Raw genomic sequence first — 57,088 nt, 5'->3', positions numbered from 1 at the left:
ACAGCGAAACGATAGTGGCACAACGAGATTATGTACGCCGCAGCCAACCGGCTCCTTCGCGGCGCAAAAAGAGCAGCCCCCGAAGCTCAAGGAAAAAGCAAAGCAGCCTTCCGGCGATTTCACCGACTATGGTTGCGATCGCAGCGGCCGTGCTGGTGGCCTTTATCGGTGGTCTGTATTTCATTACCCATCACAAGAAAGAAGAAGCGGAGGCGCTGCAGAACCGTCAGGCGGCAGGCAACGGTCTCCCGCCGAAACCGGAAGAGCGCTGGCGCTATATTAAAGAGCTGGAAAGCCGCCAGCCGGGCGTTCGCGCGCCGACTGAGCCAACCGCCGGCGGCGAAGTGATGAAACCCGAGCAGCTTACCGACGAGCAGCGCCAGTTGCTGGCGCAAATGCAGGCGGATATGCGTCAGCAGCCTACGCAGCTGACTGAAGTGCCGTGGAACGAACAAACGCCGGCGCAACGTCAGCAGACGCTGCAACGTCAACGTCTGGCGCAGCAACAGCAGCAGGCACAACAGCAGCAGTGGGCGCAGACGCAGCAGCAGACCGCGCAGCAACAGCCGCGCGTCCAGCAGCCGAAGCCGGTGCAGCAGCAGCCGAAGCAAACAGCGTCCAACCAGCAGCCGTACCAGGATCTGCTGCAGACGCCGGCGCATAACACCACTGCGCAGCCGAAAACCCAGGCCGCCGCGCCGGTAGCCCGCGTAGAAGAAGCGCCGAAAGCCGCGGCCACCGAGAAGAAAGACGATCACAGCTGGATGGTTCAGTGTGGTTCCTTTAAAGGCGCCGAGCAGGCCGAAACCGTGCGCGCTCAGTTGGCCTTTGAGGGCTTTGCTTCGCATATCACCACCAACAACGGCTGGAACCGGGTAGTGATTGGGCCGCTGAAAGGCAAAGAGAACGCCAACGATATGATCAACCGTCTCAAGATGGCCGGACACGCAAACTGCATTCGTCTCGCCGCCAGGGGTTGAAACCCCAAAAATCCCCCCCATCTATAATTGCATTCTGCCCCGCGTAACCCGCGGGGCCCCTATTCCGCTTTTGCAACCAAGGGGTCTGCTCGTGACAACAATAGTTAGTGTTCGCCGTAATGGCCATGTCGTTATCGCCGGTGATGGCCAGGCCACGCTGGGCAACACCGTGATGAAAGGCAACGTGAAGAAAGTGCGTCGTCTGTACAACGACAAAGTGATCGCTGGTTTCGCTGGCGGCACCGCTGACGCCTTCACCCTGTTCGAACTGTTCGAGCGTAAGCTGGAGATGCATCAGGGCCATCTGGTGAAAGCCGCCGTTGAGCTGGCGAAAGACTGGCGTACCGACCGCATGCTGCGCAAACTGGAAGCGCTGCTCGCCGTCGCTGACGAAAACGCGTCGCTTATCATCACCGGTAACGGCGACGTGGTTCAGCCAGAAAACGATTTGATTGCGATTGGCTCCGGCGGGCCATATGCCCAGGCCGCCGCTCGCGCGCTGCTGGAAAACACCGAAATGGGCGCTCGCGACATCGCCGAGAAAGCGTTGGATATTGCAGGGGATATCTGCATCTATACCAACCACTTCCACACCATCGAAGAATTACCTTCTAAAGCGTAAGGATCTCCCATGTCTGAAATGACCCCACGCGAAATTGTCAGCGAACTGGACAAACATATTATCGGCCAGGACGCGGCCAAGCGTTCTGTTGCTATCGCCCTGCGAAACCGCTGGCGCCGTATGCAGCTTAATGAAGAGCTGCGTCATGAAGTCACGCCGAAAAACATTCTGATGATAGGCCCGACCGGCGTCGGTAAAACCGAAATCGCCCGTCGCCTGGCGAAACTGGCCAACGCGCCGTTCATCAAAGTTGAAGCGACCAAGTTCACCGAAGTGGGCTATGTTGGTAAAGAAGTGGACTCTATCATCCGCGATCTGACCGACGCTGCGATCAAAATGGTACGCATGCAGTCCATCGATAAAAACCGCTATCGCGCCGAAGAAATGGCCGAAGAGCGTATCCTCGACGTGCTGATCCCGCCGGCGAAAAATAACTGGGGCCAAGCTGAACAGCCGCAGGAACCTTCCGCTGCGCGCCAGGCATTCCGCAAGAAACTGCGCGAAGGCCAGCTTGACGACAAAGAGATCGAAATCGATCTCGCCGCGGCGCCGATGGGCGTTGAAATCATGTCCCCTCCGGGCATGGAAGAGATGACCAGCCAGCTGCAGTCCATGTTCCAGAACCTGGGCGGCCAGAAACAGAAACCGCGTAAGCTGAAAATCAAAGACGCGATGAAGCTGCTTATCGAAGAAGAAGCGGCGAAGCTGGTTAACCCGGAAGAGCTGAAGCAAGAAGCTATCGACGCCGTTGAACAGCACGGTATCGTGTTCATCGACGAAATCGACAAAATCTGTAAGCGCGGCGGCAACGCCTCCGGCCCGGATGTGTCTCGTGAAGGCGTTCAGCGCGACCTGCTGCCGCTGGTGGAAGGCTGCACCGTCTCCACTAAACACGGGATGGTGAAAACCGATCACATTCTGTTTATCGCCTCCGGCGCGTTCCAGGTCGCCAGCCCATCAGATTTGATCCCGGAACTGCAGGGCCGTCTGCCGATCCGCGTTGAGCTGAAAGCGCTGACTACCCATGATTTCGAACGTATTCTGACCGAGCCGAATGCCTCTATCACCGTGCAGTACAAAGCGCTGATGGCGACCGAAGGCGTGAATATCGAATTCACTGAAGATGGTATCAAGCGTATCGCTCAGGCGGCATGGCAGGTTAACGAAACCACCGAAAACATCGGCGCGCGTCGCCTGCACACGGTGCTGGAACGTCTGATCGAAGACATCTCTTATGATGCCAGCGAAATGAACGGCCAGACGGTGACCATCGACGGCGATTATGTCGGTAAACACCTGGATGTTCTGGTGGCAGATGAAGATCTGAGCCGTTTTATCCTATAATCCGGTTCAATGCATTTTCATCACACACGGTGGGGCTATGATAGCCCCATTTTTTTGGCTGAAAGAAATGACTGAACAACCGATAACACGCACTAAGGCCTGGCTTGAAAGCCTGCGTCCAAAAACATTACCTCTGGCTTTCTCCGCTATCATCGTCGGCACCGCGTTGGCGTGGCAGCAAGGCCACTTCGATCCGCTGGTCGCGCTGCTGGCGCTTATTACCGCCGGTTTGCTGCAAATTTTATCTAATCTCGCCAATGATTATGGCGACGCCGTCAAAGGCAGCGATAAACCTGACCGTATCGGGCCGCTGCGCGGAATGCAAAAAGGCGCCATCACCCAGTCGCAGATGAAACGCGCGCTGATCGTAACGGTAGCGCTGATTTGCCTGTCCGGCCTGGCGTTGCTGTTCTCCGCCTGGCAGACAATGGCGGACTTCATCGGCTTTATGGTACTCGGCGGGTTGTCGATTATCGCCGCTATCACCTATACCGTCGGCACGCGTCCTTACGGCTATATTGGCCTTGGCGATATCTCGGTGCTGGTTTTCTTCGGCTGGCTGAGCGTCGTCGGCAGTTGGTATCTGCAGGCGCACAGCATCGAGGCGGTTATTTTCCTGCCGGCTACCGCCTGTGGCCTGCTGGCCGCCGCAGTGCTGAATATCAATAACCTGCGCGATATCGATAGCGACCGCCTGAACGGTAAAAACACGCTGGCGGTTCGTCTGGGGCCGGTGAACGCTCGCCGTTATCACAGCGTCCTGCTGCTTGGCGCTCCGCTGTGCCTGGCGCTGTTTAACCTGCTGGCGCTACACAGTCTATGGGGCTGGCTGTTTATTCTCGCCATTCCGCTGCTGGTAAAACAGGCGCGTTTTGTCATGCGTGAACGCGAACCGGTGGCGATGCGCCCGATGCTGGAACGCACGGTCAAAGCGGCATTATTAACCAACCTGCTGTTTGTCATCGGGATTATCGGCAGCAAGCTGGCGGCATAACTGACAAATATCAATTAACAATTGATGATTTTGCAAACAATGCAGTTCACGGGATATACTAAAAATTCTCGCAGCAACTGAACGTTAAGCCTATGAAATACGATACTTCCGAGCTTTGCGACATCTACCAGGAAGATGTCAATGTCGTGGAACCGCTGTTTTCCAACTTTGGAGGGCGGTCGTCGTTTGGTGGACAGATCATTACGGTAAAATGTTTCGAGGATAACGGGTTGCTCTACGATCTGCTCGAGCAGAATGGCCGTGGTCATATTCTCCTTATCGACGGCGGCGGTTCCGTGCGACGCGCGTTAATTGACGCCGACCTGGCGCGTCTGGCGGTACAGAACGAATGGGAAGGGCTGGTGGTCTATGGCGCGGTGCGCCAGGTTGACGACCTGGAAGATTTAGATATCGGTATCCAGGCGTTAGCCGCCATTCCTGTGGCCGCTGCTGGGGAAGGTATCGGCGAAAGCGACGTGCGCGTCAATTTCGGCGGCGTCACCTTCTTCTCCGGCGATCATCTGTATGCCGACAATACCGGTATCATCCTTTCCGAGGATGCGCTGGATATCGAATAACGCGCTCGATAACGCCCTAATAAAAAAGGCCTTCTCACTGAGAAGGCCTTTTTGTTATGCCGCGAAACTTAGTACAGTTTCTTCGCGCAATCCATCCAGTCAGACTTGAACGGACGCTTCATATTTTCGATAGCATCGATGATGTCGTGGTGAACCAGCTTCTCGTTCTGGATACCAACACAGCGGCCGCCAAAGCCCTGCAGCAGCAGTTCGATGGCATATGCGCCCATACGGGAAGCCAGAATACGGTCGTAAGGAACCGGAGAGCCGCCGCGCTGAATGTGACCCAGCACGGTCGCACGAGTTTCACGGCCCGTTTCTTTCTCAATGAAGCTAGCCAGTTCGTCAACGTCGCACATGTGCTCGGTGATGGCCACGATCGCGTGTTTCTTACCTTTCGCGATGCCGGCTTTGATTTCAGCCACCAGATCGTCGCGGGTATATTCTACTTCCGGCACCATGATGAACTCACAGCCGCCGGCAATCGCCGCCGCCAGAGTCAGATCGCCACAGTAGCGGCCCATCACTTCCACCACAGAGATACGCTGGTGCGAAGAGGAGGTGTCACGCAGGCGGTCAATCGCTTCAACAACGGTGCTCAGCGCGGTAAAGAAACCGATGGTGTAGTCAGTACCTTTGATGTCGTTGTCGATGGTGCCCGGCAGGCCGATGCAAGGGAAACCCATCTCGGTCAGACGCATCGCCCCCATATAGGAACCGTCGCCGCCGATAACAACCAGCGCGTCCAGGCCGCGCTTTTTCATATTTTCAATGGCGACTGCGCGAATATGCTCTTCACGGAATTCCGGGAAACGAGCGGAGCCGAGGAAGGTACCGCCGCGGTTGATCATGTCGGACACGCTGTAACGGTCAAGCTGAACCATACGATCTTCATACAGGCCGAGGTAACCGTCATAGATTCCAAAAACTTCCAGACCTTCCGTTAATGCCGCGCGCACAACGCCGCGAATTGCTGCGTTCATGCCCGGCGCATCACCGCCACTTGTCAACACACCGATTTTCTTAATCATGACTACCTCTGAACTTAGGAAGCAAAAAATAATCCTGTTGCCTGAAGCGCTCCCATACCAGGAGTGCACGACGATAATTGCAATAGTATATCAAACGCTTCTGGCTGAATTGATTCAGGTCAGACCAAATGGCGGTAATTTATACAAAAAATGCCTACCCGCCCCACATTTTTACATCGAGTTTACAGACTATAACCGAAAGCTCAAAAAACGCCCTGCCGCGCCGGCGGCACTACAGAACAGGGATCCTGATGGATGATGACATCCGATCCCGGGAAACGGCGCAAAATAGCCTGCTCCACCTGGTCGGCGATCACATGCGCCTGTACCAGCGGGAGGTTATCTTCCATTTCCAAATGTATTTGAATAAAGCGAGTCGGCCCTGACTGCCGCGTTCGTAGATCGTGCGCGCCGCTGACGCCGGGCCAGCTGTTCACGATACTGATGATTTCCTGACGTTCCTCATCCGGAAGCGCACGGTCTAATAACGATTGCACCGCGTCGTAACCCATACGCAGCGCGCTATATAAAATATAGATGCCAATCCCTAATGCAAACAGCGCATCGGCGCGGTGCCAGCCGTACCAGGAGAGGCCGAGGGCGATAAGAATAGCGCCGTTCATCATAACATCAGACTGATAATGAAGCATATCCGCACGCACGGCCTGGCTCTGGGTTTTTCTGACCACCCAGCGCTGAAAGGTCACCAGCAACAGGGTGCTTATCAAGGCGATCAGCGTCACCACCATCCCGACGCCCGCCGCCTGCATCGGTTCAGGGCGAATCAGATGCTGGATCCCGGTCAGGAACAGAAACAACGCCGAACCAGAAATAAACATGCTCTGCGCCAGCGCCGCCAGCGATTCCGCTTTCCCATGGCCAAAAGTATGTTCTTCATCAGCAGGTTGTAGCGAGTAACGCACCACCAGCAGGTTGGTCAGCGAGGCGGCAATATCCACCAGCGAATCCACCAGCGCCGCCAGAATACTCACCGAACCGGTATACCACCACGCAAAAATTTTGATCAAAAGTAACACGGAGGCCATCGCCGTCGCGGCAATAGCCGCGCGACTCACCAGCCGCCCATAAGATTGATTCATAAACGCTCCTTTTCCGGCGATGCGCTTAGTATAACCTGAACTTTTACCCGGAAGATGAACGGGCATACGGCGGCTGAGGCGAAAAAAAGACAAAAAAAACCCCCACATCATGTGGGGGAAGACAGGGATGGTGTCTATGGCAAGGAAAACAGGGTTTGTTACTTGGGTTGCACGGTACTGCTACTACTGGAAAGCATCATGGCTGAGCCTTTCTGCATCCTTGCAACCTCACGCAACTGATCCATACGCTGCTGGTGCTTAGCATTTAAAACCGCTTGCTGCTCAGGGGTTAGCAGGTGGTACATCTGGTTGCGGACTTTCGCCATTTCTACCTGGCGGGCAACCTGTTCCTGCGCCATCTTTTCTGCCTGAGCGCGCACAGCGCTTTCATCAAATTTATCTGCGGTGACAAGGCTATGCATTGTCTCCAGTTCGCTAACATTAACAGGGAGCCGGTCATGGCGCGCCCGTTGCATAAGATCCCGTAACTGCTGTCGTTGCTGTTCGGTTAGACTTATGCCGTCAAACATATGGCTCTGGCCGCTGCGCTGGGCTCCCTCTTCACCGTGGAGCCAGTTAACGCCGGTAACGACTTCAGCGGCTTGGCTAGTAGCACTTAGCGCCAGCGTTGAGGCCATGACGGCAGCGATAACATTGCGCATCACATACTCCCAAAACGTTTGTGTCGCGATTCAACGAGAGACAGTTTACGATTCAGGCTGCAAACATGCGTCAGGGGGTGTAAAACAACGTAAAGTCATGGATTAGCGAGCCTTGATGACGTAATTTCTGCCTCGGAGGTATTTAAACAATGAATAAAATCCTGTTAGTTGATGATGACCGGGAGCTCACCTCCCTGTTAAAAGAGCTGCTCGATATGGAAGGTTTTAATGTGCTCGTTGCCCATGACGGTGAACAGGCGCTGGCGCTTCTTGACGACAGCATTGATCTCCTTTTGCTTGATGTGATGATGCCGAAGAAAAACGGTATCGACACGCTTAAAGAATTACGTCAGACACACCAGACCCCGGTTATCATGCTAACGGCGCGCGGAAGCGAGCTGGATCGCGTTCTCGGCCTCGAACTCGGGGCGGATGACTATTTGCCTAAGCCGTTTAACGATCGCGAGCTGGTGGCCCGTATACGCGCGATTCTGCGTCGTTCCCACTGGAGCGAGCAGCAGCAGACCACCGAATCCGGTTCTCCGACCCTGGAAGTGGATGCGTTAAGCCTCAATCCGGGTCGTCAGGAAGCCAATTTTGATGGGCAAACGCTGGAGCTGACCGGCACCGAGTTCACCCTGCTGTATCTGCTGGCGCAGCATCTGGGTCAGGTGGTGTCACGTGAACACTTAAGCCAGGAAGTGCTGGGCAAGCGGCTGACGCCGTTCGACCGCGCTATCGATATGCATATTTCCAACCTGCGGCGTAAGCTGCCGGAGCGCAAAGACGGCCATCCGTGGTTTAAAACATTGCGCGGACGCGGCTATCTGATGGTTTCTGCTTCATGATTGGAAGTTTAACCGCACGCATCTTCGCTATCTTCTGGCTCACGCTGGCGCTGGTGTTGATGCTGGTACTGATGTTGCCCAAGCTGGACTCGCGCCAGATGACCGAGCTGCTGGAAAGCGAGCAACGTCAGGGCATCATGATTGAGCAGCACGTCGAGGCCGAACTGGCGAACGACCCGCCGAACGACCTGATGTGGTGGCGACGCCTGTTTCGCGCCATCGATAAGTGGGCGCCGCCGGGGCAGCGGCTGCTGCTGGTCACCAGCGAAGGCCGCGTGATCGGCGCAGAACGCAACGAAATGCAGATCATTCGTAACTTTATCGGCCAGGCCGATAATGCCGATCATCCGCAGAAGAAGCGTTACGGACGCCTGGAGATGGTCGGCCCGTTTTCCGTCAGGGATGGTGAAGATAATTATCAACTTTATCTCATCCGCCCTGCCAGCACTTCACAATCCGACTTCATCAACCTGCTGTTTGACCGTCCGCTATTACTGCTTATCGTGACGATGCTGGTCAGCGCCCCGCTGCTGCTCTGGCTGGCGTGGAGTCTGGCGAAACCGGCGCGCAAGCTGAAAAACGCCGCCGACGAAGTTGCCCAGGGTAACCTGCGGCAGCATCCTGAACTGGAAGCCGGTCCGCAGGAGTTTCTGGCCGCCGGGGCCAGCTTCAACCAGATGGTGACCGCGCTTGAGCGAATGATGACCAGCCAGCAGCGGCTGCTGTCGGATATCTCGCACGAGCTACGCACGCCGTTAACCCGTCTGCAGTTAGGCACTGCGTTGCTGCGCCGCCGCAGCGGTGAAAGCAAAGAGCTGGAGCGTATCGAAACCGAAGCGCACCGGCTGGATAGCATGATTAACGACCTGCTGGTGATGTCGCGTAATCAGGCGAAAAACGCGCTGGTCAGCGAGACGGTGAAAGCGAATCAGCTGTGGGGCGAAGTGCTGGACAACGCGGCATTTGAAGCCGAACAGATGGGGAAATCCTTCACCGTTGAGTATCCGCCGGGCCCCTGGCCGCTGTACGGTAACCCTAATGCGCTGGAAAGCGCGCTGGAAAATATCGTGCGCAACGCGCTGCGCTACTCGCACACGAAAATTTCCGTCAGTTTCTCGGTGGATAAAGACGGAATCACGGTCAACGTCGATGATGACGGCCCGGGCGTCAGCCCGGAGGATCGCGAACAGATTTTCCGTCCGTTCTATCGTACCGACGAGGCTCGCGATCGCGAGTCCGGCGGCACCGGTCTGGGGCTGGCGATTGTCGAAACGGCGATTCAGCAACATCGCGGCTGGGTTAAAGCCGACGATAGCCCGCTGGGTGGGCTGCGTTTAACAATCTGGCTGCCGCTGTATAAGCGTACTTAACCCTGTCCCGTCTTGCGCTACGCTGAGCCGGGCTACTGGTTACAACGTTCAATATGGGGGAATTATTTCCCCCATAATCTGCGCGAATTATCCTCGATCTGCCCGCTTAAACGCCGTTTCTGCATGGTTCTGCTCCAGCTTACCGACAGGCCCGCCGCCGATAGCAGACGGTGATACTGGTCGTCATCAAACGGCATATGCCAGGCAATCGCACCAGCCTCATGCACGCTCACGTCGCTCAGACGCGATACCAGCTCCAGCGGCGCATCGCTGGAAACCCGGCCGCCGGCGATAATGCGGTAGAGCCAGCCAACCTTGCCGCTGTTTTGCATCAGTTGCGCCATATCGCTAATACCGAAATGGTAATTCAGTTTGAAGCAGGGAGAGCGCGGTTGAGTGACCTGAATTAGCGCCTCGCCCCAACGAAAGATATCGCCGATATAGACGTTTTTTTCCGTTAGCCCTTCGGTAGAAAGGTTTTCGCCGAATGCGGGGGCGCAGAACAGATCGGCCTGCTGCGGGAATTCGCGGATCCAGTCGAGGTAATGCTCGCGGGGATAGTGGCACAGCGCGCGATCCGGCCCGCCGTGAATTTTCTTTTCCGCCTGCTCGTCCCCTTCCAGCCCGAGATCGCCGAGCTGTAATTCGCCATCGACCTGGATTTTGCCAATTGCGCTGGGGCGGCTACCGTCGTAGTCCCTGATTTTGCCGACAAAGACATTCACCGGATAATGCATTGCTGCTCTCCTTGCTACGGATATAAAAAAAGCGAGTCATCAGACTCGCTTCTCTCTTAGCACAATGCAACCTTATTTTTTGGCGGCAAAACGCGCTGCTGCTTCGTCCCAGTTCACCACGTCCCAGAAGGCTTTGATGTAGTCCGGACGGCGGTTCTGGAATTTCAGGTAGTAAGCGTGTTCCCACACATCCAGGCCGATAATCGGGAAGCCTGAAGCGCCGGAAATGGCTTCGCCCATCAGCGGGGAGTCCTGGTTAGCGGTAGAAACGACGGCCAGTTTGTCGCCTTTCAGCACCAGCCACGCCCAGCCGGAACCAAAGCGGGTTGCTGCCGCTTTTTCGAATTCAGCTTTGAAGTTGTCCACAGAACCGAAATCACGCTCGATAGCGGCTTTCAGGTCGCCCTGCAGGGTGGTGCCGGTTTTCAGGCCTTTCCAGAACAGGCTGTGGTTAGCGTGGCCGCCCGCGTTGTTACGCAGTACGGTTTTTTTGTCAGCCGGCAGTTGATCAAGCTTAGTGATCAGCTCTTCCGCGGACAGGTTAGCGAATTCCGGCAGGCTTTCCAGCGCTGCGTTAGCGTTGTTAACGTAGGTCTGGTGATGCTTAGTATGATGGATCTCCATCGTCTGCTTGTCGAAATGCGGTTCCAGAGCATCGTAAGCGTACGGCAGGGATGGCAGTGTATAACTCATAATCATCTCCATTATTATCGGGCGGCAGAGGGTGTTAACGCCGCGTAAGCAGTCGGTTCATTATAGTTAATTAAATGATATTGAAAATGATTATCAATGCCGTAGTTTTACTAAGGTTATACCCAAAATAGATACACACCGGTTTGTGAGCCAAAACAACCCATTAAGCCCCTGATTGCCAGAGTTTCGTCTGAGGTGGCAACAGCTCAAAGGCGTAAAAACTGCGCAATTTTTACACTCATCGCATCGGAGAGAGTCTATCCAACCCAACACAGATGAGGGTAAAGGCAATGAATCATGCGATTACGATGGGAATTTTTTGGCATTTAATCGGCGCCGCCAGTGCCGCCTGTTTTTATGCCCCTTTCAAGAAGGTGAAACACTGGTCGTGGGAAACCATGTGGTCGATCGGCGGGATTGTTTCCTGGCTAATTCTGCCGTGGGCGATAAGCGCCATGCTGCTGCCCGATTTCTGGGCCTACTATCGCTCATTTAGCGCTTCCACGCTGCTGCCGGTGTTTTTGTTCGGCGCGATGTGGGGCATCGGTAACATCAACTATGGCCTGACCATGCGCTATCTGGGGATGTCGATGGGTATCGGTATCGCTATCGGCATTACGCTTATCGTCGGCACCTTAATGACGCCGATCCTCAACGGCCACTTTGATGTGTTGATTCACACCAAAGGCGGACAAATGACCCTGCTCGGCGTGTTGGTGGCGGTGATTGGCGTGGGTATCGTCACCCGCGCCGGCCAGCTTAAAGAGCGCAAAATGGGCATCAAAGCGGAAGAGTTCAACCTGAAAAAAGGGCTGATGCTGGCGGTAATGTGCGGTATTTTCTCCGCCGGCATGTCATTTGCGATGAACGCCGCTAAACCAATGCATGAAGCCGCCGCGGCGCTGGGCGTCGACCCGCTGTATACCGCGCTGCCAAGCTACGTGGTGATCATGGGCGGCGGCGCGCTGGTTAACCTCGGCTTCTGTTTTATTCGCCTTGCCAAAGTGAAGGATTTGTCGCTAAAAGCCGACTTCTCACTGGCAAAACCGCTTATCATCAGCAACATTCTGCTTTCCGCATTGGGCGGGCTAATGTGGTATCTGCAGTTCTTCTTCTATGCCTGGGGCCACGCCAGTATCCCGGCGCAGTATGACTACATGAGCTGGATGCTGCATATGAGCTTCTACGTACTGTGTGGCGGGCTGGTTGGGCTGGTGCTGAAAGAGTGGAACAACGCCGGACGCCGCCCGGTCAGCGTGCTCAGCCTCGGCTGCGTGGTGATTATCATCGCCGCGAATATCGTCGGCCTGGGAATGGCTAACTGATTTCCCCTTACGCGGCGGCGCGACTGCGCTGCCGCCACTGTCCCGGCGTCATGCCAATTTCCCGATTAAACACCACCGAAAAATAGTTACTGTCCTCAAACCCGCACTGCATGGCGATCTCGCCGATTAACCGCTCGGTATGCTGCAGTAAATACTGCGCATGGCAGATCCGCAGCTGGCGCAAATAGTGAGTTATCGTCATTCCCGTTTGCTGGCGAAACTGCTGGCGTAACGCACGTTCGCTGCAGCCTTCATGCAGACAGAAGCTATCCAGATTAAAGGGGCGATTCAGACTTCCGGCCAGCGCCGTTAGCAGTTTATCGAGCTGCGTTTCGCTTTGCGTTGCCGCCAGGTTATCAGTGGCGTAGCGATAGCGCTGGAGCGTCAACACCAGTTGGGCAAACAGCAGCTCCGCCATGCTATCCGCCTGCGCATCCTGCCGCGCGCTTTCGTGCTCCAGCTGGTTAATCACCTGCCTGACCTGCGCCATCCCGCTGCTGCCGATCCGCCAGTGCGGCTGCCACGGCGTGCCGAATAATCCCGGAATATGCGCCGCCCAGTCAAAATTGAGCCGCAGCCGATCCGGGCAATAAATAATATTCTGCAGCACCAGGTCGTTGACCGACGCATAAGAGTGTTTATCTTCCGCGCGAATATAAAAGAGATCGCCGCGGGTAATCCGCCACGGGCGATCGTTGAGGATATGCAGACCGTTGCCGCGCCACACCAGCACCAGCTCGCAAAATTCATGGGTATGCTCGGCGAAGACGTTTTGCGGGTAGCGGTCAGCCACCGCCACCGCCTGCGAGGGGGAGGCAAAAAACTCATCTTTGCGAAGCACCAGCTGACCTGCCACAACTCTCACTCCCGACGCGGAAACCAACCATTATTCGCATTTTGGTGAGGCAATACGTTGACTCTTCTCGCGTTACTGAAGAATAGCGTCGCGCCCCTGGCGAATATCGCGCGGCGACCAGTCGAATTCACGGCGAAATAGCGTCGAAAAATGGTTACTGTCGCCAAAACCGCAGCGATAAGCGATTTCTGTCACGCTATCATCGCTGTGGCGCAGCAGGTGCCGCGCTTTCATCAGGCGCACCCGGTTGAGGTAGCGCTGGGGCGTCAGCCCGGTTTGCAGCTTTAACTGGCGATGCAGGGTGCGTAAAGAGAGCGAAAACTGCGCCGCTACCTCCTCCCAGCATATCTCTTCGGCAAAATGGTCTTCCAGCCAGGCCATCAGCTGATTCAGCCGCGCCTCGTGGTTGCCGGCGCCTTCCGCCAGGCTGTTGCTGTGCAGTAGCACCAGTAGCTGCATAAAAAGGATTTCACGGCTGGCGATGGTATGCGGCTCGACGCCAGGGCCGATCTTTTCCATCTGGCCGACGATTTGCCGCACCTGCTGCAGCACCGTCTGATTGACCCGCCAGTGTGAAAGATAGTTACCGTCCTGCTCCTGCGGCAGCAGCTGGTTCACGCCAGTCAGAAAACGAAAAGCATCCGGCGCGCGGTAGAGCACGTTGGTCAGACACAGGTTATTGGTGTGTTCGTAAAGATGACGATCGTGATCGCGAATAAAGCAGACCGAACCGCCGCTGATGGTATAGGGCTGGCCGTTGAAAACGTGAATGCCCGTACCCTGCTCGACGATAACAATCTCATGAAAATCATGGTGATGCTCAGGGAAAGCCGCTTGAGGAAGCCGCGGTTCAATCGCCACCGCCGAGACGCCGGCCTTAAAGAAATCCGTACTGTGCAACACGGTCATAGCAGCCTCCACGAATGAGAAAAATTATCAACCGTCGTCGCAAATAGTAATTAAGGGCCGGCAATCCGGCCTTCAATTTTTGACCGCAAACCGCGTAAAGCCTGCCGTTTTTTCAAGAACCAGCCGGAAATATCCGGAACTGCGGCCAGCATCACACCCCGCCTCGCGCCGCCCATAAAACGAAACTGTGACGCTTCTCACGGTCACCTTTGCTGTGTTGCCAGCCGCCCGCTTTCGCTGTCAGTAGCGAGAAGGTGACGCAGAGACGCCTTTTTTAGACTGCCTGTAATGATTTTAAGAAGGGTCGTGCCATGAGTATTCGTCATTGTGTCGCCGTTGATTTAGGCGCTTCCAGCGGTCGGGTCATGCTCGCGAATTATGACACCGCGACGCGATCGCTGACGCTGCGCGAGGTTCATCGTTTCACTAACCGCCTGCAGAAAGTGGATGGCTACGATTGCTGGGATATCGATAGCCTGGAAGCGGAAATTCGTTGTGGGCTGGTGAAAGTATGCGAACAGGGGATCCTGATCGACAGCATCGGTATCGACACCTGGGGCGTTGATTTCGTCTTGCTGGATAAGCGCGGCCAGCGCGTCGGCCTGCCGGTTTCTTACCGCGATAGCCGCACTCACGGCCTGATGGCGCAGGCAATCGAACAACTTGGCCGCGCCAATATTTACTGCCGCAGCGGCATCCAGTTTCTGCCGTTTAACACCCTTTATCAATTGCGGGCGCTGGTCAGCCAGCAGCCGGCGCTGGCGGAACAGGTCGCCCATGCGCTGCTGATCCCAGACTACTTCAGCTACCGCCTGACCGGCGCGATGAACTGGGAATACACCAACGCCACCACCACGCAACTGGTCAATATCAATAGCGATAACTGGGATGACGAGCTGATCCGCTGGAGCGGCGCGCAGCCGGACTGGTTCGGTACGCCGACGCATCCGGGCAATGTTATCGGCCACTGGATCTGCCCGCAGGGTAACCGCATCCCGGTGGTCGCCGTCGCCAGCCACGATACGGCCAGCGCCGTGATCGCCTCGCCGCTGGCGGACAAAAATGCCGCCTATCTCTCATCGGGCACCTGGTCGCTGATGGGCTTTGAAAGTAAAACGCCTTACACCAGCCAGCAGGCGCTGAAGGCGAATATCACCAATGAAGGCGGCGCCGAGGGGCGTTATCGGGTACTGAAAAACATCATGGGCCTGTGGCTGCTGCAGCGGGTACTGCAGGAGCAGAACATTAGCGATCTGCAGGCGCTGATTGTCGACACGGCGCAGCTACCGGCCTGTCGTTATCTGATTGATTGCAATAACGATCGCTTTATCAACCCGGCCAATATGAGCGCCGAAATTCAGGCCGCCTGCGCGGAGTCCGCCCAGCCGATCCCGGTCACTCCCGCCGAACTGGCGCGCTGCATTTTTGACAGCCTGGCGCTGCTGTATGCCCGGGTATTGGACGAACTGGCGGCACTCCGCGGCCACCCTTTCAGCCAGCTGCATATCGTCGGCGGCGGCTGCCAGAACGCGCTGCTTAACCAGCTGTGCGCCGATGCCTGCGGCCTGCCGGTGGTGGCCGGCCCCATTGAAGCCTCCACGCTTGGCAATATCGGCATCCAGCTGATGACGCTGGATGAACTGCACAACGTCGATGAATTCCGTCAGGTGGTAGGCGACAACGCGTCGCTAACCACGTTCACCCCACATTCAGATAGCGAAATTGCCCGCTTCGTCGCGCAATTTCAGCCACAACCTACAAAGGAGCTTTGCGCATGACCACTCAACTTGAACAAGCCTGGGAAATTGCTAAGCAGCGCTATGCCGCCATCGGCGTTGATGCCGAAGAAGCTCTGCGTCAGCTGGACCGCCTGCCGGTATCAATGCACTGCTGGCAGGGCGATGACGTGGCGGGCTTTGAAAACCCGGAAGGCAGCTTAACCGGCGGCATTCAGGCCACCGGCAACTATCCCGGCAAAGCGCGTAATGCCCAGGAGCTACGCGCCGATCTCGAACAGGCGCTAAGCCTGATACCGGGGCCGAAGCGCCTTAATCTGCACGCGATTTATCTCGAATCCACCACGCCGGTAGCACGTAATGAAATCAAGCCGGAACACTTTAAGCACTGGGTGGAATGGGCCAAACGCCAGCAGTTGGGGCTCGATTTTAACCCTTCCTGCTTCTCACATCCGCTAAGCGCCGACGGCTTTACGCTGTCGCACGCCAATCCGGAGATTCGTCAGTTCTGGATCGATCACTGCAAAGCCAGCCGCCGCATATCCGCTTATTTCGGCGAGCAGCTTGGGACGCCATCGGTAATGAATATTTGGGTGCCGGACGGCATGAAAGATATTACCGTCGACCGCTTCGCCCCGCGCCAGCGGCTGCTGAATGCGCTGGATGAGGTCATCAGTGAAAAACTCGATCCGGCGCACCATATCGACGCCGTTGAGAGCAAGCTGTTCGGTATCGGCGCCGAAAGCTATACCGTTGGCTCCAATGAATTCTACATGGGCTACGCCGCCAGCCGTCAAACCGCGTTGTGCCTGGATGCCGGCCACTTCCATCCGACGGAAGTCATCTCCGACAAAATCTCCGCCGCCATGCTCTATATCCCGCGCCTGCTGCTGCACGTCAGCCGCCCGGTACGCTGGGACAGCGATCACGTGGTGCTGCTGGATGACGAAACCCAGGCCATCGCCAGCGAAATTATCCGCCACAACCTGTTCGACCGCGTGCATATCGGCCTCGACTTCTTTGATGCCTCCATCAACCGCATCGCGGCGTGGGTTATCGGTACCCGCAATATGAAAAAAGCCCTGCTGCGCGCGCTGCTGGAGCCGACGGCGCTGCTGCGCCAGCTGGAAAACGACGGTGATTACACCGCCCGCCTGGCGCTGCTCGAAGAGCAGAAATCGCTGCCGTGGCAGGCCATCTGGGAAATGTACTGCCAACGTCACGATACCCCGGCAGGCAGCCAGTGGCTGGAAAACGTGCGGACCTATGAAAAAGACGTGCTGAGCCAGCGCGGCTAATGCCTGACTTCCCCGGATTGCACCGCACAGGGCTTATTCGGGGAGTCACACCTATTGCGAATCAACAGGAAAGACAAGACTATGCACAACATTATCAATTCATGGTTCGTTCAGGGCATGATCAAAGCCACCTCCGACGCCTGGCTTAAAGGCTGGGACGAACGTAACGGCGGCAATCTGACGCTGCGCCTGGATGAAGCGGATATCGCGCCCTTCAAAGCCGATTTTCACCCCCAGCCGCGCTATATCGCCTTAAGCCAGCCGATGCCGGAACTGGCTAATCAGCCGTTTATCGTCACCGGTTCCGGTAAATTCTTCCGTAACGTGCAGCTCGATCCCGCCGCCAATCTCGGGGTGGTGAAAGTGGACAACGACGGCGCGGGCTACTTCATCCTGTGGGGGCTGACGGAAGAAGCCGTGCCGACGTCGGAACTACCGGCGCATTTCCTGTCGCACTGCGAGCGCATCAAAGCCACCGGCGGCAAAGATCGCGTGATCATGCACTGCCATGCCACCAACCTGATCGCCCTGACCTACGTGCTGGAGAACAACAGCGATCTGTTCACCCGCAAGCTATGGGAAGGCAGCACCGAATGCCTGGTGGTGTTCCCGGACGGCGTCGGCATTCTGCCGTGGATGGTGCCGGGTACCGACGAGATTGGCCAGGCGACCGCCGGCGAAATGCAGAAACATTCTCTGGTGCTGTGGCCATTCCACGGCGTCTTCGGTAGCGGCCCGACGCTGGATGAAACTTTCGGCCTGATCGATACCGCCGAGAAGTCCGCTGAGGTATTGGTGAAAGTCTATTCGATGGGCGGCATGAAACAGACGATAAGCCGCGAAGAGTTGATTGCGTTAGGCCAACGCTTTGGCGTCACGCCGCTGGCCAGCGCGCTGGCGCTCTAAGAAAGCGAGCGCCCTTTAAGGAGAATAATCATGAGCTTTATGTTGGCACTGCCGAAAATCAGCCTGCATGGCGCGGGCGCGATCGGCGATATGGTGAACCTGGTGGCGGACAAGCAATGGGGAAAAGCGCTGATTGTCACCGACGGTCATCTGGTGGAAATGGGCCTGCTCGATAGCCTTTTCCAGGCGCTGGAAGCACATCAACTGTCTTATCATCTGTTCGATAACGTCTTTCCGAACCCAACCGAAGCGCTGGTTCAGCAAGGTATCGCCGCATTCCGTGCGGCGAAGTGTGACTATATTATCGCCTTCGGCGGCGGCAGCCCGATCGATACCGCTAAGGCGGTGAAAATCCTCAGCGCTAACCCAGCGCCGTCGACGGCCTATTCCGGCGTGGGCAAAGTGAAAAATGCCGGCGTGCCGCTGGTGGCAATTAACACTACCGCCGGAACCGCCGCCGAAATGACCAGCAACGCGGTGATTATCGATAGCGAACGTCAGGTGAAAGAGGTCATCATCGACCCGAACATCATCCCGGATATTGCCGTCGACGATGCCAGCGTCATGCTGGATATTCCGCCGTCGGTTACCGCCGCGACCGGTATGGATGCGTTAACCCACGCTATCGAGGCGTTTGTCTCCGTTGGCGCCCATCCGCTGACCGACGCCAACGCGCTGGAAGCGATTCGCTTAATTCACCAGTGGCTGCCGCTGGCCGTCGATGACGGGCACAATCTGCAGGCCCGCGAGCAGATGGCATACGGCCAGTATCTGGCAGGGATGGCGTTCAACAGCGCAGGTCTTGGTCTGGTACACGCGCTGGCGCACCAGCCGGGCGCGACCCACAATTTGCCGCACGGCGTTTGTAATGCCATCCTGCTGCCGATTATCGAAAACTTTAACCGCCCGAACGCGGTGGCGCGTTTTTCCCGCATCGCCCAGGCGATGGGCGTCGATACGCGCGACATGAGCGATGAAACCGCCAGCATGGCGGCGATTAACGCGATTCGCGCGTTGAGCAAACGAGTCGGTATTCCTGAAGGTTTTAGCCAGCTTGGCGTGAGTAAGGCTGATATCGAAGGCTGGCTGGATAAAGCGCTGGCCGACCCCTGCGCGCCCAGTAACCCGCGCAGCGCCAGCCGCGACGAGGTACGCGAGCTGTACCTGGAGGCGTTATGATCCGCAAAGCCTTCGTGATGCAGGTCAATCCCGACGCCCACGAGGAGTATCGGCGCCGTCATAATCCCATCTGGCCGGAACTGGAAGCGACGCTGAAAGCGCATGGCGCGCACCACTATGCAATCTATCTCGACAAACAGCGCCATCTGCTATTCGCCACGGTGGAAATTGAATCGGAAGCCCGCTGGAATGCGGTGGCGGAAACCGAGGTCTGCCAACGCTGGTGGCGCTATATGCGCGAGGTGATGCCGACGAATCCGGATAACAGCCCGCTAAGCGCTGAACTGAGTGAAGTGTTTTACCTTGCGTAATAAAGAAAACGCCTGAGCAATCAGGCGTTTTTGCTACCAGAGGGATTAGGCATTTTTGCGCACAAAGAAACCGTAGCAGCAGGCGCCCATAAATAGCAGTATCCCACCGAGAATAAATACGTTGGTAAAGTGCCCGGTAGCATCAAGAATAATGCCGGTGATAATCGGCGCCAGCGCCGCGCCGAGAAAGCCGCCAAAGTTCTGGATAGCACCCAATGAGGCGACCTGTTCTTTCGGCGCCATATCGGTCGCTAACGTCCAGATCACGCCGGAAGGCATTTGTGAACAGAAGTAGCCCAGCGTCAGCAGGGCGATCGCAACGCCGCTATTATCAACAAACGGAATCGGCATCACGAAGCAGGCCGCCAGCGCGGCGCCCGCCACAATCGGCACTTTACGCGCGGTAACGGCGTTCATCCCTTTACGCACCAGTCTGTCAGAAAGCATCCCGCCACACAGCACGCCGATAATACCGGCAAAGAAAGGAATCGAGGCGATAAAACCGGTCTGCTTGAGGCTAAAGCCCAGCGAGGTTTCCAGATATCCCGGCAGCCATGTCAGATAAACCCAAATGGTAAACATGATGCAGAAGTTACCGGCAATCATGAACCACGTGGTTTTCCGGCGAAACAGTTCGCCCCAGCTGACCTTCGGCTGCTCACCTTCGGGACGCATGACTTTGCCGGTGTTTATCAGCATCGCCTCGCGCGCGTCCGGGTCGCGATAAAATTTAAGCCACGCCAGCAACAATGGCAGTCCGAGCAGGCCGACAACCATGAACATGCCGCGCCAGCCGATCCATAACAGCAAAATAGTCAGCACCGGCGGCGCTATCGCATTGGCGATTTGCGAACCGGTATTGATAATCGATGTCGGCAGCCCGCGCTCTTTCTCCGAGAACCAGCTCTGGGTGATCTTGATACCGGAAGTGAAGAACGGTGACTCCGCCACGCCCAGCAGCATGCGCAAACCATAGAAGAAGCTATAGGTATTCACGAAACCCATTAAGAACGTTACCGCTGACCACAATCCCAGCGCGCCGCTGAACATTTTCTTCGCGCCGAAACGGTCTACCAGCCAGCCGGCGGGTAAATTCGCCAGCGCATAGGGCCAGAGAAACGCTGACAATAGCAGCCCCATTTCAGTACCAGAGAAGCCAAACTCCCTGGCGATGGTGGTGTTCGCGATACTCAGGTTGGCGCGATCGAGGTAATTGACCACCGCGGCCAGCAGCAGGATTAAAATAATGCCCCAACGTCGACGCGAGAGTTTCGGCGCCGCAATCGCTTCAGCCGCCGTTTGATTTAGCGAACTCATAAACCCTCCTCCAGCAAGGCGCGATCGATTTTCATCACCGCTTTACGGATATGTTGCTGCTCGCCATCGCGCGGATGGCAGCAGGGCCGATGGATGTCCTCGGGAAAGAAAATGGCGAACATGCCGGGCTTCAGGGTTATCTGCATCTCCTCATCTTCTACGTGCCAGAACAGGATGTCCTGCTGCGGCGTCCGATCCTCGGTAACGCGATGACAGCCGCTTTCTGCGCGGCTGACACCCATCCGCTCCTCGCCGGAAATCAGATACTGAATATCAATAAACTGCTTGTGCGACTCCGGCCGTGCCTGCGCGAAAGGCACGCTCTCCATCTCCTGCAGCAGGCAGAAAAGTTTCCCGGGGATTAGGTCGATTTTCCCCGGCGCGAAGCGCTGGAAATCCTGGCTGGCGATAAACGCCAGCGCCTGGCGGATCGCCGGATGAAACGCGGCCTGTTGCGCAGGCCACGCCTGCAGACTCGATACGATCATAATGATCCCTCCCTTAGCCGGCGATCCGCTGCTGCCACAGTTCAGTCCCGGCGCTGATCTGGTCGAGGATCACCGTCAGCCCCCAGAATTTGCTCAGCACATCGTCTTTATTAACCCGGCAGGCGATACTGTCGAAGGTCCCGAGGCGCTGATGGTAAATTTTGGCGTTTTTCGGGTAGCCCAGCGTTTCGGTTACCGCGCCCAGCGACAGAAATATCGCCAGTTCATCGGCCAGCGCCCGCTGATTTTTGCCTTCCCGCCACAGCCAGCTATACAGTTCGGGATGGAAGTTGGTGAACACGCCGCTGAAACCTTCGGCGCCCGCCAGCATCGCCGGCCAGGCGATCGCAGCATTGGCGTTGATGACCTTTAGCGGGGTTCCCTGCGCCAGACGCACGCGGCGCTCAACGGTAGGCAGATCGCAGCTCACATCTTTCAGCACCACGAAACGACCGCTGTTGGCGCACCAGGCGAACTCGTCGTCGCTAAGCAGGCGGCGATACGGCGCCGGGCACTCATACAGCCCCAGCGGCATGGAAGAAGGTAAAGCCGCCAACAGCGATTGCAGGGTAGCGAAAAAGACTTCACTGCCCTCATTACGCGGATCAAGATGATTAGTGACCAACACCAGCGCATCAATGCCGGTCTGCGCCATTGCCAGCAACTCCTCTTTTTGCGCCGCCAGATCATCGCTGATATGGCCCGAGGCAATGACTGGAATGCGCCCCGCCACGCGTTGCACCACGAAACGCGCCAGCTCGACACGCTCCTGTAAGTTGAGATATTGCATTTCGCTGGACTGGCAGACGGCAAAAAGCGCATCCACGCCTTTTGCCAGATACCAGTCGATCAGCTTCACCAGCGCCGGATAATCAATCTGGTCGTCAGCGGTAAAAGGGGTCAGCATGACGGGTACAACACCGTTAATCGTTTTCATCTTATTTTTCCTGGATTAGAGGGTACGGAGTCGGGCATTTGCCTGCGCAAAGTCAGGCATGTTGGAAGCCCCCTCCAGCTCGACGGCCAGAGAGGCGAAAGCAGAGGCCCAGGTCGCAGCCTGAACCAGGGTGTTGCCGGCAGCCAGCGAGGCGGCGAGCGCGCCATTAAACGCATCGCCAGCGCCGGTGGTATCGACGGTGACCGCCGGAAAGGCGCGAATTTGACTAAACTGGCGATTATCCAGCAGCAGCGCCCCGCGCGATCCCATGGTAATCAGCACTTTCTTTGCGCCTAATTCAGCGATGCGAAGCGCGGCTTCTTTGGCAGTATCAACATCGTGAATGTCGATACCGGATAATAATGAAGCCTCGGTTTCATTCGGTGTAATCACATCGATATAAGGAATGCTTTTGATAATTTCCGCCGAGTATGGCGCCGGATTGAGAATGACTGTCTTACCGAGTTCTCTGGCTTTTTTTATTAGCGAATGAGTGGCATCAAAATTATTCTCAAGCTGAACAAGTAAAACGTCGGAGGCGCTAAGTTCAGGAATAATCGCCTCAATCTCATTATGAGTTATTGTAGTATTGGCGCCGGAGTAAATAGCAATCATATTTTCGCCATTTTCCTGCGAAACATAAATAATGGCATTGCCGGTAGGTTCGCTCTCAGATTGATAAAGCGTATAGGAGTGTATTTCTGAACGAGTGAGATGATCGGCCGCCAGGTGGCTAAACTGATCCTTGCCCACCTTAGCGACAAAATGGACCTGCGCGCCGGCTTTACTGGCCGCCGTCGCCTGATTCGCCCCCTTGCCACCGGGCCCAAGGCTGCTGGCGAGCGCCAGTAGCGATTCCCCGCCGCGCGGAAAACGCTCCACTCGGGCCACGATATCCACATTAAATGAGCCGAATACACACACTTTGCCGTTCATCGATTTTCCTTTCTGCTGACCGCTCGCCGTAGGTTTCCGATGGTTAATCGGCTGCAGCAGCACGCCGAAACTATCACCGGTTTCAGAAATAAGTTCAGCCTTTAAATTGTGCCGGGAAATAATCGCTCCGCCATAACAACGGTGCACCAACCCCATTTCTGCAAGAATATTTAAATCACTGCGAATGGTTTCTTTTGAAACACTAAAATAAGCAGCAAAATAATTAACAAAACCACGCTCATGATCGTTTAAATATTTCAGGATATGCTTTCTACGTTCTTCTAAAAACATAATAGGCCCCAATGTCACGAATTAAGTATACGAACCCCTTCCGGCAGGAAGAGTGACATCAATCCCATGTTTTCAGGCAAAACGGAAGGAAACAAAAATGGAAAAACAATAAAGAAAATGAGTGAATAAATAATTCACTCATTCATTAATGGGAAATGAAATAATCTTCTGCGCATCAGAATAAAATGCGCAGATTATGACTAATTTTGCTCTGCCACCAGCAGCGCCTGGGTATCCGGCTCCAGCGCCTGAAAGAGATGTTCCCGATCGGCCGGGTAGCAGATGTAATCCCCTTCCCCCAGCTCTTCTGGCGCTTCGGTGAGGCCAACGCGCGCGCGCCCCTGAGTGATAATAATATGTTCGACCGACCCGGGCGGGTGCGGGTGCGAGATCCGATCGGCGCCGGGCTGCGTCAACAGCAGATAGATATCGCGACGCGCGCCGGGAGGGCAAGCCGCCAGCAAAATGGCCTGATAGTTGGCCTGTTCAGCAACCACTTTGGTGCCTTCGCCGCGGCGAATCACCTGGGTTTGGTTGGCCTGCGGTTCCAGCAAACGGGCGAAGGGAATATCCAACGCCACGCACAGCGCCCACAATGTTTCCAGGCTAGGGTTGCCATTACCGGATTCCAGCTGTGACAGGGTCGATTTGGCTATCCCGGCGCGGCGCGCCACCTCCGCCAGTGAGAGTCCGGTGCGCGAGCGCTCGCGCGTCAGGCTTTTAGCAATTACGCTGATGGGCTGTGTCATACACCGCTCCTCGTATTTTATATCGAACGAATCGTTCGTCTTGAAAAACCATTCTGTTGCGTTCATTATAATGGAAATTCGTTCGATATGGCTAAAGCGTATGCGTTACAAATTTTCCTGTCTCAGTGGGGACACCATTAAAGCAATCGTTCTGGTATGCCTGGCGGTCGGCGTGGTTGGCATGTCTTACGGTTCATTAGCGATGGCCTACGGTTTTCCGCTGTGGGTGCCGTTTGTCCTTTCCATTACGGTGCTGGCCGGCGCCTCTGAGTTTATGTTTATCGGTATTATCGCCAGCGGCGGTAACCCTCTCGCCGCCGCAGCAGCAGGCTTACTGGTGAACGCCCGCCACGTTCCTTTTGGCGTCACCGTGCGCGATCTGGTCGGCGCACGCGCCGCCAGCCTGCTCGGCTGCCACATTATGAATGATGAGAGCGTGGTGTTCGGCTTGTCGCAGAAAACCCCGGAGCAACGGAAAGCCGCCTACTGGCTCTGCGGCCTGGGTGTGGCGCTCATCTGGCCGCTCGGTACCCTGCTGGGCGCCGGGGTCGGGAAATTGTTACCCGCTCCAGAAACAATCGGCCTGGATGCGGTATTCCCGGCCATCCTGCTGGCGTTGGTGGTACCGGCTTTTAAAAAACGTACCACACTGATTCGCGCCTGCAGCGGCGCGGTTATTTCGCTGGCCGCCGTGCCCTTCGCGCCGGTTGGATTACCGGTTCTGCTCTCATTGTTTGGCTTACTGGCGAGGAAAAAATAATGGGCAATATGACGCTGTTTATCGCCGGGATCGCGATTCTGTCGATCGGCACATATCTGATGCGTTTGGGTGGGGCAAAGCTTGGCAGTCGTTTAGCGTTTTCCGAGCGCTCGCAGGCGCTGCTTTCTGATGCCGCGACGGTGTTGCTATTTTCCGTGGCGTTGGCGACCACCTTTTATGAAGGCGAGCATTTTTCCGGCATGGCGCGGGTACTGGGCGTCGGTTTTGCCGTGTTCCTTGCCTGGCGCAAGATGCCGCTTATCGTGGTGATTATCGCCGCGGCGGTGGTGACGGCGTTGCTACGCCTGGCGGGTATAAACTAAAAAAGCGCCCTGAGGCGCTCTTTCGACGGTAGTGGGTTGCTAACTTATTTGTTCAGTTCAGCGGTCATATGCACGCGGTTACCGTTAAACGCTTCGGTAATGGTGTAAGAAGACGCGCCGGCAGCCTGCGCCTGAGCGGCGATTTTCGCTTCCGCGGCGTCCATAGTGGAGGCGGTGGCGGTCACGGATTGCGCGGCGAAAGAACCGAAAGAAGCGGCCAGAGCGATAACAGCGACAAAAGTTTTGATGCTTTTCATGATATAAACCCTTTCATTTAGTTGTTTGGATAAGGCACCGTGCCTTGATGTGATAAATAATAGTCTTCACATCCCGTAACTAAAAGCGGAAGGATTTGCTGTCATCTTTCAAAAAAACTGACCAACATTTAACCGGCAATAAGACGCTGCGGATGAGTATAAATCGTCGCTCTGCCTGGCCTGCAGAACCCCACCAGCGTCAGATTACAACGTTCGGCGACTTCCACCGCCAGCGTCGTCGCCGCGGAGACCGCAAACAGAATTTCCACCCCACACATCGCGGCCTTCTGTACCATCTCATAACTGGCGCGGCTGGAGACTAAGGCTGCGCCCTGCTGCCAGCCCTCTCCTTCTGCACTACGGCGCCCCAGCAGTTTATCCAGCGCAACGTGACGGCCTACATCTTCATGCCCGCCCGCCAGTTCGCCGTCAGGGCGCACCCACGCGGCGGCGTGCGTACAGCCGGTCAGGCGGCCGATTGGCTGAACCTCATTTAACTGTTTGAGCGCGCGATCGAGATGAGAGAGCGCAAAGGTCTGGCTAAAGGGCAGCGGCTCAACGGGCTTACCGATATCATTTAGCTGCTCGACGCCACATACTCCACAGCCTGTACGCCCGGCGAGCGCCCGGCGGCGCTCTTTCAACCCCATAAACCGGCGGCTGGAGAGTTCGATTTGCACTTCTACCCCGTTACAGGCCTGCACCACGTCCATCCCGTAGATCTCTTGTCGGCTTTGTATAATCCCTTCAGATAGGGAAAAACCGACGGCGAAATGTTCCAGGTCACGTGGCGTCGCCATCATGACGACGTGCGAGATGCCGTTATAAACCAGAGCGACGGGTACCTCTTCTGCTACCTCGTCTGGCTGAGGATGTTGCAAATCCTCACGTTTCCAGAGGGTAACCTGGCGATAACCTGTGACATCTGTCACATTTTTGATTTGTTCAGGAAGGTTCTTATTCACTTTCATTTAACCGTATTGGAACAGGCATACACACAATGTGGTATTCTGTTTTTATATCCCTCCAGGACCGAGGGAAATTAACTCAATTCTGAACCTTTGCGGCCTTCACCGCAAAGTAAATAACTACATGTGACAATGTCGAAACAAGGAGCGAACCATGCAGGTCAGCAGAAGGCAGTTCTTTAAGATCTGCGCTGGCGGTATGGCAGGCACGACGGCAGCAGCGCTGGGCTTTGCCCCGGCTACTGCGCTCGCGGAAACCCGGCAGTACAAACTGCTGCGTACTCGCGAAACCCGCAACACCTGTACGTACTGTTCCGTTGGCTGCGGGCTATTGATGTATAGCCTCGGCGACGGTGCGAAAAACGCCAAAGCATCCATTTTCCATATCGAAGGCGATCCGGATCATCCGGTAAACCGTGGTGCGCTCTGCCCGAAAGGGGCCGGTCTGGTGGACTTTATCCATTCTGAAAGCCGCCTGAAATTCCCGGAATATCGCGCGCCAGGTTCTGATAAATGGCAGCAAATCAGCTGGGACGAAGCGTTCGATCGCATCGCGAAGCTGATGAAAGAAGACCGTGACGCCAACTTTATCGCCCAAAACAGCGCCGGCACCACCGTTAACCGTTGGCTGACCACCGGTATGCTGTGCGCCTCCGCTTCCAGTAACGAAACCGGCTATTTAACGCAGAAATTCACCCGCGCCCTCGGGATGCTGGCGGTGGATAACCAGGCGCGTGTCTGACACGGACCAACGGTAGCAAGTCTTGCTCCAACATTTGGTCGCGGTGCGATGACCAACCACTGGGTTGATATTAAAAACGCCAACCTGGTCGTAGTGATGGGCGGTAACGCCGCAGAAGCGCATCCGGTGGGGTTCCGCTGGGCGATGGAAGCCAAAATTCATAACGGCGCCAAGCTCATCGTTATCGATCCGCGCTTTACGCGTACGGCGTCGGTGGCTGATTTCTATACCCCGATTCGTTCCGGTACCGACATAACCTTCCTGTCGGGCGTCATCCTGTATCTGCTGAATAACGAAAAATTCAACCGTGAATACACCGAAGCCTATACCAACGCCAGCCTGATCGTGCGTGAGGACTACAGCTTTGATGATGGTCTGTTCAGCGGCTACGATGCCGAAAAACGCCAGTATGACAAAACCAGCTGGAACTATGAACTGGATGAAAACGGCTTCGCCAAACGCGATACCACGCTGCAGCATCCACGCTGCGTCTGGAATCTGCTAAAACAGCACGTTTCCCGCTATACGCCGGATGTGGTCGAAAACATCTGTGGTACGCCGAAGGCCGATTTCCTTAAAGTTTGCGAATATATTGCAGAAACCAGCGCGCACGATAAAACCGCGTCGTTCCTGTATGCCCTAGGCTGGACCCAGCACTCCATCGGCGCGCAGAACATTCGCACCATGGCGATGATCCAGTTGCTGCTTGGCAACATGGGGATGGCAGGCGGCGGCGTCAATGCCCTGCGCGGTCACTCCAACATCCAGGGTCTGACCGACCTCGGCCTGCTCTCAACCAGCCTGCCGGGTTACATGTCGCTGCCTAATGAAAAACAGGCCGACCTGCAGACCTACCTGAGCGCCAACACGCCAAAACCGCTGTTGAAAGATCAGGTGAACTACTGGGGCAACTATCCGAAGTTCTTCGTCTCCATGATGAAAGCCTTCTTCGGCGATAAAGCTACGGCGGAAAATAGCTGGGGCTTTGACTGGTTGCCGAAGTGGGATAAGAGCTACGACGTGCTGCAGTATTTCGAGATGATGAATCAGGGCAAAGTGAATGGCTACATTTGCCAGGGCTTTAACCCGGTCGCCTCGTTCCCGAACAAAAACAAGGTAGTGGCTTCCCTGTCGAAGCTGAAGTTCCTTGTGACCATCGACCCGCTCAACACTGAAACGTCCACCTTCTGGCAAAACCACGGTGAGTCCAACGATGTTGATCCGGCGAAAATCCAGACCGAAGTGTTCCGCCTGCCGTCCACCTGCTTCGCCGAAGAAAACGGTTCTATCGTCAACTCCGGCCGCTGGCTGCAGTGGCACTGGAAAGGCGCGGACGCCCCGGGGATCGCCGTGACCGATGGTGAAATCCTCGCCGGTATCTTCACCCGCCTGCGTAAGATGTATGCCGAAGAAGGCGGCCCAACGCCGGAGCCGGTGCTCAACATGACGTGGAACTACTCCACGCCGCACGAGCCGGCGTCTGAAGAAGTGGCGATGGAAAGCAACGGTAAAGCGCTGGCGGATATCATCGATCCGGTAACCGGCGCGGTAATCGTTAAGAAAGGGCAGCAGTTGAGCTCCTTCGCACAGCTACGCGACGACGGCACGACTTCCAGCGGCTGCTGGATCTTCGCCGGTAGCTGGACGCCGGAAGGCAACCAGATGGCGCGCCGCGATAACGCCGACCCGTCAGGCCTCGGCAATACGCTGGGCTGGGCCTGGGCATGGCCGCTAAACCGCCGCATTCTGTATAACCGCGCCTCCGCGGACCCGCAGGGTAAACCGTGGGATCCGAAGCGTCAGTTGCTGAAATGGGACGGCGCGAAATGGGGCGGAGTGGATATTCCGGATTACAGCGCCGCCGCCCCTGGCAGCGACGTCGGTCCGTTTATCATGCAGCCTGAAGGGATGGGGCGTCTGTTCGCTATCGATAAGATGGCTGAAGGGCCGTTCCCGGAACACTACGAACCGTTTGAAACGCCGCTGGGGACTAACCCGCTGCATCCAAACGTGGTCTCTAACCCGGCCGCTCGCGTCTTTAAAGGCGATCTCGAGCAGATGGGCAAGGCCGAGAAGTTCCCGTACGTCGGCACCACTTACCGCCTGACCGAGCACTTCCACTACTGGACCAAACACGCGCTGCTTAACGCCATCGCGCAGCCGGAACAGTTTGTGGAGATCGGCGAAAAACTGGCGAATAAGCTCGGCATTGGCCACGGCGATACCGTGAAGGTCTCCTCTAACCGCGGCTATATCAAAGCCAAGGCAGTGGTGACCAAGCGTATTCGTACGCTGCAGGTTCACGGTAAAGAGGTGGATACCATCGGTATTCCTATTCACTGGGGCTACGAAGGCGTGGCGAAAAAAGGCTTTATCGCCAATACGCTGACGCCGTTTGTCGGCGACGCCAACACGCAGACGCCGGAGTTTAAGGCCTTCCTCGTGAACGTGGAAAAGGTGTAACGGAGACGACTTATGGCTTATCAATCGCAAGATATTATTCGTCGTTCCGCGACTAACGGTTTCACTCCCGCGCCTCAGGCGCGGGACCACCAGCAGGAAGTGGCGAAGCTTATCGACGTTACCACCTGTATCGGCTGTAAAGCCTGCCAGGTGGCCTGTTCCGAATGGAACGATCTCCGTGACGAAGTGGGTAACAACGTTGGGGTGTATGACAACCCGGCGGACCTGACCGCCAAGTCATGGACGGTCATGCGCTTCTCGGAAGTGGAACAAAACGACAAGCTGGAATGGCTTATTCGTAAAGATGGCTGCATGCACTGCGCTGACCCGGGCTGCCTGAAGGCCTGTCCGTCAGAAGGCGCGATCATTCAGTACGCTAACGGCATCGTCGACTTCCAGTCTGAGCAGTGTATCGGCTGCGGCTACTGCATCGCAGGTTGCCCGTTCGATGTACCGCGCCTGAACCCGGAAGACAATCGCGTCTACAAATGTACGCTGTGCGTAGACCGCGTGACTGTCGGCCAGGAGCCGGCCTGCGTGAAAACCTGCCCGACCGGCGCTATCCACTTTGGTTCGAAAGAGGATATGAAAACGCTGGCCGGCGAGCGCGTCGCAGAGCTGAAAACCCGCGGTTATGACAAGGCGGGTCTGTACGATCCGGCTGGCGTTGGCGGCACCCACGTGATGTACGTGCTGCACCATGCCGATAAACCGAATCTCTACCACGGTCTGCCAGAGAATCCGGAAATCAGCCAAACGGTGAAATTCTGGAAAGGTATCTGGAAACCGCTGGCGGCGGTCGGCTTTGCTGCGACCTTCGCAGCCAGTATCTTCCACTACGTCGGCGTCGGTCCGAACCGCGCAGATGAAGAAGAAGACAACCTGCATGAAGAGAAAGACGAGGTGCGCAAATGAGAAAACGTGACACCATCGTGCGCTACACGGCGCCGGAACGCATCAACCACTGGATAACCGCCTTCTGCTTTATTCTGGCGGCGGTAAGCGGGTTAGGCTTTTTCTTCCCGTCGTTTAACTGGCTGATGCATATTCTCGGTACGCCGCAGCTGGCGCGTATTCTCCACCCGTTCGTCGGGGTGGTGATGTTCGCGTCGTTTATCATCATGTTTTTCCGTTACTGGCATCACAACCTAATCAATCGGGATGATATCTTTTGGGCGAAGAATATTCGTAAGATCGTCGTCAACGAGGAGGTAGGCGATACCGGGCGTTATAACTTCGGCCAGAAATGCGTATTCTGGGCGGCGATTATTTTCCTGGTGCTGCTGCTGGTAAGCGGCGTGATCATCTGGCGTCCGTACTTTGCGCCTGCATTCTCAATCCCGGTGATCCGATTCGCGCTGATGCTGCATTCTTTTGCCGCAGTCGCGTTAATTGTGGTTATCATGGTGCATATCTACGCCGCCCTTTGGGTGAAAGGCACCATTACCGCGATGGTGGAAGGCTGGGTTACCAAAACGTGGGCGAAGAAACATCACCCGCGCTGGTACCGTGAAGTCCGCCAGAAACAGGAAAAATAGACTGCATGAGTATTCGCATAATCCCGCAAGACGAGCTGGGTTCGAGCGAGAAACGCACGGCGGAAGCAATTCCGCCGCTACTGTTCCCCAGACTGAAGAATCTTTATAACCGCCGCGCGGAGCGTCTGCGCGAGCTGGCCGCCAACAACCCGCTGGGCGATTACCTGCGCTTTGCCGCGCTGATCGCTCATGCGCAGGAAGTGGTGCTGTACGACCATCCGTTGCAGATGGATCTGACTGCCCGCATTAAAGAGGCCAACGATCAGGGCAAGCCGCCGCTGGATATTCACGTATTACCGCGTGATAAACACTGGCACAAGCTGCTGCATTCACTGATCGCCGAGCTGAAACCTGAGATGAGCGGCCCGGCGTTGTCGGTTATCGAGAACCTGGAAAAAGCCTCCGGGCCGGAACTGGAAGAGATGGCCAGCGCGCTGTTTGCTTCCGATTTCGCCTCGGTCAGCAGCGACAAAGCGCCGTTTATCTGGGCCGCGCTGTCGCTGTACTGGGCGCAAATGGCCAGCCTGATCCCGGGGAAAGCGCGCGCCGAATACGGCGAGCATCGCCAGTTCTGCCCGGTTTGCGGCTCGATGCCGGTCTCCAGCATCGTGCAAATCGGCACCACTCAGGGGCTGCGCTATCTGCACTGCAACTTGTGTGAAACCGAATGGCATGTGGTACGCGTAAAATGCAGCAACTGCGAACAGAGCCGCGACCTGCACTACTGGTCGCTGGATAACGAGCAGGCGGCGGTGAAAGCCGAAAGCTGCGGCGACTGCGGGAGCTACCTGAAGATTATGTATCAGGAGAAAGACCCGAAAGTCGAAGCCGTTGCCGACGATTTAGCCTCGCTGGTACTCGATGCTCGCATGGAACAGGAAGGCTTCGCCAGAAGCTCAATTAACCCGTTCATGTTCCCCGGCGAAGGGGAGTAAGTTCTGCGCACCTATAACGGGCGACTCAGGTCGCTCGTTATCATTCATACGGCGTGACCACGCCGGAAATGCTCTCCTTATCCCGATCCTGCTTCTCCAGATATTGTTCAACAGAAGAAGCAGATCTTTGCTGAGAAATACGCTTTTGCGAGCCGCTTTCCACAATGCGATCGCGGCTTTATTCGGTATATCTTTTTCGCAAAAACCAGGCTATAACACTGGATATTAATCCAGTAAAAGGGACTTACCATGACGTTGGAAAAAGGTATTGCTTCGCTGGTTGAGGAGTTTATTGCTGCGGGGCGGCCATCAGCACGAGAACAGAGTATTGATGACCGGAGAAACGGCTATCTCGCCAGCACCGTTCTCGCTGGGGCAACGGAAACGCGTGTACAGGTTGAAGACATCACGCTCGATGGCATGACCTTGCGCGTCGTCTCGCCGCCAAAAAGCAACGGCTTGCTACCCACCATTGTGTATTACCACGGCGGCTGTTTTGTGAGCGGCGGCTTTGCCACCCATGACAACCAATTGCGCCAGCTTGCCTGGTTCAGTGGGTGCCGGGTGATCGCCGTGCAGTACCGCCTGGCGCCGGAGTACACTTTTCCGGCGGCGCACGATGATGCGGAACGAGGCGCCAACATTATCTATCGGTATGCGCAGCGGCTTGGCGTTGACGCCGCGCGCATCACGCTGGCCGGCGACAGCGCCGGCGGCCACCTCGCCCTGGTCACAGCGCTACGCCTGAAAGCGGCGGGAGTATGGCAACCTGCGCAGCTTATCCTGATTTACCCTATGCTCGATGCTACCGCCAGCATGGCAAGCTACGCCAGCAACGGCGAGGATTACATCATTACCCGGGATACGCTGCTTAGCGGCTACGAAATGTATTTAGCGGCCACACCCGCTACCCATCCGGAAGCCAGTCCGCTGTGGCGGGAAGATTTTAACGGGCTGCCGCCTGTTCATATCCTGACGGCCGAATTTGACCCTTTGCGCGATGAGGGAGAAGCACTGTACCGGCGGTTAATAGCACAGGGAATAGAAAGCACCTGCCAGCGCTATCTGGGCGTCATTCACGGTTTCTTTCAGTTAGGCGGGATAAGCCTCGCGGCAAAGCAGGCGATGCGCGATATCGCCTGGCGTACGTAAACGCCAGGCCAATAATAATGCCGGAGGCGGGTTACTCTTCCTCGTTCCCGCCCTCTTCATACGAACCGAACGGCTTCGCGGGCAGTACGATATAGGTTCCCTCAAAAACGGCGCCCAGCTTATCGTTACCGAACAGTTCGACCTGAAGCTGCACGCGAGCCTTACGTCCGCGCGCCAGGCGATCGAGATCGCCGCTTAGCGAGCCCAAATCGGCCACGGCATTCGGCCTCCCGCTGATCGGCTTGCTGTAACGGATATGCGCATCGGCAAGGATAATCGTGCCGCCAAGGTGCCGCTCGCGCAGCATTAACCAGATTAGCCCCCAGCCGGTTAAGGTAGCGAGCGAAAACAGGCTGCCGGCAAATAACGTATGGTGCGGATTCTGGTTCCCCGCTTCGGGCATGGTGGTGATAAATTTTTGCCCGGTATACTGCTGAATGCGCACCCCCATCTTTTCGCTCAGCGGAATGTGCTGATACCAGGCCTGCTGCAGCTGGCCGCACCAGTCGCCGCGGTGCAGGATGTCGTCCAGTGAAGCAATGGGTTTAATCATCAAGAAGTGGCGAATCGGCGTCGTTGTTGGCGTGGTGATTTCACCCTGGTTCACAAAACCCAGCTTAGAGAAAAACTCCATCGCGTCTTCACGGGCGCTACAGGTCACCCGCTTCACCCCTTCCTGACGGGCGACTGACTCAAGGGTCATCGCCATAAGGGTGCCTAAACCTTTATCCTGAACGGAAGGATGTACGGCCATAAAACGAATCGAGGCTTCATTCTCCGCATTAATATACAGCCGGCCAACGGCAACCAGGTTGCCCTCTTCATCGACGACCATCTGGTGATGCGCCATGGCATCCCAGGCGTCGCGTTCGGACCCTTTAGGCTGATGCAGCGGCTTACGCAACATCTCCCAGCGGAACTGATAATAGCTTTCTAACTCTTCTTCTGTTTGCGGTACACGAAGGTGATACATAGCTGTACTCTCTTTTGTTACCCGCAGCCTGCCCGGAAGCTGACTCATACCTGCAACCAAAAGGTCACGGGACCATCGTTTACCAGCGAGACCTGCATATCCGCAGCGAATCTCCCGGTCTGAGTATTCATTTCTTGTTGGCGGCAGCGCTCAACAAAGTATTCATACAGCGCTTCCGCTCTGTCCGGCGCCGCGCCTTTGGAAAAACTCGGGCGCATGCCGCGCTCGGTATCGGCCGCCAGCGTAAACTGCGAAACTACCAGCACGCTGCCGCCCGCCTGCTGGACATTAAGATTCATTTTGCCTTCGGCATCGCTGAAAATGCGATAGCCGAGCACTCGTTCACACAGACGATTGGCCTTCTGTTCGTCATCGTCTTTCTCGACGCCCAGCAGCACCAGCAATCCCGGACCGATTTCACCCGTCACTTCACCCTCCACGGTAACGCTTGCACGGGATACGCGTTGAATTAATGCAATCATGGTTGTTCTGTTTCTTCTTTTTTGAGTTTGCGGTATTCACCGAGAGTGACAGTTATTTCAGCGCCAAGCAAGACGATACACCAGGTCCAGTAAACCCAGACAAACAAAATGGGTACTACCGCAATCACGCCATAAATCAGCTGGTATGACGGAAACATCGTGATATATAAAGCAAAAGCCTTTTTACCGGCTTCAAAAAGCAGTGCCGCCACCAGCGAGCCGATTACCGCATCGCGATTACGTACCTGGGTGGTGGGCACAATGCTATAAAGCATCCAGAACGCCGCCCACGATAAGATTAGCGGGAATATACGGAGTACATCATCAATGACGCTATTGAGATCGCTGGCCCAGCGTAGTGAGAGAAGATAGGAACTGATTGCCAGACTGGCGCCAGCCAACAGCGGCCCGAGAGTCAGGATCATCCAATAGACCGCAAATGAATAGATTTTTGGCCGCGTCCGACTGCTGCGCCAGATGGTGTTCAGCGCGCTATCAATCGAATACATCAGCAGTAATGAGGTGACAATTAACCCAAAGGCGCCGACGGCCGTCATCCTGCTGGAGTTCGCCACAAACTGTTCGATATATCCCTGAATGACATCCCCGGTCGCCGGAATGAAGTTGGCAAAGATAAAATGGCGGATCTGCACGCTGACGTCGGAGAACATCGGAAAGGCGGCAAACAGGGCAAAAACCACGGCGATCAGCGGTACCAGCGCAAGTAAAGACACGTAGGCCAGATTCCCCGCCAACGTCGTCATGTTGTCTTCTTCAATTCGCCGCCACAGCAGCTTAAGCCAGGCCACCAGCGGCCTGGTATGGTATTTGGTTTTTTGATGAACGCTTTTTAGCATAGCTGCTTCGCAAAGTAGTTGGGGATGGTCTCCTTATCCGTGACCAGAATACTGGTGATCCCCAACTGGTTAGCCCCAGCTATATTATCGGCGTTATCGTCGAAAAAGACCGCGTCTTGCGGCGAAAATCCTTCCGCCTGCAGCACGCTTTGGTAGATACGCGTTTCGGGTTTGCGCATCCCCATCTCTTGCGAAAGATACACATGATCTGCGGCAGCACGTACTTGTGGATATTCGCTTGGCCAGAAAGTGGTATGTAAACGGTTGGTGTTCGAGAGTACGACCACGCGGTGCCCCTGGTCGCGAAGTTTTTGCATAATGTCGGTGACTTCTGGACGCAAGGCGACAAAAACGGCCTGCCAACCGTGGGCAAACTGTTCATAGCTCAGCGGCATGTTCATTTCATGACACATTGCAGCGGCAAACTCTTCATCGCCGATCTCCCCGCGTTCATGCTGGTGGAAGGCATCGCCCATAACAAAGTCTTGCTTTAGCGTCGCCAGCGGGATGCGGGTCAAATCGCTCCACGTTCCGAGCACCCGGTTGAAGTCAATGTCGACAATCACATTACCTAAATCAAAGATATAGAGCATTTTTGTCTCCTTCCGCGCCGTTGAAGATTAACTGTAGCGGGAAAGAAGAGGTTTGACTATGAACAAACGGGAAACGGCTCAAGACATCTCAGACGCAAAAACGACCAAAGCCGCATATCTGCGGCTTTGGTGAAATGGCTGAACGCTTAAAATCAGACCAATGCGGTTTCCAACATATTCTTTCTGCGGTTGATGCGTTTAACCAACATCACCGAAACGAACGCGCCGGCGCAAGCGAAGCAGGCCATGATGCCAAAGACTATCTTGTACCCCACCAGACCCGGATTAAGATCGAGAATGTAGCCGTACAGGCTATAGCAAAACATAGCTGGCGCATAGCCAATGAAGCTCCCCAGCGCCATCGCCGCGCCCGTCTGGTTTTCAGCGATTTTCGCTTCCCCAATCGGGGCAAAAAACACGGCTCGTTGCGTAAAAACAATGGCGCCGAACCCGAGAGTACACACCATACCCAGATAGACCGGCATACTTTCGTGCGGTAACAGAATTAACGCGACTAAAGCCAACGTACTGATACAGAAGGTATAAAACAGATATTTACTTGGCGATTTGAGGATCTTATCGGCAATTAAACCGCCAATTGGACCACCGATCATTTTTAAACAGTACTGGTTAATAATGCCGTATGCGCCAACCAGGGCTACCGGCAGCATGTAGATGTTCTTCAGGAACGGGATAAAGAAGGTGAGTCCACAGTACACGGCGTAGACAAAAAACACATTGAAGGCAATCAGCCAGATTGTTTTGTCTTTCAGCACCGAAGAGATGCTGGTTTGTTGCCTGGTGGCGCCTTCATCAGCGGCGGGCGTCGACTCATCCTTCTGCTTAAGCATGAAAAACAGCAAGATGCCTACAACAATGACAATAATGGCGTAGAACCAAATGCCGGCTTTAAAACCCAGCAAACCACTGCCAAACCAGGTGAAAATAGCCAAGGCTGAGAATGCGATGACGGTGTCAACAATACCGCGTCCCGTTTCGAAGAAGCCAAATAAGCGTCCCTGTTGTTCGCTATTTCCTAACCGACTCACCGATTTTAATAGTACCGGCCAGTTCATCATGTCGCAGGTGACGCCAAATAATGCCCAAACAAATAGAATGCCCCAATAGCCAGGCATCGTTGTCAGATAGATACCTAACAATCCCGTCGCTATCAGTGAAAATGACATGGTGTAGCGACGCGGAAGTTTATCAGCAAAGTAAATTGACAAGAAAAAACCAATGGTTGTCACCACTGAGTTTACCGACATGGCATTACCAATCTGACCATTGGTCAAATGAAAGTAATCCTGCATCGGTATATAAAACGCATCTTTTAATGAAGGCAGTTTATAAATGGTACCACCACAAAGCGTTAACAGGCTAAATATAGCCCATTTCTTTCTTGTGAGCATAAGATCCCCTGATGACTTAACATCATTTTATTTAAGGATATGGAATGTTTCGCTATTAAATTAAAATAGCGGCCATCAATACCAAATTTAATTAAAAATTAACGCGAAAGCACTTTCAGAGCATCATTTTTTATGTCGTGTAAGGTGTCCCTGACAAAATTTAACTGGGCGATCGCATCCTGTTTTTCTTTATCCAGCCGGGCTTCAAGTTGCGTTGTATCAAGCAGAGGCGTTTCGCTCAGTTGTCGCCACGGGATCCACGGGTTATCGCCTTCGGTTGCAAAACGGAAAGGCGGCGCGTAATAATCAACCTCTTCTTCCAGACCGTAGGCCATCACCTGTGGTTGCTCCTGGCCCAGACAAATTAACTCAGTCAGCAGCGCTTTAAATGGCATATCGCCGTGACCTGAATTACAGGCCCGGTGCCCCAGTCCGCCATTTTCCGCAATGATACAGGCATCTTTAATGTGAACCTGAGTGACATAGGGCGACATGACCGCTAACGCTTCCAGCGGCTGTTCGTTGGCATTGATCATATTGGCAAAATCAAAAAGCAGTGATAGCGATGGCATCTCGCTTTGTTTAACCAGATTGACTAACTCAATACTTTTCAAATCTTCATGTTGTTCAATGGTAAAAGTGAGTCCAGAGTGACTATACGTCTCTTTAATATATTGAATATCAGCCGAAATACTTGCTAAAACATCCTGTAAAGGCCCTTCGTAACGAGGATAAAAACGAACGGAGGTTGCCCCGGTCTTTAATGCGATAGCGACGGCTTGATCGATGGTCTCTTTATCGGAGGCGCTGGTTTCTATATGTATATCCAGCCGTAACGCTTTTGCCTGCTCGCCAAAAGCGGCCAATTGCATATTATCCATACAGCTAAGAGAGTAACGCTCGCCATCGAGGACATGAATTTTCACACCTTTTAAATGATGGCTATTCGCAATTTTCAGTAAATCAGCCGGTAAAATTCTCTCCAGCCGCATATTCAGGTGATATGCATAAGCATGAAGATAAAGAGGAATATTATCAATGCGAGAAAGGATCTTCTCAGCGTTATCTTTAGTGAGCATAAAATACCTACAAGTTAATAAAGAGATCCACAGCCTCAAATCGCCAATACTCGAGATCTATTTGCACGATATTACCTGCACTATCGGCACGATGTTTTTCTATCAGAATAGCGGGCATACCGGCAGAGCCGCCAATGAATTTACTTACATCGCCGGGCATTCTTACTGGCCTGAAGGCTAATTTTTTAATAACTACAGTTTTATGATAGTCATTCTCCCAAACGGTGGAAAAAGACTGGTTCTTGAGTCTGGTAATAAAATCCGGGGCAACATTCGGGTTGATAAACGTTTCATGATAAAAAACTTTATGCCCTTCCAGGGCCCCCCAGCCGGTTATCAGATATAAATCTTGCGCAGGACAGGTAGCAAAGAGAGCTTCTGCGACGTCGGGATACTCAGTCGTACGTACCTTTTCGATAAAACCCCACGAAGGTTCTCTACCCTGTTCAATCGCTGCCCGCTGAAAGCTGGCCGAGAGCTCCGGGCTATAGTTAAAACGCGGCTGGGCAACAAACCAACCTTTACGGTCTTTACGAAATATTCTTGATTCCGCCTCCAGGCCGAGCAGCGCCTGGCGCAACGTCATGCGCTTGATACCGAGCAACTCGCCAAGCTCGCGCTCGGACGGCAGTTTTCCACCCGATACCGTCAGCCCCTGCTTTAACCACAGGTCCAGTTTCTCTTTCGCATTTTCCACAGTGGATGGGTTATTCGTCATTGTTTAATCCATTTGGTTTAAACCAGATGACTCATCTTACTCTTGTGCAAAAAAAGAAAGCAATTGCTGTCGCAAGCTTTAAGAATAATTGTGACCAAGCTCTCTACCGGAGCCACACTGGCGCCGCCAGAAGATAAGTATGAGGAGCAGGCATAAAAAAACCCCGCCGGAGAGGCGAGGTTTGAAGGGTAGCAAGAAGGGTAAATTACTCTTCTTTCGCACCGCGCATAGCGCGTTTACGATCGTTCTCGGTCAGGTGACGTTTACGGATACGGATAGACGTCGGAGTAACTTCTACCAGTTCGTCGTCATCGATGAACTCCAGAGCCTGCTCCAGGGTCATCTTAACCGGCGGAACCAGAACCGTTGCTTCGTCAGTACCGGACGCACGCATGTTGGTCAGTTTCTTACCGGTCAGGCAGTTTACCGTCAGGTCATTAGAACGGCTGTGAATACCGATAATCTGACCTTCGTAAACTTCAGCGCCGTGGCCGAGGAACAGCTTACCGCGATCCTGCAGGCCGAACAGTGCGAACGCAACCGCTTTACCCTGACCGTTAGAGATCAGTACGCCGTTGTTACGCTGGCCCACTTCGCCCGGACGAACATCGTCGTAGTGGCTGAAGGTGGAGTACAGCAGACCGGTACCGGAAGTCATGGTCATGAACTCTGAACGGAAGCCGATCAGACCACGGCTTGGGATCACGTAGTCGAGACGTACGCGGCCTTTACCGTCTGGATTCATGTTTTTCAGGTCGCCTTTACGCTCACCCAGCGCCTGCATGACAGAACCCTGGTGCTGCTCTTCGACGTCCAGCGTCACGTTCTCGAACGGCTCTTGTTTACGGCCATCGATTTCGCGGAAGATAACTTTCGGACGGGAAACCGCCATCTCGAAACCTTCACGACGCATGTTTTCAATCAGAACAGACAGGTGCAGTTCGCCACGGCCAGAAACGCGGAACGCATCGGCGTCTTCGGTTTCTTCGACGCGCAGCGCAACGTTGTGCACCAGCTCTTTGTTCAGACGGTCCAGGATCTGGCGAGAGGTAACGAACTTACCTTCTTTACCGCAGAACGGAGAGGTGTTGACGTTGAAGAACATAGATACGGTCGGCTCATCAACAGACAGTGCCGGCAGCGCTTCGACGTTCTGCGGGTCGCAGATGGTGTCGGAGATGTTCAGCTCGCCCAGACCGGTGATCGCGATGATGTCGCCAGCTTCGGCTACGTCGCTCTCGATACGCTCGAGACCCAGGTGAGTCAGTACTTTACCGACTTTACCGTTGCGGGTTTTCCCTTCGCTATCGATGATAGTGATCTGCTGGTTCGGCTTCACTTTACCGCGCTTGATGCGACCAATGCCGATTACGCCAACGTAGTTGTTGTAGTCGAGCTGGGAGATTTGCATCTGCAGCGGACCGTCAAGGTCAACGTCCGGCGCCGGTACACGGTCAACAATCGCCTGGTACAGCGGGGTCATGTCTTCAGCCATGTCTTCGTGGTCCAGACCCGCGATACCGTTCAGCGCGGAAGCGTAAACGATCGGGAAGTCCAGCTGTTCGTCGGTCGCGTCGAGGTTAACGAACAGGTCGAATACCTGGTCGACAACCCAATCCGGACGCGCGCCCGGGCGGTCAACTTTGTTGATGACCACGATCGGCTTCAGACCGTGAGCAAACGCTTTTTTGGTAACAAAGCGCGTCTGCGGCATCGGGCCGTCAAAGGCATCAACCACCAGCAGCACAGAGTCAACCATGGACATAACACGCTCAACTTCACCTCCGAAGTCGGCGTGCCCTGGGGTATCAACGATGTTGATACGGTAATCATTCCATTTGATTGCAGTGTTTTTAGCGAGGATGGTAATCCCACGCTCTTTCTCCAAATCGTTGGAGTCCATCACACGTTCTTGTGCTTCAGTACGTGCGTCGAACGTACCGGATTGCTGTAGCAGCTTATCAACCAGGGTAGTTTTACCATGGTCGACGTGCGCGATGATGGCGATATTACGCAGATTTTCGATCACAACTTTGCCTCAGGCATTAGAAATAGCGCGTTATTGTACACGTATTAAGCGAAGGACTGAACAGGATCACAAAGATCCTCCGCAAACAAGTATTGCAGAGTTTGTTTGTGACCGCTTTCACGGAGCGATAAAAGGGCACCGTAATAAAAATTGCACCAAAATGGTGCTCAACGTTCACATTGAAGCACTATTTTGGTGCATTATCTCCATCATGGTGCAGTCCTTTTGCACTATGGTGCGCATGATACAGCGTTTTACCGTACTTTTAAAAGTTGGCACAGATTTCGCTTTATATTTTTTAAGGCAACAACGCCACTTTTAAGCAGTAAGAAGTTCGTTACCACGACGACAATGACCAATCCGGGAGAGTTTAAGTATGTCCGCTGAACACGTTTTGACGATGCTGAACGAGCACGAAGTGAAGTTTGTCGATCTGCGCTTCACCGATACCAAAGGTAAAGAACAGCACGTCACGATTCCTTCCCATCAGGTAAATGCCGAATTCTTTGAAGAAGGCAAAATGTTTGATGGCTCCTCGATTGGCGGTTGGAAAGGTATTAACGAATCCGACATGGTCCTGATGCCGGATGCCACCACGGCGCTGATCGACCCGTTCTATGAAGAACCGACGCTGATCATCCGCTGCGATATCCTGGAACCAGGCACCCTGCAGGGCTACGACCGCGACCCGCGCTCTATCGCCAAGCGCGCTGAAGAATATCTGCGCGCCACCGGCATCGCCGACACCGTGCTGTTCGGGCCGGAACCAGAATTCTTCCTGTTCGACGACATCCGCTTTGGCGCATCCATCTCTGGTTCCCACGTGGCCATTGACGATATCGAAGGCGCATGGAACTCTTCTACCAAATACGAAGGCGGCAACAAAGGCCACCGTCCGGGCGTGAAAGGCGGTTACTTCCCGGTTCCGCCGGTAGACTCCTCTCAGGATATCCGTTCTACCATGTGTATGATCATGGAAGAGATGGGCCTGGTTGTTGAAGCTCACCACCACGAAGTGGCAACTGCAGGTCAGAACGAAATCGCCACCCGCTTCAACACCATGACCAAAAAAGCGGACGAAATTCAGATCTACAAATATGTTGTACACAACGTCGCTCACCGTTTCGGTAAAACCGCGACCTTCATGCCAAAACCAATGTTTGGCGATAACGGTTCCGGCATGCACTGCCACATGTCCCTGTCCAAGAACGGCGTAAACCTGTTCTCCGGCGACAAATACGCGGGCCTGTCTGAGCAAGCGCTGCACTACATCGGCGGCGTTATCAAGCACGCTAAAGCGATCAACGCCCTGGCGAACCCGACCACTAACTCCTACAAGCGTCTGGTCCCGGGTTACGAAGCGCCGGTTATGCTGGCTTACTCCGCCCGTAACCGCTCTGCTTCCATCCGTATTCCGGTAGTTGCCTCGCCGAAAGCGCGTCGTATCGAAGTGCGCTTCCCGGACCCGGCTGCCAACCCGTACCTGTGCTTCGCCGCACTGCTGATGGCCGGCCTGGACGGTATTAAAAACAAAATCCATCCTGGCGATGCGATGGACAAAAACCTGTACGATCTGCCGCCGGAAGAAGCGAAAGAAATCCCGCAGGTTGCAGGTTCTCTGGAAGAAGCCCTGCAGGCTCTGGACGCAGACCGCGAGTTCCTGACCGCAGGCGGCGTCTTCACTGACGAAGCTATCGATGCTTACATCGCCCTGCGCATTGAAGAAAACGACCGCGTACGTATGACTCCGCACCCGGTTGAGTTCGAACTGTACTACAGCGTCTGATTTTGCTGTAAATCCATGGTGTTCCCGTGTTGTGGCACGGGATACCAGGGATGTTTTGTTGCCGTGGAAACTTTCAGCCCATCTCAGGATGGGCTTTTTTCTCCAGCAACACGCTGATCTCTCGCGCTTTTTACCAATAAAAAGCTATACTGCACTAAAATAGTGCAACCATTTCAGGAGACTGTCAGATGGCAACAGGCACACAGCCCGATGCTGGGCAGATCCTCAACTCGCTGATCCACAGTATCTTATTAGTCGATGACGACCTCGCGGTGCATTACGCTAACCCGGCTGCCCAGCAGTTACTGGCGCAAAGTTCGCGTAAATTATTCGGTACGCCGCTGCCAGAATTGCTGAGCTACTTTTCGTTAAACATTGGCCTGATGCAGGAAAGCCTGCAGGCGGGTCAGGGCTTCACGGATAATGAAGTGACGCTGGTGATTGACGGCCGCTCGCACATTCTCTCCCTCACCGCTCAGCGCCTGCCTGAAGGCTATATCCTGCTTGAGATGTCGCCGATGGATAATCAGCGTCGTTTGAGCCAGGAACAGCTGCAGCATGCTCAGCAGGTGGCGGCGCGCGATTTAGTGCGCGGTCTGGCGCATGAAATTAAAAACCCGCTCGGTGGCCTGCGCGGCGCGGCGCAGCTATTGAGTAAAGCGCTACCGGATCCCGCGCTGATGGAATATACCCAGGTGATTATTGAACAGGCCGACAGGTTACGTAACCTGGTCGATCGCCTGCTGGGGCCGCAGCATCCCGGTATGCATATCACGGAAAGCATTCATAAAGTCGCGGAGCGCGTGGTGGCGCTGGTCTCCATGGAATTGCCGGATAACGTCAAACTGATCCGCGATTACGACCCGAGCCTGCCAGAGTTGGCCCACGACCCGGAACAAATCGAGCAAGTGTTGCTGAATATCGTGCGCAACGCGCTGCAGGCCCTGGGGCCCGAAGGCGGCGAAATCATCCTGCGCACCCGTACCGCCTTTCAGCTCACGCTCCACGGCGTACGTTACCGTCTGGCGGCGCGTATCGACGTGGAAGATAATGGTCCCGGTATCCCACCCCATCTGCAGGATACGCTGTTTTACCCCATGGTCAGCGGCCGCGAAGGCGGTACCGGTCTTGGCCTTTCTATCGCCCGCAGTCTTATCGATCAGCACTCCGGCAAAATTGAATTTACCAGTTGGCCTGGCCATACCGAGTTCTCGGTATACCTGCCTATTCGGAAATAGAGGTGTTTATGCAACGAGGGATAGCCTGGGTAGTCGATGACGATAGCTCCATCCGTTGGGTGCTTGAACGCGCACTCACCGGAGCGGGTCTAAGCTGTACCACATTTGAGAGCGGCAATGAGGTGCTTGATGCCCTCACCACCAAAACGCCGGACGTTTTACTCTCCGACATTCGCATGCCTGGGATGGACGGTCTGGCGCTGTTAAAGCAGATTAAACAACGCCATCCGATGCTTCCGGTCATCATTATGACCGCGCACTCGGATCTCGATGCCGCCGTTAGCGCCTATCAGCAGGGCGCCTTTGATTACCTGCCGAAACCTTTTGATATTGATGAGGCGGTGGCGCTGGTTGACCGTGCGATTAGCCATTATCAGGAGCAGCAGCAGCCGCGTAATACGCCGGTCAGCAGCCCGACGGCCGATATTATTGGCGAAGCGCCGGCGATGCAGGATGTGTTTCGCATCATTGGCCGCCTGTCACGCTCCTCAATCAGCGTACTGATCAACGGCGAATCAGGTACCGGTAAAGAGCTGGTCGCCCACGCGCTGCATCGCCACAGTCCACGCGCCAAATCGCCGTTTATCGCCCTTAACATGGCGGCCATTCCGAAAGATTTGATTGAATCGGAACTGTTCGGCCATGAAAAAGGGGCTTTTACCGGCGCCAATACCGTCCGTCAGGGGCGTTTTGAGCAGGCCGATGGCGGTACGCTGTTCCTTGATGAAATTGGCGATATGCCGCTGGATGTTCAGACGCGACTGCTGCGCGTGCTGGCTGACGGCCAATTTTATCGCGTTGGCGGCTATGCGCCGGTGAAAGTCGATGTGCGGATTATTGCCGCGACCCACCAGAACCTTGAGCTACGCGTGCAGGAAGGAAAATTCCGTGAAGATTTGTTCCATCGCCTGAACGTGATTCGCGTACATTTGCCGCCGCTGCGCGAACGCCGGGAAGATATTCCGCGCCTGGCGCGCCACTTCCTGCAGATTGCCGCCCGCGAACTGGGCGTCGAAGCCAAGCAGTTGCATCCGGAAACGGAAGCGGCGCTGACGCGGTTGGCCTGGCCCGGTAACGTGCGACAGCTGGAGAACACCTGTCGCTGGCTAACGGTGATGGCAGCAGGCCAGGAGGTATTGACCCAGGATCTGCCGTCCGAGCTGTTCGAAACGTCGATTCCCGATAGCCCAACGCAGATCCAACCGGATAGCTGGGCGACGCTGCTGGGGCAATGGGCTGACCGTGCCCTGCGTTCCGGTCATCAAAACCTGCTATCAGAAGCGCAGCCGGAGATGGAGCGTGCATTGCTCACCACCGCGCTACGTCATACGCAAGGGCATAAGCAGGAAGCCGCTCGTCTGCTGGGCTGGGGGCGAAATACGTTAACGCGGAAGCTAAAAGAGCTGGGAATGGAATAACACCTGACCCAGCGGCGAAATGAACGCCCGGTGAGCTGACTCACCGGGATTCGCTTAAATAACGCGAGAGAACTGCTGCAGGCGCGCTTTCTGCCGCAAATAGGCATCGAAGCACATACAGATGTTACGAATCAACAGACGGCCTTTTGCCGTGACCTGTATTCCTTTTTCATCCACATCCACCAGCCCATCTTTCGCCAGCGGCGCCAGCAGTTTCATATCTTCGGCAAAGTAATCGTTGAAGATAAGATCCCACTGCGCTTCAACCGCCGCGAACTCAAGACGGAAGTTACAAATCAGGGCCTTAATGACATCCCGGCGGATACAATCATCGCGGGTCAACGCAATACCCCGCCACAGCGCAGTGCCGCTTTCATCAACCTGCTGATAATACTGTTTCAGCTCTTTCTGGTTCTGCGCATAGCAGTCGCCAATCATACTGATCGCCGACACGCCCATTCCGAGTAGATCGGTATCACCTTGAGTGGTGTACCCCTGGAAGTTACGGTGCAGCACGCCTTCGCGCTGGGCAATCGCCAGTTCATCGTCCGGGCGGGCAAAGTGGTCCATGCCGATAAACTGATAGCCAGTATCGGTAAGCGAAGCGATGGTTTCCTGCAGGATATCCAGTTTCTGCCCTGCGCTCGGTAAATCCGCGTCTTTAATTTTGCGCTGCGCAGCGAATAGCGTAGGCAGATGCGCGTAGTTAAATACGCTCAGACGGTCCGGATTCAGTTCTGCGACTTTCTGCAGCGTGAAGGCAAAGCTTTCCGGCGTTTGCTTCGGCAGACCGTAAATCAAATCGATGTTGGTCGATGTGAAGCCAATCTCACGTGCATGACGCAGCAGCGCAAAGATGAATTCCTCATCTTGTTCACGGTTCACCAGGCGCTGCACTTCTTTATTGAAATCCTGCACCCCCATGCTCAAACGGTTGAACCCTGCAGATCGTAAATGATCCAGTACATCCAGTTCGATTTCACGCGGATCGACTTCGATGGAGATTTCCGCATCGGCGTTAAAGCTGAAGTGGCCGCGCAGCAGATTCATCAAGCGGCTGATTTGCGCTTTGTTGAGATAGGTCGGCGTACCGCCGCCCCAGTGCAGTTGACTAACCTGGCGGCCGGCAAAAAGCGGCGCGCGGTGAATAATTTCCTGCTCAAGGACATCAAGATACTGGTCAGCCTTATGCTGTTGGCGGGTGACAATCTTATTACAGCCGCAAAAATAGCAGAGCTTATGGCAGAACGGGATATGGACGTACAGCGACAGCGGCCGCTGCGGGTAGCGGTCCACGGCGGCGGCAAAATCAGCAGCGCCGAACGCCGGAGAAAACTCCAGCGCGGTGGGATACGAGGTATATCGCGGCCCGGAATAGTTATATTTCTGGATAAGGGCCAGATCCCAGTCGATTAACTGCTCAGACATGCTCACTCCTTCCGATGATGCCGCCGACGGGTACGCCGTGCCGGCCCAACCGCATCTCGGGTCATGAGCCGGTTGCGCAGCCATTTTTGACGCCGCGACAACCGTCTTAGTTTAACGAATAACCACAGCAGATAACATATAACCAGAAGGGTTATAAGCAGGACCGGGAATCCGATGGGATGCAAACGTTAGTTTCCACCCTTCAGCAGACGCATCATATCTTCCTGACGCTCTTCTTCTTCCTCGTCCTCGTCGTCATAGGAGAGGCCAAGCTGCTGCATCAGCGCGTCAATACGATCCAGTTTGGCATCGACCCAAGCCTGCTCTTCAGCATTCAGGGTACCGCCCTCTTCCAGACGTTCCAGCAGCGCGTCCAGGCGCTCATCATTCTCCAGCAAATCCAGCTCAGCCTGCGGTGAAAGCATAGGTTTCTCGCTCTTCGGTTTGTGCTGCTTAACGGCCGGGGTGCTTTCTGTCACGCCCAGCGGGATCGGTTTTTTGCTGCCAATGCGTGGGTCCTGCTGCTGGCTGCGGCCTTTGCCTGCTGAAGCAGCATCGCCGCCGCTGGTGCGGCTGCCTGCGGCATGGCCGCGGTGTTTTTTCTGACGTTTACGGTCGCGTGCTTCCTGGTTCAACTCTTCACGCGACTTACCACGTGCTTTACCGCGCGATGCGGATGCCGGTTTTTTCATGATGTGTGATCTTCAGACAGTTTTCTTCAGTATAGAATTGAGGCGGAATCTAGCAGAAAGCAAGCAAAGAAAAAAGGCGACAGATTAATCTGTCGCCTTTTTCCGCACTCACAACCCTTAACGGGTTTCCACTTTCCATGTCAGCTATCGACTTACCCTGTCTTTCCCTTAGCTTCCAACGGTCCTTGTTCTATCCCTTTCCCTTTTAAAACGTCTCCAGACGTTTGTCATCCTGACAATCCCGGTCTTCGCCTCCTGGCGCTCCTGACCCCTCGTCCTGAGTCGTAATCCTCCGGCATCCTCGCCTTTGCCCACTACTTTACCGTTTTGCCGGAAATCGACAACCACCTGTAGGATGAAAAGCCTGCTTAAGGGAATAGAGTTTCCTGTAACAGTATGATTTAACGATAATCTATGAATTTGACGTCAGGTTTTTCTCACAAATTTCGTATAGTCCTTATGGACAATGTCTCACAAAGCCCATGGTTTTTACTTACAACGCCGACGTGCGGTAAAAACAGCCTTTTTCTGCCTTTCAGGTATAATCCCCGCCATAGCCTGATTTTACGGAGACGACAGTCTTGACCAACTGGAATTATCAACAGACGCATTTTGTCACGAGCGCGCCTGATATCCGCCATCTTCCATCCGATACCGGAATCGAAGTGGCATTCGCTGGCCGCTCAAATGCGGGCAAATCCAGCGCCCTTAATACGCTGACTAATCAGAAAAGCCTGGCACGTACGTCAAAAACGCCGGGTCGTACCCAGCTTATCAACCTGTTTGAGGTTGCGGAAGGTAAACGCCTGGTCGACTTGCCGGGGTATGGCTACGCGCAGGTGCCGGAAGAGATGAAAATCAAATGGCAGAAGGCGCTGGGTGAGTATCTTGAAAAACGTCTGTGCCTGAAAGGCCTGGTGGTATTGATGGATATCCGTCATCCGCTGAAAGATCTCGATCAGCAGATGATCGAATGGGCGGTGGAAAGCGATATACAGGTGCTGGTCCTGCTAACCAAAGCCGATAAGCTCGCCAGCGGCGCGCGTAAAGCACAGGTCAATATGGTGCGTGAAGCGGTACTGGCCTTCAATGGCGATATCCAGGTTGAGCCTTTCTCTTCGCTGAAAAAATCTGGCGTGGATAAGTTGCGTCAGAAGCTGGATAGCTGGTTTAACGACATCCCGCCGCAAGAAGCCGCCGAAGACGCAGAGTAACCCCCGCTTTTTCCGGATAATGGCGCCCAGCGCCCTATCCGGACGTTCATTTTACGCGGTTGTCAGCGCGTAAAACTTTTCTTTCGCGCAATAAAAAACGCCCCGGTCATAAATGACCGGGGCGGCTAAAATATTCAGCCAAATCCGATTACGTGAAGTAAAAGGTCTGAAAGATAGAACATCTTACCTCTGTACCCTACGCGAATAACTTTACTCTTCTTTCGGTTATGGATAAAGCACTTTTTGTAGTTTTTTTTCACTATTTACATAACAAATTCAAATGGCCATCACAAAAATCTATAAGTTATGTTGCTAACTTACAAAAAAGAGCCTTACAGATTGCCCACTTAGTGCGCTTGATCCCAGTTTTCACCGCTACCGACTTCCACCAATAACGGCACCGCCAGCGTAGTACTGTTTTCCATCAGCTCATGCACCTTCTTCGATACGCTATCCAGATCGTCTTTGTGCACTTCAAACACCAGTTCATCGTGCACCTGCATGATCATCCGCACGCGCGGTTTTTCACTCAGCAGCCAGTCATCAACGGCAATCATCGCCCGCTTAATAATATCCGCCGCCGTTCCCTGCATCGGTGCGTTGATCGCCGCTCGTTCCGCGCCCGCGCGGCGGGCGCCATTGCTGGATTTGATATCCGGCAGATACAGACGACGCCCTTCCAGCGTTTCAACATAGCCCTGCTCTTTCGCCTGCGCGCGGGTACGTTCCATATAGTCCAGTACGCCCGGATAGCGCTCGAAATAGAGATCCATGTACTTCTGCGCTTCTTTACGCGGGATATTCAGCTGACGCGCCAGACCAAATGCGCTCATACCGTAAATCAGGCCGAAGTTAATCGCCTTCGCGCTGCGGCGCTGTTCATTACTGACGCTTTCTAACGGTAAGCCAAATACCTCTGCCGCGGTGGCGCGGTGAATATCCTTACCTTCCGCAAACGCCTTCAGCAGCCCCTCATCGCGCGACAGGTGCGCCATGATGCGCAGCTCAATCTGCGAATAGTCGGCAGACACAATCAGATAGTCCTGAGGCGCAATAAACGCCTGACGAATACGACGACCTTCGTCATTACGTACCGGAATATTCTGCAGGTTAGGATCGGTCGAAGAGAGACGCCCGGTCGCCGTCACCGCCTGATGATACGAAGTATGAACACGACCGGTTTTCGGGTTAATCATCAGCGGCAGCTTATCGGTATAGGTCGATTTAAGCTTCGCCAGCCCACGATACTCGAGGATCACCTTCGGCAGCGGGTAATCCAGCGCCAGTTCCTCCAGCACCTCTTCAGAAGTCGACGGCGCACCGCCAGGCGTTTTCTTCAGCGGCTTGATGCCCTGCTTTTCAAACAAGATGGTTTGCAACTGTTTGGTAGAAGAGAGGTTGAACTCCTCACCGGCAATTTCATGGGCGCGTTGTTCCAGTTCAACCAGACGCTTAGCGATCTCCTGAGAATGCGCGTGAAGCACCGCCGGATCGATTTTCACGCCGTTGCGCTCAACCCGCGACAGCACCGGTACTAGCGGCATCTCGATATTTTTAAAGATATTCAGCGGGCCTTCATGCTGCTGCAATTGCGGCCACATCTTCAGATGCAGTTGCAGCGTCACGTCAGCATCCTCCGCGGCGTAACGCCCGGCCTCTTCCAGCGCGATCTGATTAAAGGTGAGCTGATTTTTACCTTTGCCGGCAATCTCTTCAAAAGTGATGGTTTTGTGTTTCAACCAGCGATCGGACAAGCTATCCATATCATGTCGACCCGCGACGCTGTCGAGGGTGTAGGATTCCAGCATGGTGTCGAAGGCAATACCACGCAGTTCAATGTCGTAGTTGGCCAGGATGCCGCGATCGTACTTCAGGTTTTGCCCTACTTTTAGCACCTTGTCATCTTCCAGCAGCGGCTTGAGCAGCTCCAGCACGCGTTCACGTGGGATCTGGTCCGGCGCGTCGAGATAATCATGGGCCACCGGCACATAAGCCGCGACGCCAGGCTCAATCGCGAATGACAGACCCACCATATTGGCGGAAATGTTATCGAGGCTATCCGTTTCGGTATCAAAAGCGAATAGCGGCGCTTTCTTCAATCTGGCAATCCATTCGACCAGCGTCGCTTCATCCAGGATAGTCACATAATGCTCAGAAGAGAGCGTCGCGGCGACCTCTTCTTCCATAATCACCGCGGCTTCAGCTGGTTTCGCCGCTGGTTTAGCGCCTTTCCCCTGTAGCCATTTGCCGGATTCGACATCGGTGATCCAACGTTTGAATTCATATTGCTTAAACAATGCCAGCAGCTCATCTGCCGCCGGCTGCGCAACTAACAGCTCTTCGCAACCCAGATCCAGTTCAACATCGGTTTTTATCGTCGCGAGTTGATAAGAGAGGTAGGCCACCTCTTTGTTCTGCTCCAGCTTCGCCGCCATCGTTTTCGCGCCGCGGAAGGTCAGCCCGGCGATTTTTTCCGGTTCTGCATAGAGCGTATCCAGACCACCCAAACCCTGCAGTAGCGCCTGCGCCGTTTTTTCCCCAACGCCCGGGACGCCAGGTATGTTATCCGAGGAGTCGCCCATCAGCGCGAGGAAATCAATAATCAGTTCCGGCGGTACGCCGTACTTATTCACGACCTCTTCCGGGCCGAGGATAGTGTTGGTCATGGTGTTGATTAAGGTAATGCCCGGCGCCACCAGTTGCGCCATATCTTTATCACCGGTGCTGATCAGTACCGGGCGGCCCACTTTTTCCGCCTCGCGGGCCAGCGTGCCGATAACGTCATCCGCTTCAACGCCAGGCACCGCCATCAGCGGCAGCCCCATCGCCTTCACCATCTTGTGCAGCGGTTCAATCTGCGCACGTAGATCGTCCGGCATCGGCGGACGATGTGATTTGTAATGCTCAAACAATTCGTCACGGAAGGTTTTCCCTTTGGCATCAAATACCACGACGGCATGCGTCGGCTGATACTGCAGGATCAGGCTACGCAACATATTCAGCACGCCGTACATAGCGCCGGTAGGCTCCCCGGCGCTGTTAGTTAGCGGTGGGAAGGCGTGGTAAGCCCGATATAGGTAAGAGGAGCCGTCGACGAGGATGAGAGGGTTTTCTGGGATCTGAACCATAATTTCCGTGCCTGTTTATCAGATTATGGGTAAAGGATGCCACAGACGGGCATGAAATCCTGAATTTTTCCCGCATTTAGCCGAAAAGATTCATCGCAGAGGGGAATCGCTGCACAATATTATCTGTGGATAACTTTGTGTATAGTTTTATCGCCTCAGCCCAAAAAGCCTAAGCCATGTAACATGTCATCTTATAACTCATTATATATCAAAGAATTAAATATTCCCCCAAGGCTATATGCGATTCATGATGACTCAATGTTCCATGTGGATATAAGATTCGCGTTTTTTTCTGTTCTGGTAAGACCCGTTATTTACCGCGTTTTCTGGTAAAATCAGCCTCTTGCGCGGCTTAAGAAGGTTCTTTGCCGGCCTAACTTTCTGAATAAACTAACTATGTCGAGATTACTCGCTGCGATAACGCTCCCGCTGAGTATCGCCCTTACTATCTTAGTCACCATTATCTGTTCCGTACCGATTATCATCGCCGGACTGATTAAACTGCTGGTACCTATCCCGGCGGTTTGGCGTTCTATTTCCGTTTTTTGCAATTTTATGATGTATTGCTGGTGCGAAGGACTGGCGCTGCTGCTGCATCTCAACCCATGGTTGAAATGGGATATTCAGGGGCTGGAAGGGCTGAATAAAAAGAACTGGTATCTGCTTATCAGCAACCATCACAGCTGGGCGGACATCGTGGTGCTCTGCGTTCTGTTTCGCAAGCATATCCCGATGAATAAATACTTCCTCAAGCAGCAGTTGGCCTGGGTACCGTTTATCGGCCTGGCCTGCTGGGCGCTTGATATGCCTTTTATGCGCCGCTATTCGCGCGGCTACTTACTGCGCCACCCGGAACGTCGCGGTAAAGACGTCGAAACGACTCGCCGCTCATGTGAAAAATTCCGCTCTCATCCGACAACCATCGTCAATTTCGTCGAAGGCTCAAGGTTTACCGCTGAAAAGAAGCGCGAGACGCGCTCGCCTTACCACAACCTGTTGCCGCCTAAAGCTGCGGGCATAGCGATGGCGTTAAACGTCCTCGGCGCACAGTTCGATAAGCTACTGAACGTTACACTGTGCTATCCGGATAATAATGCCAGGCCGTTTTACGATATGTTAAGCGGCCGCCTGACGCGCATCGTGGTACGTATTAATCTGGTGCCGATTGGCGAGGAACTACACGGTGATTACGTCAATGATAAAAACTTTAAGCGCGGTTTCCAGCGCTGGCTGAATGGGCTTTGGGAAGAAAAAGATCGTCAGCTCACTGACATTATGCAGGGTAACGAAAAGTCGTGACTATAGAGTCGATAAAAAAAGCCGGTCAGTGACCGGCATTTTTTTTATTTCTTTTCAACCAGTTGTTTCACAGTATCTGCGTACTGGGAAACAAACGCGTCCATATTGCTGGTATCCATACCCTGCGGGTTCAGCTGGTATTTACCATTAACAAACATCGCCGGAACGCCCTGCAGCTGTAAATCGGCTGCGGCTTTCTCTTGCTGGGCGACCAGAGACTTCACCACAAAGCTGTTCCATGCCGCGTCGTAATCTTCACCTTTAACGCCCGCATCAACGAAGACTTTACGGATGTCGGCAGTGGACTGCACGGTTTGGGTTTTCTGTACCGCTTCAAACATCGGCGCGGTTACTTTATCTTCAACGCCCAGCGCGATCGCCACAGCCCACGCCTGGGTCAGGTCTTTACCCAACGGGCCCAGGAATTCAACGTGATACTTGGTCATTTTGGTGCCTTCAGGCAGTTTCTGACGTACATTGTCGGAAACGTGCAGCACTTCTTCAAACTGATAGCAGTGCGGGCAGTAGAATGAGAAGAACTCAAGGACCTGAGGTTCACCTGCAACCGGCTTATCAAGGGTGGTGTACTGCTTGCCGTCGGTGATCTGGGCAGCGGATGCACTGAAAGCCAGAATCATACCAGCCAGCGCCAGCCAAATTTTTTTCATGATTATTTCTCTCCTGATATATCACATTAATACATTGGCGTTAACTGAAGAGGGGGTTCCTGCAGAACCTTCACCTGCTCAAGAAATGTTGCAGTCTGCCCGCGCCAATAATCTTCCCCGGTTAACCATGGGAAATTTATAGGGAAAGCAGGATCGTCCCAACGCCTGAGCAGCCACGCCAGATAATAAACTAAACGCATGGCGCGTAAAGGTTCGATGAGAGCGATTTCGTCCATGTTGATCGGACTGAATTCTTCATAAGCCTCAATGATGGTCTCCAGCTGCATGCGCTGTTCGGCTTTATCGCCATTCAGCAGCATCCAGAGATCCTGTACCGCCGGGCCGCTGCGGGCATCATCTAAATCAACAAACAGCGGACCATCGCGCCACAGGATATTACCGGCGTGGCAGTCGCCATGTAGACGAAGCGTATCCGCACGCCCGTGCCACTGCGCCCTGACGGCATCAATGAGTTTATCAGCCGCACCCAGGAAATCAGCCTTCAGGCCAGATGGAATAAGCGTCGCCTGTTCGAATACCTGACGTGGTTCCAACAGATATTCTTGTACGCCAATCTCCGGGCGCGCATTAAAACGCTGCTTACGACCGGTCTGGTGCAGGCGGCCAAGATAGCGCCCGACCCATTCTATTTGGTCAAGATTATCCGCTTCGAACTGGCGGCCACCGAGGCTTGGGAAGATGGCAAAGAAGAACCCTTGATGTTGATGTAGCGTGCTGTCGTTAAATAAGAGCGGCGCGGCAACGGGCACTTCATCTTCTACGAGTTGAAGCGCAAACTGATGTTCTTCGAGGATCTGTTCTGCAGACCAGCGTTCAGGACGATAGAACTTCACCACGTAGCGGCGGCGATCTTCGTCCTGAAACTGGTAAACACGGTTCTCATAGCTATTAAGCGGGGTCAGACCGGAGTCGACCCGCATTCCCAGATCGAATAATCCATCAATGATGGTATCCGGGTGAAGCGTCTGAAAAGTAAAAGCCTTATCGTGCATCCTGACATCCGATAATCGTACGAATGCTTCAGGATATCATCTCGTAGCCGGTTTCGCGGCAGCACTTACAACCTTTTACTCTTTAATAACACCGCGCGCGCGTAACAGTGCGGTTTTAAAATCCTCTTCATAATCTTTCTGAATACCCGGGATGACAGCCTCTTTCGATGAATCACGCATCTTCAGGTGATAAATCAGAATATCATCAGAAAGATCGGCTAGTTCACCTTTGTAACCTGCTTCAGCCGCCAGTTTCTGCAAGAATTGCATCAGGTTCAGTTCAGGTTCTTTTTGCCAGGCTGGCTGGAGAAGCTCAATTACTTCATTCAGGCGTTTACATTTCATAGTCATGCTCCTTACTCTTGATAGGGACAAGTTAACAGGGTCAATCCCACAATGAAAGAGGCGATATTAATATGCAAAGCGAGGCAATAACCGGCGTCGTGCTGGCGGGTGGAAGAGCTACGCGCATGGGCGGTGTTGATAAGGGATTGCAGTTGCTGAATGGTCGTCCTCTCTGGCGTCACGTTGCGGATTCATTAGAGCCGCAGGTAGGCAGATTAGTGATTAGCGCTAATCGCAATCTTGAGTATTGGCATACTAGCGGATATGCCGTTTATCGCGATACCCAAGCTGATTTTCCAGGCCCACTGGCCGGAATGCTTGCCATTATGCAGCAGGTAGATAGCCCATGGTTTGTATTTTGCCCCTGCGACACGCCGTTCATCCCCTCTTTTCTGGTCGAGCGCTTTCTACAACAGAAAGCTTCAGCGCCGGTGGTTTGGGTACACGATGGCGAGCGCGATCATCCCGCCGTTGCATTAGTTCATCGTCAAATCATTCCGGAACTGGAGACTTATCTGGCTCATGGAGAACGCCGGGTGATGGTCTTTATGCGTCAAGTAGGTGGGCACCCGGTGAATTTCAGCGATGTGAAATCAGCGTTCATCAATGTAAATACATTGGATGAGTTGCAGCAGATGCAGGAGTCATCATGATCCCCTTACTGGCGATCGCCGCATGGAGCGGTACCGGGAAAACAACGTTATTAAAACGCCTTATCCCTGAACTCTGCGCTAAAGGATTGCGGCCGGGGCTAATAAAGCATACTCATCACAATATGGATGTCGATAAACCTGGCAAGGATAGTTATGAGTTGCGCAAAGCTGGCGCTTCACAAACTATTGTCGCCAGTAAGCAGCGTTGGGCGCTGATGACAGAAACCCCAGATGAACCCGAATTAGATCTTCAATGGCTGGTAAGCAGAATGGATCCGGACAAATTGGATTTCGTTTTGGTGGAGGGTTTTAAGCATGAACCTGTGCCGAAGATCCTGCTTTTCCGGCAAAATAGCGGGCATCTTGTAGAAGAGCTAGTGATTGATGAACATACGATCGCCGTAGCCAGCGATGTGCCCATCGTGACGTCACTTCCGCTGTTGGATTTAAATAATATTCCACAGATCGCGACGTTTATTGCGAGTTGGTTAGAGAGGCAATAGCGGTGATATAGGTGGGATTTCCCCGGAGGCGGTGCTGCGCACCTTTTCCGGGCTACGGGGTCTGTAGCCCCGGTAAGCGCAGCGCCACCGGGGAAGATGGCGGTGCGTCTGACCGCAAAACACAAAAACAAAAGGCCCGGTCTTCCGGCTGAGCCTTTTGTTTACGTTGCTATGACAGCGGCTTTCCCCGGAGGCGGTGCTGCGCACCTTTTCCGGGCTACGGGG

General features: G+C 54.5%; 55 protein-coding genes. 27 read left to right on the top strand and 28 right to left on the bottom strand.

Features of this window, described 5'->3' with window-relative positions; genetic code table 11:
* The first annotated feature begins 14 nt into the window (after positions 1-14).
* The 5 genes from ftsN to rraA all read left to right on the top strand — a co-directional run bounded on the left by ftsN (position 15) and on the right by rraA (position 4,518).
* Positions 15-980, top strand: coding sequence for a cell division protein FtsN (gene ftsN, locus ABLU86_RS20500; RefSeq protein ID WP_348796383.1), 966 nt, complete (start codon positions 15-17; stop codon positions 978-980).
* Positions 981-1,071: 91 nt separating this feature from the next.
* Positions 1,072-1,602 carry an ATP-dependent protease subunit HslV gene (gene hslV, locus ABLU86_RS20495; RefSeq protein ID WP_015368930.1) on the top strand — a complete coding sequence of 177 codons (531 nt, stop codon included), beginning with the start codon at positions 1,072-1,074 and terminating at the stop codon, positions 1,600-1,602.
* A gap of 9 nt (positions 1,603-1,611) precedes the next feature.
* Complete coding sequence (gene hslU, locus ABLU86_RS20490) at positions 1,612-2,946, top strand: HslU--HslV peptidase ATPase subunit (protein ID WP_015368931.1); 1,335 nt, start codon at positions 1,612-1,614, stop codon at positions 2,944-2,946.
* A gap of 67 nt (positions 2,947-3,013) precedes the next feature.
* Positions 3,014-3,940 carry a 1,4-dihydroxy-2-naphthoate polyprenyltransferase gene (menA, locus tag ABLU86_RS20485; RefSeq protein WP_026612186.1) on the top strand — a complete coding sequence of 309 codons (927 nt, stop codon included), beginning with the start codon at positions 3,014-3,016 and terminating at the stop codon, positions 3,938-3,940.
* A 92-nt stretch (positions 3,941-4,032) separates the two neighbouring features.
* On the top strand, positions 4,033-4,518 hold the full coding sequence (rraA, locus tag ABLU86_RS20480) for a ribonuclease E activity regulator RraA (RefSeq protein WP_015703948.1): 486 nt from the start codon (positions 4,033-4,035) through the stop codon (positions 4,516-4,518).
* Between the two features lie 68 nt (positions 4,519-4,586).
* Here rraA and pfkA read toward each other — a convergent pair whose 3' ends face one another.
* The 3 genes from pfkA to cpxP form a co-directional block, all read right to left on the bottom strand.
* Positions 4,587-5,549 (bottom strand): 6-phosphofructokinase, encoded by a 963-nt coding sequence (gene pfkA / locus ABLU86_RS20475; protein WP_015368934.1) that lies wholly within the window; start codon positions 5,547-5,549, stop codon positions 4,587-4,589.
* A 203-nt stretch (positions 5,550-5,752) separates the two neighbouring features.
* On the bottom strand, positions 5,753-6,649 hold the full coding sequence (gene fieF, locus ABLU86_RS20470; RefSeq protein WP_348816992.1) for a CDF family cation-efflux transporter FieF: 897 nt from the start codon (positions 6,647-6,649) through the stop codon (positions 5,753-5,755).
* Between the two features lie 158 nt (positions 6,650-6,807).
* Entirely contained in the window at positions 6,808-7,311 is a 504-nt protein-coding gene (gene cpxP, locus ABLU86_RS20465) for a cell-envelope stress modulator CpxP (protein WP_015368936.1), read from the bottom strand.
* A 149-nt stretch (positions 7,312-7,460) separates the two neighbouring features.
* On the opposite strand from cpxP, the gene cpxR reads away from it, so the two are divergent.
* A complete protein-coding gene (gene cpxR / locus ABLU86_RS20460; RefSeq protein WP_015368937.1) occupies positions 7,461-8,159 on the top strand; it encodes an envelope stress response regulator transcription factor CpxR in 699 nt (232 codons plus the stop codon).
* Positions 8,156-9,529, top strand: a complete 1,374-nt coding sequence (cpxA, locus tag ABLU86_RS20455) for an envelope stress sensor histidine kinase CpxA (protein ID WP_015368938.1) — start codon at positions 8,156-8,158, stop codon at positions 9,527-9,529. Before cpxR ends, cpxA begins: the two co-directional genes overlap by 4 nt.
* 62 nt (positions 9,530-9,591) lie before the next feature.
* On the opposite strand, the gene yiiM is transcribed toward cpxA, so the two are convergent.
* Positions 9,592-10,266, bottom strand: a complete 675-nt coding sequence (gene yiiM, locus ABLU86_RS20450; RefSeq protein WP_015368939.1) for a 6-hydroxyaminopurine reductase — start codon at positions 10,264-10,266, stop codon at positions 9,592-9,594.
* Between the two features lie 72 nt (positions 10,267-10,338).
* Positions 10,339-10,959 (bottom strand): superoxide dismutase [Mn], encoded by a 621-nt coding sequence (sodA, locus tag ABLU86_RS20445; RefSeq protein WP_015368940.1) that lies wholly within the window; start codon positions 10,957-10,959, stop codon positions 10,339-10,341.
* A gap of 290 nt (positions 10,960-11,249) precedes the next feature.
* Here sodA and rhaT point away from each other — a divergent pair, with 290 nt between their 5' ends.
* The gene (gene rhaT, locus ABLU86_RS20440) at positions 11,250-12,284 is read left to right on the top strand and encodes an L-rhamnose/proton symporter RhaT (protein ID WP_032706783.1); all 1,035 of its coding nucleotides are present in this window, start codon (positions 11,250-11,252) and stop codon (positions 12,282-12,284) included.
* Between the two features lie 7 nt (positions 12,285-12,291).
* Here the strand turns inward: rhaT and rhaR are convergent, their stop codons facing one another.
* Together rhaR and rhaS are read right to left on the bottom strand one after the other, a co-directional pair.
* Positions 12,292-13,140 carry an HTH-type transcriptional activator RhaR gene (gene rhaR, locus ABLU86_RS20435; protein ID WP_032709566.1) on the bottom strand — a complete coding sequence of 283 codons (849 nt, stop codon included), beginning with the start codon at positions 13,138-13,140 and terminating at the stop codon, positions 12,292-12,294.
* Between the two features lie 72 nt (positions 13,141-13,212).
* Positions 13,213-14,049: an HTH-type transcriptional activator RhaS gene (gene rhaS, locus ABLU86_RS20430; RefSeq protein ID WP_015368943.1), complete on the bottom strand. Its 837-nt coding sequence runs from the start codon at positions 14,047-14,049 to the stop codon at positions 13,213-13,215.
* Between the two features lie 311 nt (positions 14,050-14,360).
* On the opposite strand from rhaS, the gene rhaB reads away from it, so the two are divergent.
* The 5 genes from rhaB to rhaM all read left to right on the top strand — a co-directional run bounded on the left by rhaB (position 14,361) and on the right by rhaM (position 19,479).
* Complete coding sequence (gene rhaB, locus ABLU86_RS20425) at positions 14,361-15,827, top strand: rhamnulokinase (RefSeq protein WP_348796385.1); 1,467 nt, start codon at positions 14,361-14,363, stop codon at positions 15,825-15,827.
* A complete protein-coding gene (rhaA, locus tag ABLU86_RS20420) occupies positions 15,824-17,083 on the top strand; it encodes an L-rhamnose isomerase (RefSeq protein WP_049052496.1) in 1,260 nt (419 codons plus the stop codon). The genes rhaB and rhaA overlap by 4 nt, the downstream gene beginning before the upstream one ends.
* Positions 17,084-17,164: 81 nt before the next feature.
* Positions 17,165-17,989 (top strand): rhamnulose-1-phosphate aldolase, encoded by an 825-nt coding sequence (gene rhaD, locus ABLU86_RS20415; RefSeq protein WP_015368947.1) that lies wholly within the window; start codon positions 17,165-17,167, stop codon positions 17,987-17,989.
* A 30-nt stretch (positions 17,990-18,019) separates the two neighbouring features.
* Positions 18,020-19,168, top strand: coding sequence for a lactaldehyde reductase (gene fucO / locus ABLU86_RS20410; RefSeq protein ID WP_063443299.1), 1,149 nt, complete (start codon positions 18,020-18,022; stop codon positions 19,166-19,168).
* Positions 19,165-19,479 carry an L-rhamnose mutarotase gene (gene rhaM / locus ABLU86_RS20405; protein WP_015368949.1) on the top strand — a complete coding sequence of 105 codons (315 nt, stop codon included), beginning with the start codon at positions 19,165-19,167 and terminating at the stop codon, positions 19,477-19,479. The genes fucO and rhaM overlap by 4 nt, the downstream gene beginning before the upstream one ends.
* Before the next feature lie 45 nt (positions 19,480-19,524).
* Here rhaM and ABLU86_RS20400 read toward each other — a convergent pair whose 3' ends face one another.
* From ABLU86_RS20400 to ABLU86_RS20380, 5 genes are all read right to left on the bottom strand, one after another.
* Positions 19,525-20,796, bottom strand: coding sequence for an MFS transporter (locus ABLU86_RS20400; protein WP_015368950.1), 1,272 nt, complete (start codon positions 20,794-20,796; stop codon positions 19,525-19,527).
* Complete coding sequence (locus ABLU86_RS20395; protein ID WP_020077575.1) at positions 20,793-21,284, bottom strand: YhcH/YjgK/YiaL family protein; 492 nt, start codon at positions 21,282-21,284, stop codon at positions 20,793-20,795. The genes ABLU86_RS20400 and ABLU86_RS20395 overlap by 4 nt, the downstream gene beginning before the upstream one ends.
* 13 nt (positions 21,285-21,297) lie before the next feature.
* The gene (locus ABLU86_RS20390; protein WP_348796386.1) at positions 21,298-22,221 is read right to left on the bottom strand and encodes a dihydrodipicolinate synthase family protein; all 924 of its coding nucleotides are present in this window, start codon (positions 22,219-22,221) and stop codon (positions 21,298-21,300) included.
* Positions 22,222-22,236: 15 nt separating this feature from the next.
* Positions 22,237-23,448 carry a ribokinase gene (locus ABLU86_RS20385; RefSeq protein WP_015368953.1) on the bottom strand — a complete coding sequence of 404 codons (1,212 nt, stop codon included), beginning with the start codon at positions 23,446-23,448 and terminating at the stop codon, positions 22,237-22,239.
* Positions 23,449-23,648: 200 nt separating this feature from the next.
* Positions 23,649-24,197, bottom strand: coding sequence for a helix-turn-helix domain-containing protein (locus ABLU86_RS20380; protein WP_015368954.1), 549 nt, complete (start codon positions 24,195-24,197; stop codon positions 23,649-23,651).
* 100 nt (positions 24,198-24,297) lie between these two features.
* On the opposite strand from ABLU86_RS20380, the gene ABLU86_RS20375 reads away from it, so the two are divergent.
* Both ABLU86_RS20375 and ABLU86_RS20370 read left to right on the top strand, forming a co-directional pair.
* On the top strand, positions 24,298-24,957 hold the full coding sequence (locus tag ABLU86_RS20375) for an AzlC family ABC transporter permease (protein WP_015368955.1): 660 nt from the start codon (positions 24,298-24,300) through the stop codon (positions 24,955-24,957).
* Complete coding sequence (locus ABLU86_RS20370) at positions 24,957-25,280, top strand: AzlD domain-containing protein (protein WP_015368956.1); 324 nt, start codon at positions 24,957-24,959, stop codon at positions 25,278-25,280. The genes ABLU86_RS20375 and ABLU86_RS20370 overlap by 1 nt, the downstream gene beginning before the upstream one ends.
* Before the next feature lie 44 nt (positions 25,281-25,324).
* On the opposite strand, the gene ABLU86_RS20365 is transcribed toward ABLU86_RS20370, so the two are convergent.
* Both ABLU86_RS20365 and fdhD read right to left on the bottom strand, forming a co-directional pair.
* Positions 25,325-25,537, bottom strand: coding sequence for a YdgH/BhsA/McbA-like domain containing protein (locus tag ABLU86_RS20365; RefSeq protein WP_015368957.1), 213 nt, complete (start codon positions 25,535-25,537; stop codon positions 25,325-25,327).
* Positions 25,538-25,665: 128 nt separating this feature from the next.
* On the bottom strand, positions 25,666-26,502 hold the full coding sequence (gene fdhD, locus ABLU86_RS20360) for a formate dehydrogenase accessory sulfurtransferase FdhD (protein WP_026612185.1): 837 nt from the start codon (positions 26,500-26,502) through the stop codon (positions 25,666-25,668).
* A 157-nt stretch (positions 26,503-26,659) separates the two neighbouring features.
* Between fdhD and fdnG the strand changes: the two genes are divergently transcribed.
* The 5 genes from fdnG (at position 26,660) to ABLU86_RS20335 (ending at position 33,335) form a co-directional block, all read left to right on the top strand.
* On the top strand, positions 26,660-29,710 hold the full coding sequence (fdnG, locus tag ABLU86_RS20355) for a formate dehydrogenase-N subunit alpha (protein WP_086557745.1): 3,051 nt from the start codon (positions 26,660-26,662) through the stop codon (positions 29,708-29,710).
* A gap of 12 nt (positions 29,711-29,722) precedes the next feature.
* Positions 29,723-30,625, top strand: coding sequence for a formate dehydrogenase subunit beta (fdxH, locus tag ABLU86_RS20350; RefSeq protein ID WP_015368961.1), 903 nt, complete (start codon positions 29,723-29,725; stop codon positions 30,623-30,625).
* Positions 30,622-31,248, top strand: coding sequence for a formate dehydrogenase cytochrome b556 subunit (gene fdoI, locus ABLU86_RS20345; RefSeq protein ID WP_015368962.1), 627 nt, complete (start codon positions 30,622-30,624; stop codon positions 31,246-31,248). The genes fdxH and fdoI overlap by 4 nt, the downstream gene beginning before the upstream one ends.
* Positions 31,249-31,253: 5 nt before the next feature.
* Entirely contained in the window at positions 31,254-32,183 is a 930-nt protein-coding gene (gene fdhE / locus ABLU86_RS20340; protein WP_015368963.1) for a formate dehydrogenase accessory protein FdhE, read from the top strand.
* Between the two features lie 249 nt (positions 32,184-32,432).
* A complete protein-coding gene (locus tag ABLU86_RS20335) occupies positions 32,433-33,335 on the top strand; it encodes an alpha/beta hydrolase (protein ID WP_047080267.1) in 903 nt (300 codons plus the stop codon).
* A gap of 31 nt (positions 33,336-33,366) precedes the next feature.
* Here the strand turns inward: ABLU86_RS20335 and fabY are convergent, their stop codons facing one another.
* The 8 genes from fabY to typA form a co-directional block, all read right to left on the bottom strand.
* Positions 33,367-34,308: a fatty acid biosynthesis protein FabY gene (gene fabY / locus ABLU86_RS20330; RefSeq protein WP_015368966.1), complete on the bottom strand. Its 942-nt coding sequence runs from the start codon at positions 34,306-34,308 to the stop codon at positions 33,367-33,369.
* A gap of 44 nt (positions 34,309-34,352) precedes the next feature.
* Complete coding sequence (gene dtd / locus ABLU86_RS20325; RefSeq protein WP_015368967.1) at positions 34,353-34,790, bottom strand: D-aminoacyl-tRNA deacylase; 438 nt, start codon at positions 34,788-34,790, stop codon at positions 34,353-34,355.
* Positions 34,787-35,647, bottom strand: coding sequence for a virulence factor BrkB family protein (locus ABLU86_RS20320; protein ID WP_015368968.1), 861 nt, complete (start codon positions 35,645-35,647; stop codon positions 34,787-34,789). Before ABLU86_RS20320 ends, dtd begins: the two co-directional genes overlap by 4 nt.
* Positions 35,641-36,240 carry a glucose-1-phosphatase gene (yihX, locus tag ABLU86_RS20315; protein WP_032712978.1) on the bottom strand — a complete coding sequence of 200 codons (600 nt, stop codon included), beginning with the start codon at positions 36,238-36,240 and terminating at the stop codon, positions 35,641-35,643. The genes ABLU86_RS20320 and yihX overlap by 7 nt, the downstream gene beginning before the upstream one ends.
* 152 nt (positions 36,241-36,392) lie before the next feature.
* Complete coding sequence (locus ABLU86_RS20310; protein ID WP_032712979.1) at positions 36,393-37,652, bottom strand: MFS transporter; 1,260 nt, start codon at positions 37,650-37,652, stop codon at positions 36,393-36,395.
* Positions 37,653-37,750: 98 nt separating this feature from the next.
* Positions 37,751-38,731: a TIM barrel protein gene (locus ABLU86_RS20305; RefSeq protein ID WP_348796387.1), complete on the bottom strand. Its 981-nt coding sequence runs from the start codon at positions 38,729-38,731 to the stop codon at positions 37,751-37,753.
* Positions 38,732-38,738: 7 nt separating this feature from the next.
* Positions 38,739-39,449 carry a GntR family transcriptional regulator gene (locus ABLU86_RS20300; RefSeq protein WP_015703931.1) on the bottom strand — a complete coding sequence of 237 codons (711 nt, stop codon included), beginning with the start codon at positions 39,447-39,449 and terminating at the stop codon, positions 38,739-38,741.
* 205 nt (positions 39,450-39,654) lie between these two features.
* Positions 39,655-41,478, bottom strand: coding sequence for a ribosome-dependent GTPase TypA (gene typA, locus ABLU86_RS20295; protein ID WP_015368970.1), 1,824 nt, complete (start codon positions 41,476-41,478; stop codon positions 39,655-39,657).
* 376 nt (positions 41,479-41,854) lie between these two features.
* On the opposite strand from typA, the gene glnA reads away from it, so the two are divergent.
* The 3 genes from glnA (at position 41,855) to glnG (ending at position 45,920) form a co-directional block, all read left to right on the top strand.
* The gene (gene glnA, locus ABLU86_RS20290) at positions 41,855-43,264 is read left to right on the top strand and encodes a glutamate--ammonia ligase (protein WP_015368971.1); all 1,410 of its coding nucleotides are present in this window, start codon (positions 41,855-41,857) and stop codon (positions 43,262-43,264) included.
* Between the two features lie 188 nt (positions 43,265-43,452).
* The gene (gene glnL, locus ABLU86_RS20285) at positions 43,453-44,502 is read left to right on the top strand and encodes a nitrogen regulation protein NR(II) (RefSeq protein WP_015368972.1); all 1,050 of its coding nucleotides are present in this window, start codon (positions 43,453-43,455) and stop codon (positions 44,500-44,502) included.
* An 8-nt stretch (positions 44,503-44,510) separates the two neighbouring features.
* Complete coding sequence (glnG, locus tag ABLU86_RS20280; protein WP_015368973.1) at positions 44,511-45,920, top strand: nitrogen regulation protein NR(I); 1,410 nt, start codon at positions 44,511-44,513, stop codon at positions 45,918-45,920.
* A gap of 54 nt (positions 45,921-45,974) precedes the next feature.
* Here glnG and hemN read toward each other — a convergent pair whose 3' ends face one another.
* Complete coding sequence (gene hemN, locus ABLU86_RS20275) at positions 45,975-47,348, bottom strand: oxygen-independent coproporphyrinogen III oxidase (RefSeq protein ID WP_117026140.1); 1,374 nt, start codon at positions 47,346-47,348, stop codon at positions 45,975-45,977.
* A gap of 188 nt (positions 47,349-47,536) precedes the next feature.
* Positions 47,537-48,040: a Der GTPase-activating protein YihI gene (gene yihI, locus ABLU86_RS20270; RefSeq protein WP_015703929.1), complete on the bottom strand. Its 504-nt coding sequence runs from the start codon at positions 48,038-48,040 to the stop codon at positions 47,537-47,539.
* 581 nt (positions 48,041-48,621) lie between these two features.
* Between yihI and yihA the strand changes: the two genes are divergently transcribed.
* On the top strand, positions 48,622-49,254 hold the full coding sequence (gene yihA, locus ABLU86_RS20265) for a ribosome biogenesis GTP-binding protein YihA/YsxC (protein ID WP_015368976.1): 633 nt from the start codon (positions 48,622-48,624) through the stop codon (positions 49,252-49,254).
* Positions 49,255-49,601: 347 nt separating this feature from the next.
* Here yihA and polA read toward each other — a convergent pair whose 3' ends face one another.
* A complete protein-coding gene (gene polA, locus ABLU86_RS20260) occupies positions 49,602-52,382 on the bottom strand; it encodes a DNA polymerase I (protein ID WP_126027882.1) in 2,781 nt (926 codons plus the stop codon).
* A 396-nt stretch (positions 52,383-52,778) separates the two neighbouring features.
* On the opposite strand from polA, the gene ABLU86_RS20255 reads away from it, so the two are divergent.
* On the top strand, positions 52,779-53,681 hold the full coding sequence (locus tag ABLU86_RS20255; RefSeq protein ID WP_015368979.1) for an acyltransferase: 903 nt from the start codon (positions 52,779-52,781) through the stop codon (positions 53,679-53,681).
* A gap of 44 nt (positions 53,682-53,725) precedes the next feature.
* Here ABLU86_RS20255 and dsbA read toward each other — a convergent pair whose 3' ends face one another.
* The 3 genes from dsbA to ABLU86_RS20240 all read right to left on the bottom strand — a co-directional run bounded on the left by dsbA (position 53,726) and on the right by ABLU86_RS20240 (position 55,707).
* Positions 53,726-54,349 carry a thiol:disulfide interchange protein DsbA gene (gene dsbA / locus ABLU86_RS20250; protein WP_015368980.1) on the bottom strand — a complete coding sequence of 208 codons (624 nt, stop codon included), beginning with the start codon at positions 54,347-54,349 and terminating at the stop codon, positions 53,726-53,728.
* A gap of 26 nt (positions 54,350-54,375) precedes the next feature.
* Positions 54,376-55,362, bottom strand: coding sequence for a serine/threonine protein kinase (locus ABLU86_RS20245; protein ID WP_117026142.1), 987 nt, complete (start codon positions 55,360-55,362; stop codon positions 54,376-54,378).
* Between the two features lie 75 nt (positions 55,363-55,437).
* On the bottom strand, positions 55,438-55,707 hold the full coding sequence (locus ABLU86_RS20240) for a YihD family protein (RefSeq protein WP_015368982.1): 270 nt from the start codon (positions 55,705-55,707) through the stop codon (positions 55,438-55,440).
* 71 nt (positions 55,708-55,778) lie between these two features.
* Between ABLU86_RS20240 and mobA the strand changes: the two genes are divergently transcribed.
* Complete coding sequence (gene mobA / locus ABLU86_RS20235) at positions 55,779-56,360, top strand: molybdenum cofactor guanylyltransferase MobA (RefSeq protein WP_032712986.1); 582 nt, start codon at positions 55,779-55,781, stop codon at positions 56,358-56,360.
* Entirely contained in the window at positions 56,357-56,863 is a 507-nt protein-coding gene (gene mobB / locus ABLU86_RS20230) for a molybdopterin-guanine dinucleotide biosynthesis protein MobB (RefSeq protein ID WP_015368985.1), read from the top strand. Before mobA ends, mobB begins: the two co-directional genes overlap by 4 nt.
* The last annotated feature ends 225 nt before the right edge of the window (positions 56,864-57,088 follow it).

Origin of the sequence: Klebsiella sp. JN_Kp121 (assembly GCF_040062145.1) — a bacterium.
GTDB classification, from domain to species: Bacteria; Pseudomonadota; Gammaproteobacteria; order Enterobacterales; family Enterobacteriaceae; genus Klebsiella; species Klebsiella aerogenes.
Note: the sequence above shows the minus strand (reverse complement) of the source record. Positions and strands in the feature narration are given on the sequence as shown.

Excerpts from the sequence above, each read along its gene's own strand:
- ABLU86_RS20335 (WP_047080267.1), top strand. The coding sequence starts at position 32,433 with ATGACGTTGGAAAAAGGTATTGCTTCGCTGGTTGAGGAGTTTATTGCT.
- cpxA (WP_015368938.1), top strand. The coding sequence starts at position 8,156 with ATGATTGGAAGTTTAACCGCACGCATCTTCGCTATCTTCTGGCTCACG.
- cpxR (WP_015368937.1), top strand. The coding sequence starts at position 7,461 with ATGAATAAAATCCTGTTAGTTGATGATGACCGGGAGCTCACCTCCCTG.
- glnL (WP_015368972.1), top strand. The coding sequence starts at position 43,453 with ATGGCAACAGGCACACAGCCCGATGCTGGGCAGATCCTCAACTCGCTG.
- dtd (WP_015368967.1), bottom strand. The coding sequence starts at position 34,790 with ATGATTGCATTAATTCAACGCGTATCCCGTGCAAGCGTTACCGTGGAG.
- fieF (WP_348816992.1), bottom strand. The coding sequence starts at position 6,649 with ATGAATCAATCTTATGGGCGGCTGGTGAGTCGCGCGGCTATTGCCGCG.
- ABLU86_RS20305 (WP_348796387.1), bottom strand. The coding sequence starts at position 38,731 with ATGCTCACTAAAGATAACGCTGAGAAGATCCTTTCTCGCATTGATAAT.
- ABLU86_RS20320 (WP_015368968.1), bottom strand. The coding sequence starts at position 35,647 with ATGCTAAAAAGCGTTCATCAAAAAACCAAATACCATACCAGGCCGCTG.
- fdoI (WP_015368962.1), top strand. The coding sequence starts at position 30,622 with ATGAGAAAACGTGACACCATCGTGCGCTACACGGCGCCGGAACGCATC.
- hemN (WP_117026140.1), bottom strand. The coding sequence starts at position 47,348 with ATGTCTGAGCAGTTAATCGACTGGGATCTGGCCCTTATCCAGAAATAT.
- ABLU86_RS20365 (WP_015368957.1), bottom strand. The coding sequence starts at position 25,537 with ATGAAAAGCATCAAAACTTTTGTCGCTGTTATCGCTCTGGCCGCTTCT.
- ABLU86_RS20385 (WP_015368953.1), bottom strand. The coding sequence starts at position 23,448 with ATGTTTTTAGAAGAACGTAGAAAGCATATCCTGAAATATTTAAACGAT.
- ABLU86_RS20300 (WP_015703931.1), bottom strand. The coding sequence starts at position 39,449 with ATGACGAATAACCCATCCACTGTGGAAAATGCGAAAGAGAAACTGGAC.
- rhaD (WP_015368947.1), top strand. The coding sequence starts at position 17,165 with ATGCACAACATTATCAATTCATGGTTCGTTCAGGGCATGATCAAAGCC.
- ABLU86_RS20395 (WP_020077575.1), bottom strand. The coding sequence starts at position 21,284 with ATGATCGTATCGAGTCTGCAGGCGTGGCCTGCGCAACAGGCCGCGTTT.
- menA (WP_026612186.1), top strand. The coding sequence starts at position 3,014 with ATGACTGAACAACCGATAACACGCACTAAGGCCTGGCTTGAAAGCCTG.
- ABLU86_RS20375 (WP_015368955.1), top strand. The coding sequence starts at position 24,298 with ATGCGTTACAAATTTTCCTGTCTCAGTGGGGACACCATTAAAGCAATC.
- dsbA (WP_015368980.1), bottom strand. The coding sequence starts at position 54,349 with ATGAAAAAAATTTGGCTGGCGCTGGCTGGTATGATTCTGGCTTTCAGT.
- fucO (WP_063443299.1), top strand. The coding sequence starts at position 18,020 with ATGAGCTTTATGTTGGCACTGCCGAAAATCAGCCTGCATGGCGCGGGC.
- rhaA (WP_049052496.1), top strand. The coding sequence starts at position 15,824 with ATGACCACTCAACTTGAACAAGCCTGGGAAATTGCTAAGCAGCGCTAT.
- fdxH (WP_015368961.1), top strand. The coding sequence starts at position 29,723 with ATGGCTTATCAATCGCAAGATATTATTCGTCGTTCCGCGACTAACGGT.
- ABLU86_RS20370 (WP_015368956.1), top strand. The coding sequence starts at position 24,957 with ATGGGCAATATGACGCTGTTTATCGCCGGGATCGCGATTCTGTCGATC.
- yihI (WP_015703929.1), bottom strand. The coding sequence starts at position 48,040 with ATGAAAAAACCGGCATCCGCATCGCGCGGTAAAGCACGTGGTAAGTCG.
- yihX (WP_032712978.1), bottom strand. The coding sequence starts at position 36,240 with ATGCTCTATATCTTTGATTTAGGTAATGTGATTGTCGACATTGACTTC.
- ABLU86_RS20240 (WP_015368982.1), bottom strand. The coding sequence starts at position 55,707 with ATGAAATGTAAACGCCTGAATGAAGTAATTGAGCTTCTCCAGCCAGCC.
- ABLU86_RS20310 (WP_032712979.1), bottom strand. The coding sequence starts at position 37,652 with ATGCTCACAAGAAAGAAATGGGCTATATTTAGCCTGTTAACGCTTTGT.
- glnG (WP_015368973.1), top strand. The coding sequence starts at position 44,511 with ATGCAACGAGGGATAGCCTGGGTAGTCGATGACGATAGCTCCATCCGT.
- rhaS (WP_015368943.1), bottom strand. The coding sequence starts at position 14,049 with ATGACCGTGTTGCACAGTACGGATTTCTTTAAGGCCGGCGTCTCGGCG.
- ABLU86_RS20390 (WP_348796386.1), bottom strand. The coding sequence starts at position 22,221 with ATGAAAACGATTAACGGTGTTGTACCCGTCATGCTGACCCCTTTTACC.
- polA (WP_126027882.1), bottom strand. The coding sequence starts at position 52,382 with ATGGTTCAGATCCCAGAAAACCCTCTCATCCTCGTCGACGGCTCCTCT.
- glnA (WP_015368971.1), top strand. The coding sequence starts at position 41,855 with ATGTCCGCTGAACACGTTTTGACGATGCTGAACGAGCACGAAGTGAAG.
- rhaM (WP_015368949.1), top strand. The coding sequence starts at position 19,165 with ATGATCCGCAAAGCCTTCGTGATGCAGGTCAATCCCGACGCCCACGAG.
- yiiM (WP_015368939.1), bottom strand. The coding sequence starts at position 10,266 with ATGCATTATCCGGTGAATGTCTTTGTCGGCAAAATCAGGGACTACGAC.
- rhaT (WP_032706783.1), top strand. The coding sequence starts at position 11,250 with ATGAATCATGCGATTACGATGGGAATTTTTTGGCATTTAATCGGCGCC.
- rraA (WP_015703948.1), top strand. The coding sequence starts at position 4,033 with ATGAAATACGATACTTCCGAGCTTTGCGACATCTACCAGGAAGATGTC.
- fdhE (WP_015368963.1), top strand. The coding sequence starts at position 31,254 with ATGAGTATTCGCATAATCCCGCAAGACGAGCTGGGTTCGAGCGAGAAA.
- ABLU86_RS20400 (WP_015368950.1), bottom strand. The coding sequence starts at position 20,796 with ATGAGTTCGCTAAATCAAACGGCGGCTGAAGCGATTGCGGCGCCGAAA.
- fabY (WP_015368966.1), bottom strand. The coding sequence starts at position 34,308 with ATGTATCACCTTCGTGTACCGCAAACAGAAGAAGAGTTAGAAAGCTAT.
- ABLU86_RS20245 (WP_117026142.1), bottom strand. The coding sequence starts at position 55,362 with ATGCACGATAAGGCTTTTACTTTTCAGACGCTTCACCCGGATACCATC.
- hslU (WP_015368931.1), top strand. The coding sequence starts at position 1,612 with ATGTCTGAAATGACCCCACGCGAAATTGTCAGCGAACTGGACAAACAT.
- mobA (WP_032712986.1), top strand. The coding sequence starts at position 55,779 with ATGCAAAGCGAGGCAATAACCGGCGTCGTGCTGGCGGGTGGAAGAGCT.
- cpxP (WP_015368936.1), bottom strand. The coding sequence starts at position 7,311 with ATGCGCAATGTTATCGCTGCCGTCATGGCCTCAACGCTGGCGCTAAGT.
- rhaB (WP_348796385.1), top strand. The coding sequence starts at position 14,361 with ATGAGTATTCGTCATTGTGTCGCCGTTGATTTAGGCGCTTCCAGCGGT.
- mobB (WP_015368985.1), top strand. The coding sequence starts at position 56,357 with ATGATCCCCTTACTGGCGATCGCCGCATGGAGCGGTACCGGGAAAACA.
- pfkA (WP_015368934.1), bottom strand. The coding sequence starts at position 5,549 with ATGATTAAGAAAATCGGTGTGTTGACAAGTGGCGGTGATGCGCCGGGC.
- ABLU86_RS20380 (WP_015368954.1), bottom strand. The coding sequence starts at position 24,197 with ATGACACAGCCCATCAGCGTAATTGCTAAAAGCCTGACGCGCGAGCGC.
- sodA (WP_015368940.1), bottom strand. The coding sequence starts at position 10,959 with ATGAGTTATACACTGCCATCCCTGCCGTACGCTTACGATGCTCTGGAA.
- ABLU86_RS20255 (WP_015368979.1), top strand. The coding sequence starts at position 52,779 with ATGTCGAGATTACTCGCTGCGATAACGCTCCCGCTGAGTATCGCCCTT.